General features: G+C 37.5%; 58 protein-coding genes and 2 other annotated features (2 of these 60 cut by a window edge). Of the genes, 21 read left to right on the top strand and 37 right to left on the bottom strand.

The window, feature by feature from the left end:
* Positions 1–760, top strand: partial view of a DUF2207 family protein gene (locus ACTQ46_RS04240; RefSeq protein ID WP_441747679.1) — the 3' portion only. 929 nt of this gene lie to the left of the window's left edge; 760 of the gene's 1,689 nt are visible here — the last part of the coding sequence; the start codon falls outside the window, past its left edge; it ends in the stop codon at positions 758–760.
* Positions 761–938: 178 nt separating this feature from the next.
* Here ACTQ46_RS04240 and ACTQ46_RS04235 read toward each other — a convergent pair whose 3' ends face one another.
* The 3 genes from ACTQ46_RS04235 to fdhD form a co-directional block, all read right to left on the bottom strand.
* Complete coding sequence (locus ACTQ46_RS04235) at positions 939–1,343, bottom strand: BlaI/MecI/CopY family transcriptional regulator (RefSeq protein WP_441747678.1); 405 nt, start codon at positions 1,341–1,343, stop codon at positions 939–941.
* A 172-nt stretch (positions 1,344–1,515) separates the two neighbouring features.
* Positions 1,516–2,655 (bottom strand): aminotransferase class V-fold PLP-dependent enzyme, encoded by a 1,140-nt coding sequence (locus ACTQ46_RS04230; RefSeq protein WP_441747677.1) that lies wholly within the window; start codon positions 2,653–2,655, stop codon positions 1,516–1,518.
* Positions 2,648–3,448, bottom strand: a complete 801-nt coding sequence (gene fdhD / locus ACTQ46_RS04225; protein ID WP_441747676.1) for a formate dehydrogenase accessory sulfurtransferase FdhD — start codon at positions 3,446–3,448, stop codon at positions 2,648–2,650. Before fdhD ends, ACTQ46_RS04230 begins: the two co-directional genes overlap by 8 nt.
* A gap of 128 nt (positions 3,449–3,576) precedes the next feature.
* Here fdhD and ACTQ46_RS04220 point away from each other — a divergent pair, with 128 nt between their 5' ends.
* Positions 3,577–4,389 carry an MBL fold metallo-hydrolase gene (locus ACTQ46_RS04220; protein ID WP_441747675.1) on the top strand — a complete coding sequence of 271 codons (813 nt, stop codon included), beginning with the start codon at positions 3,577–3,579 and terminating at the stop codon, positions 4,387–4,389.
* Between the two features lie 66 nt (positions 4,390–4,455).
* On the opposite strand, the gene ACTQ46_RS04215 is transcribed toward ACTQ46_RS04220, so the two are convergent.
* A complete protein-coding gene (locus ACTQ46_RS04215) occupies positions 4,456–5,436 on the bottom strand; it encodes an NAD(P)-dependent oxidoreductase (protein ID WP_441747674.1) in 981 nt (326 codons plus the stop codon).
* A 70-nt stretch (positions 5,437–5,506) separates the two neighbouring features.
* On the opposite strand from ACTQ46_RS04215, the gene ACTQ46_RS04210 reads away from it, so the two are divergent.
* A complete protein-coding gene (locus ACTQ46_RS04210; protein WP_441747673.1) occupies positions 5,507–6,229 on the top strand; it encodes an HNH endonuclease in 723 nt (240 codons plus the stop codon).
* Positions 6,230–6,314: 85 nt separating this feature from the next.
* Here the strand turns inward: ACTQ46_RS04210 and pflA are convergent, their stop codons facing one another.
* From pflA to ACTQ46_RS04160, 10 genes are all read right to left on the bottom strand, one after another.
* Positions 6,315–7,835, bottom strand: coding sequence for a pyruvate formate-lyase-activating protein (pflA, locus tag ACTQ46_RS04205; protein ID WP_441747672.1), 1,521 nt, complete (start codon positions 7,833–7,835; stop codon positions 6,315–6,317).
* Between the two features lie 40 nt (positions 7,836–7,875).
* A complete protein-coding gene (gene pflB / locus ACTQ46_RS04200; protein ID WP_441747671.1) occupies positions 7,876–10,152 on the bottom strand; it encodes a formate C-acetyltransferase in 2,277 nt (758 codons plus the stop codon).
* A 269-nt stretch (positions 10,153–10,421) separates the two neighbouring features.
* Positions 10,422–11,756: a dicarboxylate/amino acid:cation symporter gene (locus tag ACTQ46_RS04195; protein ID WP_441747670.1), complete on the bottom strand. Its 1,335-nt coding sequence runs from the start codon at positions 11,754–11,756 to the stop codon at positions 10,422–10,424.
* A gap of 124 nt (positions 11,757–11,880) precedes the next feature.
* Entirely contained in the window at positions 11,881–12,210 is a 330-nt protein-coding gene (locus ACTQ46_RS04190) for a hypothetical protein (protein ID WP_441747669.1), read from the bottom strand.
* Positions 12,211–12,405: 195 nt separating this feature from the next.
* A complete protein-coding gene (locus ACTQ46_RS04185; protein ID WP_441747668.1) occupies positions 12,406–13,749 on the bottom strand; it encodes an FAD-dependent oxidoreductase in 1,344 nt (447 codons plus the stop codon).
* Between the two features lie 328 nt (positions 13,750–14,077).
* On the bottom strand, positions 14,078–14,872 hold the full coding sequence (locus tag ACTQ46_RS04180; RefSeq protein ID WP_441747667.1) for an ABC transporter ATP-binding protein: 795 nt from the start codon (positions 14,870–14,872) through the stop codon (positions 14,078–14,080).
* Between the two features lie 9 nt (positions 14,873–14,881).
* On the bottom strand, positions 14,882–15,790 hold the full coding sequence (locus ACTQ46_RS04175) for an ABC transporter permease (protein WP_441747666.1): 909 nt from the start codon (positions 15,788–15,790) through the stop codon (positions 14,882–14,884).
* Positions 15,791–15,799: 9 nt separating this feature from the next.
* Positions 15,800–16,801 carry an ABC transporter substrate binding protein gene (locus ACTQ46_RS04170; protein ID WP_441747665.1) on the bottom strand — a complete coding sequence of 334 codons (1,002 nt, stop codon included), beginning with the start codon at positions 16,799–16,801 and terminating at the stop codon, positions 15,800–15,802.
* Positions 16,802–17,203: 402 nt separating this feature from the next.
* Positions 17,204–17,344 carry a hypothetical protein gene (locus ACTQ46_RS04165; RefSeq protein WP_441747664.1) on the bottom strand — a complete coding sequence of 47 codons (141 nt, stop codon included), beginning with the start codon at positions 17,342–17,344 and terminating at the stop codon, positions 17,204–17,206.
* Between the two features lie 106 nt (positions 17,345–17,450).
* Positions 17,451–17,792: an FMN-binding protein gene (locus tag ACTQ46_RS04160; RefSeq protein WP_441747663.1), complete on the bottom strand. Its 342-nt coding sequence runs from the start codon at positions 17,790–17,792 to the stop codon at positions 17,451–17,453.
* A 472-nt stretch (positions 17,793–18,264) separates the two neighbouring features.
* Here ACTQ46_RS04160 and ACTQ46_RS04155 point away from each other — a divergent pair, with 472 nt between their 5' ends.
* The 3 genes from ACTQ46_RS04155 (at position 18,265) to ACTQ46_RS04145 (ending at position 21,226) form a co-directional block, all read left to right on the top strand.
* On the top strand, positions 18,265–19,425 hold the full coding sequence (locus ACTQ46_RS04155) for a toxic anion resistance protein (protein WP_441747662.1): 1,161 nt from the start codon (positions 18,265–18,267) through the stop codon (positions 19,423–19,425).
* 181 nt (positions 19,426–19,606) lie between these two features.
* On the top strand, positions 19,607–20,026 hold the full coding sequence (locus tag ACTQ46_RS04150; protein ID WP_441747661.1) for a Fur family transcriptional regulator: 420 nt from the start codon (positions 19,607–19,609) through the stop codon (positions 20,024–20,026).
* Positions 20,027–20,203: 177 nt separating this feature from the next.
* Positions 20,204–21,226 carry a YeiH family protein gene (locus ACTQ46_RS04145; protein ID WP_441747660.1) on the top strand — a complete coding sequence of 341 codons (1,023 nt, stop codon included), beginning with the start codon at positions 20,204–20,206 and terminating at the stop codon, positions 21,224–21,226.
* A 38-nt stretch (positions 21,227–21,264) separates the two neighbouring features.
* Here ACTQ46_RS04145 and ACTQ46_RS04140 read toward each other — a convergent pair whose 3' ends face one another.
* Positions 21,265–21,585 (bottom strand): (2Fe-2S)-binding protein, encoded by a 321-nt coding sequence (locus ACTQ46_RS04140; protein WP_441747659.1) that lies wholly within the window; start codon positions 21,583–21,585, stop codon positions 21,265–21,267.
* Positions 21,586–21,875: 290 nt separating this feature from the next.
* Here ACTQ46_RS04140 and ACTQ46_RS04135 point away from each other — a divergent pair, with 290 nt between their 5' ends.
* Positions 21,876–23,036: an iron-containing alcohol dehydrogenase gene (locus ACTQ46_RS04135; RefSeq protein WP_441747658.1), complete on the top strand. Its 1,161-nt coding sequence runs from the start codon at positions 21,876–21,878 to the stop codon at positions 23,034–23,036.
* 66 nt (positions 23,037–23,102) lie between these two features.
* On the opposite strand, the gene ACTQ46_RS04130 is transcribed toward ACTQ46_RS04135, so the two are convergent.
* Positions 23,103–24,203 carry a BMP family protein gene (locus tag ACTQ46_RS04130; protein ID WP_441747657.1) on the bottom strand — a complete coding sequence of 367 codons (1,101 nt, stop codon included), beginning with the start codon at positions 24,201–24,203 and terminating at the stop codon, positions 23,103–23,105.
* A 192-nt stretch (positions 24,204–24,395) separates the two neighbouring features.
* On the opposite strand from ACTQ46_RS04130, the gene ACTQ46_RS04125 reads away from it, so the two are divergent.
* Together ACTQ46_RS04125 and ACTQ46_RS04120 are read left to right on the top strand one after the other, a co-directional pair.
* Positions 24,396–26,282, top strand: a complete 1,887-nt coding sequence (locus tag ACTQ46_RS04125; protein ID WP_441747656.1) for a hypothetical protein — start codon at positions 24,396–24,398, stop codon at positions 26,280–26,282.
* On the top strand, positions 26,272–27,828 hold the full coding sequence (locus tag ACTQ46_RS04120) for an AAA family ATPase (protein ID WP_441747655.1): 1,557 nt from the start codon (positions 26,272–26,274) through the stop codon (positions 27,826–27,828). The genes ACTQ46_RS04125 and ACTQ46_RS04120 overlap by 11 nt, the downstream gene beginning before the upstream one ends.
* Positions 27,829–27,863: 35 nt before the next feature.
* Here the strand turns inward: ACTQ46_RS04120 and ACTQ46_RS04115 are convergent, their stop codons facing one another.
* From ACTQ46_RS04115 to ACTQ46_RS04100, 4 genes are all read right to left on the bottom strand, one after another.
* On the bottom strand, positions 27,864–28,622 hold the full coding sequence (locus tag ACTQ46_RS04115) for an NAD-dependent protein deacylase (RefSeq protein WP_441747653.1): 759 nt from the start codon (positions 28,620–28,622) through the stop codon (positions 27,864–27,866).
* Complete coding sequence (locus tag ACTQ46_RS04110) at positions 28,619–29,524, bottom strand: mechanosensitive ion channel family protein (RefSeq protein WP_441747651.1); 906 nt, start codon at positions 29,522–29,524, stop codon at positions 28,619–28,621. Before ACTQ46_RS04110 ends, ACTQ46_RS04115 begins: the two co-directional genes overlap by 4 nt.
* A 16-nt stretch (positions 29,525–29,540) precedes the next feature.
* Entirely contained in the window at positions 29,541–29,996 is a 456-nt protein-coding gene (locus tag ACTQ46_RS04105; RefSeq protein ID WP_441747649.1) for a hypothetical protein, read from the bottom strand.
* Between the two features lie 137 nt (positions 29,997–30,133).
* A complete protein-coding gene (locus tag ACTQ46_RS04100; protein WP_441747647.1) occupies positions 30,134–31,861 on the bottom strand; it encodes a catalase in 1,728 nt (575 codons plus the stop codon).
* A 242-nt stretch (positions 31,862–32,103) separates the two neighbouring features.
* Here ACTQ46_RS04100 and ACTQ46_RS04095 point away from each other — a divergent pair, with 242 nt between their 5' ends.
* Both ACTQ46_RS04095 and ACTQ46_RS04090 read left to right on the top strand, forming a co-directional pair.
* Positions 32,104–33,024: a D-alanyl-D-alanine carboxypeptidase family protein gene (locus tag ACTQ46_RS04095; protein WP_441747645.1), complete on the top strand. Its 921-nt coding sequence runs from the start codon at positions 32,104–32,106 to the stop codon at positions 33,022–33,024.
* Between the two features lie 47 nt (positions 33,025–33,071).
* Positions 33,072–33,386, top strand: a complete 315-nt coding sequence (locus ACTQ46_RS04090) for a hypothetical protein (RefSeq protein WP_441747644.1) — start codon at positions 33,072–33,074, stop codon at positions 33,384–33,386.
* 78 nt (positions 33,387–33,464) lie between these two features.
* On the opposite strand, the gene ACTQ46_RS04085 is transcribed toward ACTQ46_RS04090, so the two are convergent.
* The 4 genes from ACTQ46_RS04085 to ACTQ46_RS04070 all read right to left on the bottom strand — a co-directional run bounded on the left by ACTQ46_RS04085 (position 33,465) and on the right by ACTQ46_RS04070 (position 37,470).
* Positions 33,465–34,079, bottom strand: coding sequence for a PepSY domain-containing protein (locus ACTQ46_RS04085; RefSeq protein ID WP_441747642.1), 615 nt, complete (start codon positions 34,077–34,079; stop codon positions 33,465–33,467).
* A 286-nt stretch (positions 34,080–34,365) separates the two neighbouring features.
* Positions 34,366–35,541, bottom strand: coding sequence for a DUF438 domain-containing protein (locus ACTQ46_RS04080; RefSeq protein ID WP_441747640.1), 1,176 nt, complete (start codon positions 35,539–35,541; stop codon positions 34,366–34,368).
* A gap of 142 nt (positions 35,542–35,683) precedes the next feature.
* A complete protein-coding gene (locus tag ACTQ46_RS04075; RefSeq protein ID WP_441747639.1) occupies positions 35,684–36,388 on the bottom strand; it encodes an ABC transporter ATP-binding protein in 705 nt (234 codons plus the stop codon).
* A gap of 11 nt (positions 36,389–36,399) precedes the next feature.
* On the bottom strand, positions 36,400–37,470 hold the full coding sequence (locus ACTQ46_RS04070) for an ABC transporter permease (protein ID WP_441747637.1): 1,071 nt from the start codon (positions 37,468–37,470) through the stop codon (positions 36,400–36,402).
* Between the two features lie 215 nt (positions 37,471–37,685).
* Here ACTQ46_RS04070 and ACTQ46_RS04065 point away from each other — a divergent pair, with 215 nt between their 5' ends.
* Both ACTQ46_RS04065 and ACTQ46_RS04060 read left to right on the top strand, forming a co-directional pair.
* Entirely contained in the window at positions 37,686–38,261 is a 576-nt protein-coding gene (locus ACTQ46_RS04065; RefSeq protein WP_441747635.1) for a TetR/AcrR family transcriptional regulator, read from the top strand.
* A 98-nt stretch (positions 38,262–38,359) separates the two neighbouring features.
* Positions 38,360–38,701, top strand: coding sequence for a hypothetical protein (locus ACTQ46_RS04060; RefSeq protein ID WP_441747634.1), 342 nt, complete (start codon positions 38,360–38,362; stop codon positions 38,699–38,701).
* Between the two features lie 417 nt (positions 38,702–39,118).
* Here ACTQ46_RS04060 and ACTQ46_RS04055 read toward each other — a convergent pair whose 3' ends face one another.
* The 7 genes from ACTQ46_RS04055 to ACTQ46_RS04025 form a co-directional block, all read right to left on the bottom strand.
* Positions 39,119–39,850, bottom strand: a complete 732-nt coding sequence (locus ACTQ46_RS04055; RefSeq protein ID WP_441747632.1) for a hypothetical protein — start codon at positions 39,848–39,850, stop codon at positions 39,119–39,121.
* Positions 39,850–40,683 carry a hypothetical protein gene (locus ACTQ46_RS04050; RefSeq protein WP_441747630.1) on the bottom strand — a complete coding sequence of 278 codons (834 nt, stop codon included), beginning with the start codon at positions 40,681–40,683 and terminating at the stop codon, positions 39,850–39,852. The genes ACTQ46_RS04055 and ACTQ46_RS04050 overlap by 1 nt, the downstream gene beginning before the upstream one ends.
* Before the next feature lie 9 nt (positions 40,684–40,692).
* Complete coding sequence (locus ACTQ46_RS04045; protein WP_441747629.1) at positions 40,693–41,271, bottom strand: hypothetical protein; 579 nt, start codon at positions 41,269–41,271, stop codon at positions 40,693–40,695.
* Positions 41,246–41,899 (bottom strand): ABC transporter ATP-binding protein, encoded by a 654-nt coding sequence (locus tag ACTQ46_RS04040; RefSeq protein WP_441747627.1) that lies wholly within the window; start codon positions 41,897–41,899, stop codon positions 41,246–41,248. Before ACTQ46_RS04040 ends, ACTQ46_RS04045 begins: the two co-directional genes overlap by 26 nt.
* 38 nt (positions 41,900–41,937) lie before the next feature.
* Positions 41,938–42,702, bottom strand: coding sequence for a hypothetical protein (locus ACTQ46_RS04035; protein WP_441747626.1), 765 nt, complete (start codon positions 42,700–42,702; stop codon positions 41,938–41,940).
* A complete protein-coding gene (locus ACTQ46_RS04030; protein ID WP_441747624.1) occupies positions 42,695–43,345 on the bottom strand; it encodes a hypothetical protein in 651 nt (216 codons plus the stop codon). Before ACTQ46_RS04030 ends, ACTQ46_RS04035 begins: the two co-directional genes overlap by 8 nt.
* 67 nt (positions 43,346–43,412) lie before the next feature.
* Entirely contained in the window at positions 43,413–43,853 is a 441-nt protein-coding gene (locus tag ACTQ46_RS04025) for a hypothetical protein (protein ID WP_441747623.1), read from the bottom strand.
* A gap of 760 nt (positions 43,854–44,613) precedes the next feature.
* On the opposite strand from ACTQ46_RS04025, the gene ACTQ46_RS04020 reads away from it, so the two are divergent.
* From ACTQ46_RS04020 to ACTQ46_RS03985, 8 genes are all read left to right on the top strand, one after another.
* The gene (locus ACTQ46_RS04020; RefSeq protein ID WP_441747621.1) at positions 44,614–45,726 is read left to right on the top strand and encodes an aldo/keto reductase; all 1,113 of its coding nucleotides are present in this window, start codon (positions 44,614–44,616) and stop codon (positions 45,724–45,726) included.
* A 10-nt stretch (positions 45,727–45,736) separates the two neighbouring features.
* Positions 45,737–46,477, top strand: a complete 741-nt coding sequence (locus ACTQ46_RS04015; RefSeq protein WP_441747619.1) for an NAD-dependent epimerase/dehydratase family protein — start codon at positions 45,737–45,739, stop codon at positions 46,475–46,477.
* An 18-nt stretch (positions 46,478–46,495) separates the two neighbouring features.
* Positions 46,496–47,173, top strand: a complete 678-nt coding sequence (locus tag ACTQ46_RS04010) for a hypothetical protein (RefSeq protein ID WP_441747618.1) — start codon at positions 46,496–46,498, stop codon at positions 47,171–47,173.
* 8 nt (positions 47,174–47,181) lie between these two features.
* Complete coding sequence (locus ACTQ46_RS04005) at positions 47,182–47,646, top strand: NUDIX domain-containing protein (protein WP_441747616.1); 465 nt, start codon at positions 47,182–47,184, stop codon at positions 47,644–47,646.
* Between the two features lie 47 nt (positions 47,647–47,693).
* Positions 47,694–47,916: a binding site (T-box leader), on the top strand.
* 255 nt (positions 47,917–48,171) lie between these two features.
* Positions 48,172–49,806 (top strand): class I adenylate-forming enzyme family protein, encoded by a 1,635-nt coding sequence (locus ACTQ46_RS04000; RefSeq protein ID WP_441747615.1) that lies wholly within the window; start codon positions 48,172–48,174, stop codon positions 49,804–49,806.
* A gap of 39 nt (positions 49,807–49,845) precedes the next feature.
* Positions 49,846–50,082 (top strand) — a binding site (T-box leader).
* A gap of 60 nt (positions 50,083–50,142) precedes the next feature.
* Entirely contained in the window at positions 50,143–51,165 is a 1,023-nt protein-coding gene (locus ACTQ46_RS03995; protein WP_441747613.1) for an ABC transporter substrate-binding protein, read from the top strand.
* A 12-nt stretch (positions 51,166–51,177) separates the two neighbouring features.
* Positions 51,178–52,065: an ABC transporter permease gene (locus tag ACTQ46_RS03990; protein WP_441747612.1), complete on the top strand. Its 888-nt coding sequence runs from the start codon at positions 51,178–51,180 to the stop codon at positions 52,063–52,065.
* Positions 52,058–52,831 (top strand): ABC transporter ATP-binding protein, encoded by a 774-nt coding sequence (locus tag ACTQ46_RS03985; RefSeq protein ID WP_441747610.1) that lies wholly within the window; start codon positions 52,058–52,060, stop codon positions 52,829–52,831. Before ACTQ46_RS03990 ends, ACTQ46_RS03985 begins: the two co-directional genes overlap by 8 nt.
* A gap of 185 nt (positions 52,832–53,016) precedes the next feature.
* Here ACTQ46_RS03985 and ACTQ46_RS03980 read toward each other — a convergent pair whose 3' ends face one another.
* The 6 genes from ACTQ46_RS03980 to ACTQ46_RS03955 form a co-directional block, all read right to left on the bottom strand.
* Positions 53,017–53,367, bottom strand: coding sequence for a hypothetical protein (locus ACTQ46_RS03980; RefSeq protein ID WP_441747609.1), 351 nt, complete (start codon positions 53,365–53,367; stop codon positions 53,017–53,019).
* A 378-nt stretch (positions 53,368–53,745) separates the two neighbouring features.
* Positions 53,746–54,405, bottom strand: a complete 660-nt coding sequence (locus ACTQ46_RS03975; protein ID WP_441747608.1) for a helix-turn-helix domain-containing protein — start codon at positions 54,403–54,405, stop codon at positions 53,746–53,748.
* Between the two features lie 59 nt (positions 54,406–54,464).
* A complete protein-coding gene (locus tag ACTQ46_RS03970; RefSeq protein WP_441747606.1) occupies positions 54,465–55,391 on the bottom strand; it encodes a DUF4349 domain-containing protein in 927 nt (308 codons plus the stop codon).
* Between the two features lie 40 nt (positions 55,392–55,431).
* Entirely contained in the window at positions 55,432–56,547 is a 1,116-nt protein-coding gene (locus tag ACTQ46_RS03965) for an ATP-NAD kinase family protein (protein WP_441747605.1), read from the bottom strand.
* A gap of 91 nt (positions 56,548–56,638) precedes the next feature.
* A complete protein-coding gene (locus ACTQ46_RS03960; protein ID WP_441747603.1) occupies positions 56,639–57,169 on the bottom strand; it encodes an NUDIX hydrolase in 531 nt (176 codons plus the stop codon).
* A 441-nt stretch (positions 57,170–57,610) separates the two neighbouring features.
* Positions 57,611–57,671, bottom strand: partial view of a sodium:solute symporter family protein gene (locus ACTQ46_RS03955; RefSeq protein ID WP_441747602.1) — the 3' portion only. Its footprint extends 1,367 nt past the window's final position; the window shows 61 of its 1,428 coding nt (coding positions 1,368–1,428); its start codon lies beyond the right edge, outside the window; it ends in the stop codon at positions 57,611–57,613.

Here is a 57,671-nt window from a genome sequence, read left to right as displayed (position 1 = left end):
TGCGTTTTCAAACCTTTCACATATCCTTGGATATACCTCTTTCTTCACAAAAGAAAATATAATAACCGCTTTTCTGCTAAAATGGATCAAAGAAGGAGCCATCGAGTTTAAAAGTAGTGAAAAAGGTTCAATTATCAAAAGAGAAGAGGTCTCTATGCTCTTTCATAAATCTCCTTCCCTCAATACTGCTTCCGAAAAAGAATTTTATAATCTCTTAATGGAAGCGGCAGACGGAAAAAACCGATTAGAGGAAGAAGATTTAAAAAAATATTTCAAAAAGAATTATGTAAAGTACGACAATTTCTTTATGCATCTAGAAGGACATTCTGTATCTGCCCTTACAGAAGAAGGTTATCTAGAAGAACGAGAAGACGGCGGTCATTATAAATATAAAATGAACGTTCTGACGGACTCTGGACAAACTCTTCTAGATAAAAATATTATGTTTAAGAATTACTTGGAAGAATATTCTCTTTTAAATGAACGAGATTCCTATAATGTTCATTTATGGGAAGACTATCTTATCTACGCAGCTATTTATGGAATTGCTGAGGAAGTCTATAAGGAATTCGAAACCCTAGAACCTGGTTTCCAAAACGATACTGTATTCTATCCTTATTATATCCATCACAGTTATTTATACAGCAGCGCAATTCAATCTTCCTATGACAGTGCCCGTTCCGCAGGAAGCGGAGGCTCTTCAAGTATCGGAGGCGGAGGCGGATCTTTCGGCGGAGGATCTGGCGGCGGTACAAGATAAAAAAGACTGCCTTCAACAAATGTTGAGGCAGTCTTTTTATTTATCTTAAAATCCATAATAGTAGATCTTTTTTACTATCTGAAGCATTCACAATCAATCCTAGACCTATTTTTTATATAACTAAATCCATTCTCCAGGACCTCTTCTGCGACAGCACTTTTGGACTTCTCTTATTAAACTACATATTCTTTTTACGCTCTTCAAGCTTTGCTTGAAGTTCTTCAATCTTTTCCTTTGAAATTTCATTTTCTTCAATTAAGAAAGAAATAAAACCTGGAATAACAGAAGGATTTGGATTTAAATCTTTAAAATTATTTTTCAGTTCCATAATTTCAAATTCTTCTCTTGTTACAGTCGGTTCAAAAGTTCTTCCATAATTTTTTACAATTTTCACAAATCCAGTGACTTGAATCGCTTCTTTTTCTAAAAGCTGATTTAGTAAAATGTGGATGGAACTTTCTTTCCAAGATTTATTCTCACAAAAATTAATAATATCCCTTCTTGTTAAAGGTCTATCCTCTCTCCATAACGTGTCCATTATTTCTCTTTCATTCTTTGATAAGGTAAAATTTGGTTTAGCCATCATCTTCTCCTCTCTTTTAGCATATTTTGTTTTTTCTCTCCCTTCGTTATCTATAGACTTATATAACAGATAACTCCTTCACTACTATTAATACTAGCATGCTTTTTAATAATAACAAGTCTTTTTTATAAACAACTTCCTTTCTTCCGCTTATTATTATCTTAATTATATATCATTTTCTGACTTTTATTATATCCTTTATAGCCTGAATAAGTAAATCAACATCTTTTTCCTCTGTAAATACGCTAAAACTTGCCCGGAGTACTCCTTCGGGAAAAGTATCGATGGTTTTATGGGCTAAAGGAGCACAATGAAGCCCTCCTCTAAGGGCTATGCCATAAGCCTGATCTAAAACGGATGCCATAGACTGGGAGTCTTTTCCTTTGATATTAAAAGAAAAGATCTGGGATTTATTCTTAATCGAATAAATTTCAATCCCCTCTTCCCCTTCAAAAGCTTCGATACAGCGGTTTGTAAGGACAATTCCTTTCCCATGGATCTCATCCAATCCTTTATTTAGCAGCCACTTTGCCCCGGCTATAAGCCCGAAAATCCCCGGAACATTTAACGTACCTGCTTCCAATCGAAAGGGAAGTTCTTTTGGCATTTCCGGCGATTCGGAATGAATTCCAGTTCCTCCTCTTCGAAAAGATATAATATCAGAATCTTCCGGAAGAATAATAATTCCTGTTCCCATAGGACCGAATAAACCTTTATGTCCAGAAGAGGCCATATAATCGATCCCTTCTTCCTTCAGGGAAATCTTTTGATGACCGGCAGCCTGAGCTGCGTCTATAATCATTTTACCTCCATACCGGTGAAGGATCTCCGCCATTTTTTTTATAGGAAGAGAAATTCCGGTTACATTTGAAGTATAAGAAAACACACCATAGTCGACTCCTTTTCTGCACTCTTCTTCGAAAGAAAGGAGATCTATTTCGTATTCTTCTCCTGCTTCGGCGATTCTCAGTTCCATTCCCTGTTGTTCTAGGTCCTTTAAAGGTCTATACACTGCATTATGTTCGAAAGGTCCCATGATCACTCTTTTTTCTTTATCTAAAAGACCATAGAGCAATGTATTGAGTCCATCCGTTCCGCTGTAGCTGTAAATGAGCCTCTGATCTTTTCGGGCATCAAAAAACTGAAGAAGCTTTCGTCTGCCCCCTTCGATCTTCCGCTCAGTTTTTTGTGCTGATTTATAAGCTCCTCTGCTGGGATTAAAAGAATGCTCCATTCCTTCTTTTACTGCACTATATACTTCTTCCGGCTTTGGAAATGTCGTAGCTCCTTGATCTAAATATATTCTATTCATCGATTCCCTCAACTCTTTCCGGATGAGTGTATACGCTGAAACGATTCTCTCTCGCAAAACCGATAACTGTAATTCCTAAATCCTCTGCCAGATCCAAGGCAAGACTTGAAGGAGCTGAACGGGAGATCAAAATCGGAATCCCCATCTTTGAAATTTTAAGGACGATCTCCGAAGCGACTCTTCCGCTAAAAAGAATCATTTTATCTTCTAAGGATGTTTTTTCAAGCTTCGCCTGTCCTAGTATCCGGTCAAGGGTGTTATGTCTTCCTATATCCTGATGAAAAGACAAAATCTCTTTTCCATCCGTTAGCGCTGCACTATGAACACCCCCTGTTTCTTTAAATAAAACAGCTTGTTCTTCCAGTTCTTCCATCAGAGTAAAGACCTGGACATCCTTTATTTGTATCTTAGAATCCACCGTTTTAGCAAGCAGAGCGTCATTAGAATAGTAGAAAGAAGCTCGGCTTCTTCCGCAGCAGGTATTGACAACTCGTTTCATAAACAGCCTTCCTGAAGGATTCTCTTCAAACCCTTTGATCTCCAAAAAAGCCTGTCCTTTTTCTTCGTCTAAATAGAAATCTTCCACATCATCGATATCTCTTAAGATTCCTTCTGAAAAAAGAAATCCATAACTCATATACTCAAGCTCCCAAGGAGAGCAGACTACAGTTGCGATTTCACTGTCATTCGCATACAGTGTGAGCGCTTTTTCTTCTACAATAACATCTTCTTTTATTAAAAACTCTTCTTCTTTTCTTTTGAAAAAAATCGAACGAGTAATTTTATTTTCCATAGATTTAACTTCCTTTCTATTTTCTTATCCTCTATCTATAATACCCTATTTAGATAAAAGGAGAATAAACCCTTAACAAATAACTATTTTTTTGTATAATAAGAATTAATATAATAAGGAGGTGTCCCATGATTATAACAGCACTTGTGGACAATAGAAGTACTAGAAAAGAGATTATGGGACAGCACGGCTTAAGTCTCTATATCGAAACAGCCGACAAAAACATACTTTTTGATACAGGTCAAGATGATCTATTCCTTAAAAATGCAAAGCTTCTAAAAAAATCGATTTCTGCGGTTGACTATTTGATTTTATCCCACGGTCATTATGACCATGGCGGCGGATTACAATATTTTTTAGAACACAATAAAATCGGGAAAATCTATATCCGTTCTTCTGCTTTTCTTCCTCTTTATTCTGAAGACAGCGCAGGAAACTTCCGTTTTATCGGATTGGATAAAAATTTAAAAAACAATCCTCGGCTGATCTTTCCCCAAGAAGAAGAGGAAATCGAACAAGGTATCGAACTAGTATCCGGTGTAAACTCCTATCTTCCAAGAGCTTCTTCTGCCTCTTCCCTGAAAGTCTTGGCAGAGAGCGGCTATGAAGACGACCCCTTTGATCATGAACAGTCTCTATTTATAGAGGATAACGGAAAATCCGTTTTATTTACAGGCTGTTCCCATACAGGTATTATCAATATTTTAAATCACGTCTTTTCTCTTTATGGAAAATATCCTGATGTTGTAGTAGGAGGTTTTCACTTGGAAAACAAAAAAGGCATTCAAGAGCAGGAACTGGATGATCTTATCGATTTTATAAAAACAACAAAAGCTGAGTATTATACCTGCCACTGTACAGGACTTAAAGAAACAGAATATCTCTTAAAAAATTCTTCCAAAATAAAAACAATCCGAGCGGGAGACCGAATTATTCTATAAAATCGGTTTGCTCCTTCCCGCAAAAAATGCTGCCTCTGTAAGGGGCAGCATTTTTTGTTTGATTCTTTATAAAGGATTTTCAATTCTTCCTTCTTTTGTAAACAAGACAATATCCGTTAAAATACTTTTAACCATATTTCTTATAGCTTTATCTGTGTAAAAGGCTGTGTGGTTGGTATAGATTACATCTTCCCGTTCGATAAGATCAAGAAAAACCGGATCTTTAAGTTCTCCTTCTTGAAAAGACTTCCCTATAATATTCTCCTCTCCCTCATATACATCAAAGACAAGTCCGCTGATTTTTCCGTCCTGAAGCCCCTCTAAAACAGCTTTATAATCCACCAGCCCTCCTCGAGAAGGATTTATAAGCAAAACTCCGCTCTTTAACCGGAGAATGCTGTCTTTATCAATCATATGATAGTTTCCTTCATTTAAAGAGCAGTGTAGAATTATAATATCGCAGTTTTTGTAGATCTCCTCTAATCCAGCATACTCTGCAACGGTTTTCATTTCTTCTCTGGGATAAGGATCATGTACATAGACTTTTTTTGTAAAAGCCTTCAGAAGTTTACAGGTTTCAAATCCAATCCTGCCTCCTCCGATTACACCGGCCGCAAGTTCTCCCAACTCCCTGCCGCGTACTCCTTCCAGAAGAAATCTTTTGTTCTGTATATTTTTCATCTGTGTTTTCATTTTTCTTAAACTCATTAAAAGGGTCATCAGTACATATTCGGATATCGCGGAAGGAGAATAGGAAGGAATGTTTCCAACGAGGATTCCCTGCTCTTTAACGGCTTTTACATCGATATGTTCATACCCTGCAGACGTCGTTAATAGGACACGCACTCCTTTTTTCTTTAAACCTTCTGCCAGCTCTTTGTTTATTTTGCTGGCTGTTGTAATAACGACGACTTCTTCCTCTTTTATTTTATCTATTGTATCTTTATTTAAATGAAAAGGAAGATATCTTAACTCGATTTCTTCTTTTTTTAATTTCTCAAATTCTTTTTTATATTTTTCTCCAAAATCAAATGAAACAGCTTTCATAATCATCTCTCCTTTTCCTGCATTTCTTTTTCATGATATACTGATAATACTATATATAGAGGTGAATAAAATGAAAGAAATGAATATACCAAAAGAAATTCCTGAAAAAGTTAAAAAAACAGTTCAAAACAGAGACCATCGCCGTTGTGTTGTCTGCGGTACGCCTATTTTTGAATATTATCCCTTAAAAAAGTTTTATACAGAAAAACCAAGTTCTTCTAATGTAGTTCTCCTTTGCCCAAAACATTTTAAAGAAGCAAGAAAAGGCAGCCTTAGCGAAGAATCTTTAGAAGAAGCCCGACTCAATCCTTTTAAGCCTGAGAAATCACGTCTTGGAGAATACGAAATAGATTTTCAAAGCGATGTCGTTCAGCTTAAAATCGGATCAAATCATTTGATGCGTGTTTTTATGAAGGAAAAAGACAGCTTTGCCGCTATTAAATACAGAAACTTTCCCATCGTTAAATTAGAAAAGAAAAAAGAAGGCTTAACCCTTACGATCTGTATGATCGATAACAAAAACAATATTACCCTTCTTATCGTCGATAATGAAGTTGTTATTGCCACATTAAACTGGACTATAGAGTATCAGAACAATAATCTCATTATCGAAGATGAAGACAAGGAATACAAGCTTCAGCTGGTTATCGATTCTACGAACAACGAAATCGTTCTAACACAAGACTCTTTCTTCTTTAAAGGCAAAAGAATGCTTAACCTTCCACCATCCAACCCCTTTGAAAAACCAAAAACCATCACCCGAACAAAAGGCGACGGTATTGTAATAGGCTAAAAAGACCGCTTAATAGGCGGTCTCTTTAATTTCCATTATTATGGGTAATTCAGTTCATCATTATAATTTTAAGCCTTGAGAGAACTTAAAAAACAAAGTCTTCCAAGGCCTCCAGGTCTTTAATCAAAATTATTTTATTTCCAATCAGGTCGATATAGCCTAGTTCTTTAAATTCTCCTAGTTTTCTTGTGACGGTTTCTCTTGTTAAACCGGAATAGTTCCCCAGTTCTTCTCTATTTAAAGAAAGTTCCAGTTTGATTCCTTCTTCTGTTTCTACTCCGATACTGTTTTTCAGCCGCAATAAAAGACCTGCCGTTTTCATGGATGCATTCGATGTTGAGAGTCTTTGGATCAGATCTTCTGCCCAGCGGATTCTTTCAAAGCTCATTTTTAAAATGATTTTTAAAGATTCCGGATTTGTAAGGATATATTCTTCAAACACCTCCCTGGGAATCGAAATAATTTCGCAGTCTGTTAGTGCTTGTCCATTATACAGATACGACTCATGTTCCAAAAGGTTCAACCCTCCTACAAAATCCTGATCTCTATAAATATAGAAGATCTGCTCTTTTCCATCGATAGTATTATAGAATATTTTAACCTGGCCTTTTAAGATCAAATACATATAAGAAGCTTCGTCGTCTGTCTGGAAAACATAATCGTTTGTATTTTTCTTTATAATGTGGATTTCTTTAAGGACTTCTTCCATTTTTTCGGAGCTGATTCCTTTTAAAAGAGGAAGACTTTTAATTTCTTCGATCAGAGCTTTGTCTTTCTCTTTTAAATCCCGTTCATTCTGAAGGATATTTTTGGCTTTTTTCTGTTTTTTCTTTGCTTCTTCTACTCTTTCCTTGTGAAGAGATTCTGTAAAATATTTGTTTGTGTAGATTTCCAGTTCCTTCGCCTTATCTTTGTCCATAGGCTCCACGCCTTCAAGTCTGTAGGGTATCTTGAGTTCTTCGTATTTTTTAACACCCGCTGTATGATAGGGAAGGATCTCAATTCGCTCGACTCTGTTTTTTACAGGTTCCAGAATTTCTACAAACTTCTCCATAGATTCTTTATTGTCTGTAAGACCCGGCACCATGACATGTCTTGCCCAAATCATTCCCTGAAAGCCGTATTTTTCTAAATCTCGGATAAACTTTAAATAAACGCTGAGATCCCCTTGGCAGATATCTTTAAAACTTTCTTCGTCGAAGGCCTTTACGTCGAGAAGCATTACGTCGATTAAGGGCATGATTTTTGAGTAATACTTCGGGTTTCCGATTCCAGAAGTATCCACACAGGTATTAAATCCATCGTTTTTTAACTTTTCTAAAGCTTCGTATAAGAAGTCTCCCTGTAAGAGAGGCTCTCCTCCAGAGAATGTGATACCCCCTTCTTCCCCATGATAGGTCCGATACCTGCGGGCCGTTTTTAGAATATCCTCGGGAGTGATCTCTTTTCCTCCCGAGGTCGTAATGGCGTCTGGATTATGACAATAGGCGCATCGCAAAGGGCATCCTTGAAGAAAAAACAGTGTCCTGTTTCCCGGCCCGTCTACGAGTCCCATAGATTCCATAGAATGAAGTTTCCCCCATACTTTAATACTATTTTCCTTCAAGTTATTTCCTCCTTTGCGTTCCTACTCTCTTCCTGTCCTCTTAAATTCTTTCATGGAAGGTTCTATGAATCACGTCTAACTGATGTTCTCGGTCCAGCTGGTTAAAGCGTACTGCATACCCGGAAACACGAATGGTCAAATTCGGATAGGCGTCTGGATTTTCCATGGCTTCTATCAAAAGTTCTTTATTCATCACATTTACATTTAAATGGAAGGCGTCTTGATTGAAATAACCGTCCATAATATTCATAAGATTTACAATTCTCTCTTCTCCGTTTTTACCCAATGTAGATGGAATTATAGAGAATGTGTTGGAAATTCCATCTTGATTGACATTCTTAAAGGGGAGTTTCGCAACAGAATTAAGGGCTGCTAAAGCTCCGGACTGCTCGCTTCCGTTCATAGGGTTTGCTCCTGGTGCAAAAGGTTCTCCTTTTTTTCTGCCGTCTGGAGTAGAGCCTGTTTTCTTTCCATAGGTAACATTTGAAGTAATGGTAAGAAGAGAAAGGGTGTGGTCTGCCCCTCTGTAAGCCGGTGTTTTTTTAAGAGCTTCTATAAAATATCTGCTGATTTCAACAGCGATCTCGTCCACACGGTCGTCATCGTTGCCGTATTTCGGAAAGTCTCCTTCCACTTCAAAATCGACAGCGATTCCCTCCTCATCTCGTACAGGTTTTACCTTGGCATATTTTATAGCAGAGAGAGAGTCGCAGGCGATGGAAATTCCAGCAATACCAAAGGCAATCCAGCGATGGATTTCAGCATCGTGAAGAGCCATCTGTCCTGCTTCGTATGAATACTTATCGTGCATATAGTGAATAGTGTTCATCGTATTGACATAAATAACTGCCAGCTTATCCATCACTTTTTTATAGTCTTCCCAGACTCGGTCAAAGGTTAGAACTTTTTCCTCGTTTTTCTCTATCCCCGGGATTACTTCCATCGGTTTTCCTGTCACTTTATCTTTTTTCACTTCGTCGATCCCGCCGTTTATAGCATACAAAAGAGACTTCGCAAGATTTGCTCTCGCTCCGAAAAACTGCATCTCTTTTCCGATTCTCATAGCAGAAACACAGCAGGCGATAGCATAGTCGTCGCCGTATACAGGTCTCATTAAGTCGTCGTTTTCGTACTGGATGGAAGCCGTTTTGATACTCATGTCCGCACAATATTCCTTAAAACTTCGAGGAAGCTTGTCAGACCAAAGAATGGTCATATTCGGTTCTGGAGCTGTTTCCAAATTCACTAATGTGTGTAGAAAACGGAAGGCTGTTTTCGTTACTAATGTTCGTCCGTCTTCTCCCATTCCGCCGATGGATTCTGTGATCCATGTAGGATCCCCTGCAAACAAGGCATCGTATTCCGGTGTTCTTAAATGTCTGACTAAACGAAGCTTTATCACAAGCTGATCGATCAGTTCTTGAGCTTGGGATTCGTTTAGAAGACCCCTCTGTAAATCTCTTTCAATATAGATATCTAAAAAGGCCGTGTTTCTTCCGATAGACATCGCTGCCCCATTATTCTCTTTAACTCCTGCTAAAAACCCAAAATATAGCCACTGTACTGCTTCTTGAGCCGTTTTAGCAGGCTTTCCGATATCGAAACCATATCTCGCTGCCATAGATTTTATTTTATCCAACGCTTTGATTTGTTCTGAGAACTCTTCTCGTGCTCGGATTCGTTCTTCTGTAGCGTTTCCTGTACAGTTTTCTTTATCTTTCATTCTCTCTTCTTTTAAATAGTCGATACCATATAGAGGAATTCTTCTATAGTCCCCTATGATTCTTCCTCTTCCATAAGCATCGGGAAGTCCAGTTAAAAGTCCTACAGTTCTTACTTTTCGCATTTCCTTCGTATAAGCGTCGAATACACCGTCGTTGTGGGATTTTCTGTATTCTAAAAACTTTTCTTCCATATCCGGATCCATCTTTAGATTATAAGCTTTTAATGCCCCTTCTACCATTCGAAAACCGCCATAAGGATTCATAATTCTTTTTAAAGGCTCATCCGTTTGAAGCCCTACAATCAGCTCTTTTTCTTTTTCGATATAGCCGGGTTCAAAATTATCGATTCCGCTAAAATGATTTAAATCCACTTTAATTGTTTTGCTTTTGACTTCCTCTAAAATAAGAGCATTTACTTCATCTCTAAGCTCTTTTGTATTTTCGGAAGGTTCTTTTAGAAAATCTCCGTCTCCTTCATAGGGCTTATAGTTTCTCTGGATAAAATCTCTCGTATCGATCCCTTCAGACCAGTTCCCAAGATCAAACCCTTCCCAAGCTTCGGCCATTTCCTTGCGATTTTTTAAATCAGACATTTTATTCTCCTTTGTATTTTAAACTCCTATTATTCTTGTTGTATTAAGAATATCGAAAGGTGTCCTTTTACGCTGTGATCCAGATCACAAATATACAGTTTCCCTATATTTAGTGTGATTTCATTAAAGAACTTTATAGCCAACAGCTCAAAAGGTTCTCATTTCCTCCTTTCTTCTCCCTATAACCAGCCTTCTCATTTTTTATGTCCTACTCTCTTTTTTACATAAAAAAACGGCCCTGCTGTAGCGCAGAACCGTCATCAAGTCTTTTAGTTGGAATATTTTTCTCTTTCTTGTGTTTTTTCAGGTCTTTCTGTTTTTGAGTCCGAATTATACAATTCTTCGTCCAATACTCCTTCAAGTTTTGCCACAACAACAGCTGAAGCTCCTGCTGAAGTTACATTCGTAGATGTTCTCATCATGTCTGCAATCGCTGAGATGGGCTCCATTAAAATAATCATTTCAATCGGAAGACCAATGGTAGCGAAAAGCACAGTCGCTGTAATCGTAGCGGTTCCTGGTACGCCTACTGTTCCTAAAGATACCGCCAAGGCTACTAAGATAAGGATTAGATAGTCTACTAATGTATACTGAATTCCCAAGGTGTTTACCGTAAATAAAGCCAATAACACAGGCCATATCGCCGCACAACCGGGCATTTCTACAGTCGTTCCGATAGAAGCCACAAAGGAGCCTACCTTTTCAGGAACTCCCATTTTTTCAAGTGTTTTCACATGAACAGGAATGGTTCCTACAGAGCTTTGTGTAGAGAAAGCCACACTCTGTACAGGGAAAAACTTCCTGATAAAGGTAATCGGGCTTACCTTTGCAACAAGTCCAACGACTAATGGTGCTGTAATATTGCTGTGGATAATTCCTGCAATATACACTCCTAAAAGCACTAGCAATACAGGACCTACTGCGGATAAATCCAAATTATTCACTGCCCCTGCGATCAATGCCAAAACTGCATACTGTGTAAAGTTTGTAATAATTCCGATCAAACTGAAAATCACTTCATTACCCGCCTGGATAAATTTCACAAAAGGTTCAATCTTGATCTTGTCTCCCTTATAGCTGATAATCGCAAGCCCTATTAAAAGAGCAAAGATAATAATCGGAAGAATCTGATTGTTCATAGCGCTCTCTACGATATTGCTTGGGAAAAATCCGATAAAAGTATCTACCAATGTAGGAACTTCTCTTGTTTCCTCTGCTACCGGTATTCCTAAATCGCTGCTTGTTCCTAGTCGTAAAATAAGAGCTACTGTGATCGCTAGAATAGAAGCTAACACATTTTGAAGACTTAAAAAACCGATAGTCTTCGCTCCGATCGTTTTCAATCGGTTGATATTTTCTAGAGATAATACCGTTGCGATTATAGAAAATAACAGCAATGGAACAACGATCGCTTTTAACAAGTTGACATAAATCGTTCCGATGCCTTTCACATACTCTGTATTTCCTCTAAATAAAATTCCTACCCCGATCCCTAAAGCTGTTGCCAAAAGAATTCTATAGGTAAAAGGAACTTTTTTTTTCTGTAATTTCCGTAAAACAAAAAATAAAACAACTGTAACAATAAGTGCCAGTATCTTTTCCATATAATACCTTCTTTCAAAATAAAATTGACTCATATCTGTCTACTAGGACTATAACACGATATTTTTCGATGTCAATATATTTCCGATAGGTATTGTATGTTTTGTTCTTCTTTCCCTATTTTTTCTATTTTAAGCCTTTGGACTTGTTTTTTGATAATCTTATGAAAATAAATACAGCGATAAAAATAGTCAAGTATTTAAAACTATAGAACAACGATCCCAAAGCAAAATCCTTATTTTCTTCCGATGTTGTTAGATAGTTAGACACTGGGAAGAAAGTAAAAATATTAAGGATCATATATATCGATGAAACTGTAACGATGATCCTATTCTTAAAAATCACAGATAAAGCAAGGACCGCCATAATTGATAGAAAAAGAGATAATCCCAAGTAGAACAGTCTATGTCCTGTACTGGATTTTTTGAAGTCTTGCCAAAGAATATAGTTTAACATCATTTCCTCCTTTGTTTTTTTTATATCTATTTCCTTTATTATATTATATCCCATTATTCTGGCCATAATCGCTATTCTTTAGCTTAAGCCTTATAACTACAATTCTTATAGATTCACTTTTCTGCTCATAAAAAAGAAGCTCCTAAATTCCACCTTTTTTAAGGGTGTTTAATGAGAGCTTCTCTTTAGAAAGAATTATATTTTTTTAAGTCCTTGTCTTGCTGCTATAATCATTATGTCATAAACAGGAGCTGTTGCAGGTGTATAAAGGAAATCCATATTTTTAAGATCTTCTAGAGTCGCGCCCAAGGTAATGGCAGCCGCTACTGTATTTACTCTGCCGTTTATAGACTCGTCGCCGCTCATCTCGCAGCCTAAAATTCTTCCGCTTCCTTTTTCGAAGATCAAGGTCATGGCAAGTCGTACTCCTCCCGGAAAATAGCCGGCTTTGGAGGGCTGTTCTACTGTAACTTTCTCAACGTCATACCCAAGCTCTTTCGCCTCTTCATAGTGGAATCCTGTCGCTGCGATAAAAAGATCGAATATTTTTACGATCTGAGAAGCGAGAACCCCCTTAAACTCCTGATCTCCTCCGGAAAGATTCACTCCGCAGACTCTACCCTGCTTATTCGCTGTGGGAGCTAAAGGAATATAGGTTTCTTCTCCTGTAATAATATTTGTTGAAGTGGCGCAGTCGCCGCAAGCCCAGATGCCCTCAACATTCGTCTGCATTTTTTTATTCACACGGTAAGCCTTCCCGGCTCCAAGCTCTACCCCATTTTCTTCTCCCAAAGAAGTGTTGGGTCTTGCTCCAAGAGCTGCCATTAGGAAGTCTCCTTCGATAAGAGAGCCGTCTTTGCCTTTTACAGCTTTGAACTTCCCCTCTTCGGAGAGAATCTCTTCCGTGTCCACGCCCATATGAAGATGAATCCCTTCTTTTTCTAAGACCTCTCGCACTTTTTCTGAATGATCTTTTTCATAAGCTTTAAAGAACCCTTCGTTTCGGTCCACTAAGTGAATGTCCAAACCTTGACCTTTTAAACCTTCCGCCATTTCAAGTCCGATATAACCTCCGCCGAGGATCACTGCAGAAGATGAACTCTCGGCCTTTTTTCGAATCTTAATCCCGTCTTCCACTTGACGAAGAGTATACACTTCCCCTGTATCGATTCCTTTAATCGGAGGAAAAGAAGCGGAGGCTCCTGTAGCTAAGACGATCTCGTCATAATGATCTTCAAACTCCTCCCCTTTTTCCAAATCTTTAACCACAATCTTTTTATTCTTATGATCAAGCTTTATCACTTCGTGGCGGATTTTTGTTTTAATTCCTCTTTTTTCTTCTAAATCCTTTACTGTGAGATGCATCAAGTCCTCAGGCTTTTCAATAATTCCCTGTACATAATAAGGAAGCCCGCAGGAACCGTAGCTGGTAAAACCAGATCTCTCATATACAGAAACATCCCAATCCTTATGTTCTCTCTTTATCTTCGAAGCAGCAGAAAGACCCGCTGCCGTACCTCCAATAACAATAATTTTCATAAACTGCACCCCTTTCTCTGTACTTTATAGCTACCCAATTATTCGAGGTTATAAAGATCGAAAATAAAGAGTGGAGTTACGGAGGAAAAGATAGAAAAAGATAGGGAATAGGTTATAGGTTTTAGGAAGTAGGGAAGAGAAAGGCGGGGTCTGATCACGACATGGGTAAGCCTGATCAAGACATGGGTAAGTAATTTGTGTCAAGACATAGGTAAGTGTCTTTCCGTAATTGACTTGTAACCTTCCTCGATTCATATCAAGATCCGCAAATCCTTTTGAGTTCTGGGAAGAACAAATAAAAAAGAGACGAATTTCTTCGTCTCTTTAACTAACCTAATAATAAACTGTCGTTTGTTAATTCTTCTCCGCTCATGACTTCGAATTTTTTCAGAAGATCTTCTACTGTAAGATTCTTCTTTTCTTCCCCTTCTACATCGTAAATAATTTTTCCCTGATTCATCATAATCAGACGGTTTCCCAAACGGATTGCATCTCTCATATTATGGGTAATCATAAGGGTTGTTAAGCGATTATTCTGTACAAGATTATCCGTTACTTCTAAAACTTTTGCAGCTGTTTTTGGGTCAAGAGCTGCTGTATGTTCGTCTAATAATAGAAGTTTCGGCTGCTGCAGTGTCGCCATAAGAAGCGTTACAGCTTGTCTTTGCCCTCCAGATAGAAGACCCACCTTCGCTTTTAAACGGTCTTCTAATCCCAAGTCTAAAGTTTTAAGCTTTTCTTTGAACAGTCCTCTTTCTTTGTCCGTAATTCCCCAAGCAAGTCCTCTGCTTTTTCCGCGGCGGTTTGCCATGGCAAGATTTTCTTCCAGCATCATGTTTCCAGCTGTTCCCAGCATAGGATCCTGAAAAACTCTCCCTAAGAAGGCCGCTCTTTTAAACTCTTTCATATTTGTGATATCTTGATTTTCTAAGAGCATCTTTCCAGAATCTATGGGAATTACTCCTGAAATTAAATTTAAAATTGTAGACTTTCCTGCGCCATTGCTTCCGATTACAGTGATGAAATCTCCTTCGAGAATAGATAAATCGAGATTTGTGATCGCTTTTTTCTCATTTATGGTGCCGGGATTAAAGGTTTTGCTGATTCCTTTTAATTCTAACATTTTCCCCTCCTACACATTTTGAGTTTTGCTTTTTTTACGAGGAAGCATCACAGGAATGCCCAGCGCTAAAGCAACGATAACTGCAGTGAGCAGTTTTAAATCATTTGTATTCATTCCCATTTGAAGAACAACTGCTACAATAGCTCTATAGATAAAGGATCCTATAGCGATAGCTGCCAAGGCTCCCCAGAAAGTCTTTACACGAGGAAATAGCACTTCTCCGATAACAATAGATGCTAAACCGATTACGATAGCTCCAGCTCCCATTCCTACATCCGCCGCACCTTGATATTGAGCTACTAAGGCTCCTGAAAGACCTACAAGGGCGTTGGATACCATTAATGCTATTACTTTCGTTGTATCTGTATTCTGTCCTAAAGCCCGAACCATCGCTCCGTTATTTCCAGTAGCACGAATTGCAGACCCGATCTCTGTTCCAAAGAACCAATAAAGAATGGAAATGGTAAGGATAATAATAAGGATCCCTACAATAAGAGCTACCTGATCCACAGAAAGGTTTAGTCCAATACTTCCAAAAAGATTCGACGCTCCTGTAAAGATTGTGTCAAATCTCAGCAATGGGAGATTCGCTCTTCCCATGATTCTCAAGTTTACAGAATAAAGAGCGATTTGTGTTAAAATCCCAGCCAATACTGCCGGAATTTTGAATTTCGTATGAAGAAACCCTGTTACCATGCCTGCTATTGCCCCTGCAATCGTAGCGACAATTAATGAAATAAAGGGATTCACTCCATTTGTCATCATAATCGCGGTTACTGCAGCGCCTGTAGCAAAACTTCCGTCTACAGATAGATCCGGAAAGTCCAATAATCTAAATGTAATATATGTTCCTAGGCACAACAACGCCCAGAGAACCCCCTGGGCGGCTGCACCTTGCAATGCAAGTATAAATTCCATTTGTGCTCCTTATTTCGCTTGATCTAAAACACTTTGCGGCAAAGTGATTCCTAGTTCGTCTGCTACTTTTTGATTGACATAAAGAACAGATTCTTCTTGATATTCGATAGGCATATCTGCAGGCTTTTCGCCATTTAGAATTCTTGCTGCCATAGCCCCTGTCTGTTTTCCTAATTCTAAATAGTCGATACCTTTTGTAGCAAGACCGCCCTGCTCCATCATTCCTTTTTCGCCAACGATTAGAGGAATTTTAGCTGGTGTTGTTATCTGTGATACAGCTGTCATATTTGCAGCTAGAAGATTATCTGTTGGAATGTAAATAGCATCTACCTTTCCTATAGCCGACTGGGACACTGCCATAATATCTTCTGTTTTAGAAACAGTATATTCGCTGACTTCGAAACCTGCAGCTTCTCCTGCAGTTTTTGCCATTTCTGCTTGTAAAATCGAGTTGTCTTCGGATGAAGTATACATAACACCTAATCGTTTTGCTTCTGGAAGAATTTCCTTAATCAAATTGATTTGATCTTCTACTGGTGTTAAATCCGATGTCCCGGTAACATTTCCTCCTGGAGCCTCATTCGAATCCACAAGTCCTGCAACTTTCGGATCGGTAACAGAGGTAATTACGATCGGTATTTCTGATGTTTGATTTGCAACAGCCTGAGCTGCTGGAGTTGCGATAGCAAAGATCAAATCTGGATTGTCATTTTTCAGTTTTTGAGCAATAGTAGTCGTATTGCTTTGATCTCCTTGAGCGTTGTTAAAATCGATGACAAGATTTTCGCCATCATTGAATCCAGCTTCTTTTAGACCTTCCACAAAACCATTATAAGAGCTGTCTAAAGCTTCATGCTCTACAAGCTGGATAACACCTACTTTTTTTGCTCCGCTTGGCGCTTCACCGCTTCCAGGATTGCTTGAATCTATATTCTGCTGGTTATTTCCGCAAGAAGCTAAAAGCATAGCCGATAATAACCCTGTCATTAATATTTTAGTAAATTTTTTCATCTCTTCCTCCTTATATACAGCCTAATAATTGCTATTGTACAGCAAAACATGAAAGTAGTAAACCATTTACTACCCTTTTACTCAAGTATAACCCCAACTTTTACCCTAAGAAAACTATTTCCTCAATTATACTCAAATCCTTATAAATACTTTTATCCACCACCTATTAAATCAAAATAAAAACGATACATTTTTTACTGCTCTTAGTATTAGCCTTCCATTATATTTCCATATTCAAGCAATAGCACTTCAAGAAATACGATGATTTTTCGCTCTTTAAATCCAAAAGAAACATGCCCCACGTTTCCACCACAACTCCCCTCTCCCCTCTTTTAAGCTCTTCCACTAAAATAAGGATGCACTGAGTGCATCCTTACAAACTTTTACTATTCTGCTGTCTTATTATTCGTCATAACCCATTTGCACTGCTATAAACAGTGCTACTGTTAAGAGCATAGATACAACTTTTAATACAAAAGAAATATTTCTCATAACATCTACAGCTTGTTCCCCTTTGGATGGTGCTTTATCGAAGAATTTCATAATAAACCTCCTCATACAATTGTTTTTGTAAACTCTAATCTATTGATACCCATTTTTTTTGAAATAAAAAGAAATAAAAAAAGATCTCCAGAGGAGATCTTTCCGCTTATTTTGCTTGAGTTAACGCATCTGCTGCTGCCGCTTTTATACCATCTGATGTTACGGTACTACCTGACACAACGTCTACTTCCGTGTTTTGTGCTTCGACAATTTTCTTAGGAATTTCTGAAATAGCTTCGTCAGAGATTCCTGCTGTTTCGCTATGAGTAACAACTTCTACATTATTAATCTTGTTCTCGGCTACTGTAACCTTTACTTCTAAATCTCCGCCATAACCTGCAGCAGTTCCTGTATATTCACCATCATTGAATGTACTTTTCTGCTGATTTCCACAAGCTGCTATTCCTAATGCAGCAATTAATGCAATACCAAATAATACTTTTTTCATATTTTCACTCCTCATTATTTTTTTGATAAATCGTTAATAATTTATCATTTAATCGGACATAAATGTTCGCAAAATGATGGGTGTGTGACATATACCAAGTTCATTTTGAGCCAAACATCAATTTTACAATTTTACTGATAAATATTTACCAGCAAAATTTATATACCCATTCTTATTTGAAATAACAGTATTTTACCATAAACTTTATTCTTATACTATATTCATGACATTTTTTTAATAACCTTGAATTTTATTTTTAGATCGTTCTATTTTCCTTCTCTTTTTTATAATTATCATCCTCTTTTATTTTAGAACGCTTCACTTTCACAGCAGTCTGTATAAATAAGGAGTTATCTGATAAAATAGTAAAAGAAAAGGGAGTCGTTCGTAGAAATCCGAGTCTAGGAAATTAAAATTTAAAACTTTCGGCTCTGACGTTTTATACCTAGTACTATTTAAACAGGAGGTTGAAATGGGAGACATTAATCTAAATGATTTGAAAAATAAAACAGCTGCTCAAGAACTTGTACAAACAGATCCTGAAGAACTTCGAGCAGAGGCAATCAAGGAAATTGCCGAAAAAAAAGAAATCCTTACACTAGAAGAGCGAAAAAAAGTTGAAGAAATAAAAGAAGGCATTAACCTTTTAGACTCTTCTCAGACTATAACATTTGGTGTGGGCGCTCAAAAAAATCTATCCGACTTTTCCGATACGATCCTTACAAAAATCCACAACAAAGATACCGGCGAAGTAGGTCCTCTCCTTAGCGAGCTTATGCTTCAGGTAAAAGATCTGGAAATCGAAGATCTCGAAACAAAAAAAGGCTTTTTTGATAATATTCCTTTCTTTTCTTCTTTCGGTAAAAAAATGGACCGCTTCAATGCGAAATACGAAACAGTAGAAATTCAAATCGATCGCATCGAGGATCAGCTGGATCAAGCAAGACTCCAAATGATGAAAGATATTGCTTTGTTTGATAATTTATACGAAAAGAATCTGGAATATTTTAACAATCTGCAGCTCTATATCATTGCAGGGGAAGAATTAATTGAAGAAACCAGGAATACAACCATTCCTAAACTGCGCCAAGAAGCAGTATCCTCCAACGACCCCATGAGCGCACAGCTTGTGAGAGACTTTGAAGACACCGTAAACCGTTTCGAGAAAAAAGTGCATGATCTTAAACTCTCAAAACAAATGAGCATCCAAACAGCTCCTCAGATAAAACTGATACAAAATAACGACAAAATGCTGATCGATAAAATCCAAACAGCGATACTAAATACAATTCCTCTATGGAAAAGCCAGATTATTATCGCTATCGGACTTCTGCGCCAAGAAAATGCATTAAAGCTTCAAAAATCTGTTAATGATACTACAAATGAGCTCTTAGTAAAGAACTCCGAAAAGCTCCGTACAAATACCATTGAAACAGCCAGAGAATCGGAACGCGGTATCATCGATATGGAAAGTTTAAAAAAAGTAAACAGAGATCTGATCGATACGATTCAAGAAACGATTACCATTCAAGAACAAGGCCGGGAAAAGCGAATCCAAGCAGAAAAAGAACTCCTTCTTATGGAAGAAGAGCTAAAGCAGTCCTTATTATCTGTACGCCGTAAGGATCAGTAAACCTCTGTGCTTGGCTTTGCTGTACCGCTTCTCTAAGGATAAATATATAGACATTAAACCAGGGCTGCACTATTTTTCTGCCCTGGTTTTTACCTGTCCTTTTCCTGTTATCCTTGACATTCTACAATTTTGTAACTATTATAAATATAGAATAAATGTGCAAAAAGGGGGGAATCGAATCATGAATACTTTTAATCCCGTTGTTGAAAAATTAAGAGAAAGCGGTATTCAGCCTACTCATCAACGGATTATCATCCTAGACTATATCATGAAGCAAGAGGGCCACCCTACTGCAGATGAGATCAATCGCGTCTTGCAAAAAGAGTCCCCTGCTTTATCTAAGGCTACCGTTTACAACACTTTAAAACTCTTCACTCAAAAGGGTCTTATACACATGATCGCCACCAACCAAGACGAAAACCGTTATGAAATCGCTGATCACCCTCATGGTCATTTTATCTGCAGCAAATGCAGCCATATTTACGATATAGAATTAAAACCGGATTCTGTACTTTCAGATGATTTGTCTGGATTTACCGTAGAAGATACCCAGCTTCTGATAAAAGGCATCTGCCCCAAATGCAGCCCGGATAATAAATAGCTTTCTTTACAATTCATAAAAATATTTACTAAAAATCTCTATGGGGCCTTAGAGATTTTTTTTGCCTACAATTTATCTATATTTATATTATACATACAACATATTTTTTATATTAACTAGACTTATGATTTCTTTTCCGTTAAAATACATTAGCAATTTAATTTTAAGGAGGAAAACATGAATATCTCAACTATTTACAAAGGCGTTCTCATCAGCTTTATCTTAGCTTTGCCTGCTTTTCTGCTAGGCTCCTTTTTTCCTATTATTGGGGGACCTGTTTTTGGAATTATCATTGGTATGATTTTCCATTCATGGATTGTTAAGTATGATGAATGGCAGCCCGGAATCCGTTTTACTTCTTCCAAAGTTCTACAACTGGCTGTAGTATTATTAGGATTTGGTCTTAACTTATCCGTTATATTAGAAACAGGGCAAGAATCCCTGCCGATTATAATATCAACGATTGCAACATCGCTTATAATAAGCTTTTTTATGCAGAAATCTTTGGCTATTCCTGAAAAATCTGCCATCCTTATCGGTGTCGGATCTTCAATCTGCGGAGGCTCTGCTATTGCAGCTACAGCTCCTGTCATTGAAGCAGATCATCGGGAAATCGCTCAAGTTATGTCGGTCATTTTCTTTTTTAACGTATTAGCTGCTGTTCTTTTTCCGTGGCTTGGAGGAATGATTGGTTTTGATACAACAAGCGGGCATGCTTTTGGAGTTTTTGCCGGTACTGCAATAAACGACACCTCATCGGTAACTGCCGCAGCATCTACTTGGGATTCTTTACATAATTTAGGATTTCAAACTTTAGATAACGCGATTACAGTAAAACTGACTCGTACATTGGCTATCATTCCTATAACTATCGTATTATCGATCCTTCAAAACAAAAAAGAAGGCAAACATAAGAAGCTCTCCATAAAAAGTGTAATACCGGCTTTTATCCTTCTTTTTATCGCGGCTTCTATTATTACAACCATCCTTGCAAGCTTTGGTTTTCATCCTCAGTTTTTCACAACATTAAAAAGCTTAAGCAAATTCTTCATTATTATGGCTATGACTGCCATAGGACTCAATACAAATATTGTTCAGATGATAAAATCCGGCGCAAAACCTCTTTTATTGGGATTATGCTGCTGGATTGGAATCACAGCGGTCTCTCTGATTCTTCAGCATTTCTTAGGTATTTGGTAAAGAAAAAATCTATTAACCCTAGGGTTAATAGATTTTTTTTATCTTCCTAATTCAATTACATTCGCAATTAACGCTTTGCAGCGGCCGCAGTCCGTACCTGCCGTTGTTTCTTCCATTACTTTTTCTACCGTGTCTGCTCCATTATTCACTGCATTTATGACTTCCTCCATAGAAACTCCTTTGCATCCGCAAAGAGAATCTAGTACTCCTTGAAGTTCGCTCTCGCAGCCTTCGCATTCGCCGCAGACTCCTGCCTGTTCCATAACTTCTTCTTTTGTACGTGCCCCTTCGCACATAGCTTTTCGGATATCCCCGTAAAAAATATTATTTCTAGTACAAATAACTCTAGGTGCTCCCATCAATTCTCCCCCTTATTTATAGTTTCTTTATTATTATAACAAATTTGTAACCGAATTAAAGCACTTTGCTATTATTAATATTTATTCCGAAGAAAATAATCTTTTATCCATTTGTTTAAATATTGTAAAAATTCTAATGCTCAAGTTTTAGGGATTAGACCTCTTCTTTCTATTTATAATTTATTAATCTCAGCTAAATTTCTTGCAATCTGCTCTGCAAGGGGTATACTATAGTTAAGTGTTAAATATATATCTGACAAAATACTTTTGTTAACATAAAGGAGGAAATTATGACAGTAGGCAATCTAAAAATACCTGGAAACATTGTGTTTGGCGAAGGAAGTTTAGAAGAATTAAAAAATCTAAAAGGTAAAAAAGCAATTATTATCACTGGCGGAAGTTCTATGAAGAAAGGCGGTTTTACAGATCAAGTTGATTCTATCCTAAAAGAAGGCGGCTTTGAAACATCTCTTTTTGATAAAGTAGAACAAAACCCTTCTGTAGAAACTGTATATGCTGGAAGAGACCAGATGTTGGAGTTCGAACCAGACTGGATTATTGCATTGGGCGGCGGATCTTCCATGGATGCTGCGAAAGCGATGTGGGCTTTTTACGAGCATCCCGATTTGACCTTTGAAGATATTGTCACTCCCGGCACCTGTCCAGAATTAAGAAACAAAGCAAAACTATGCTGTATCCCTTCTACAAGCGGTACCGCTTCTGAAATCACAGCATTCTCTGTTATTACAGATACAAAAAAACATATCAAATATCCGTTAGTTTCAGAATGGATGGTTCCAGATGTAGCAATTATCGATCCTTCTATTCCTGCGAAAATGCCTAAGAAAATCACAGCAAATACAGGAATGGACGTACTCGTTCACGCTACAGAGGCGATTGTATCCAGTGCTTCAAACGATTATGCAGATGCCCTTGCCATTCAAGCTGTGAAATTTATTTTCAAATATTTAAAACGAGCATATGACAACCCAGATGATATGGAAGCAAGAGAAAAAATGCACAACGCTTCTGCTATGGCAGGCATGGCCTTTACGTCTTCTGCTTCCTTAGGTATCGTTCACTCTATGGCCCATATACTAGGCGGCCGTTTCGGTATCACACATGGCTTGGCGAATGCGATTCTTCTTCCTTATGTTACACAGTTTAACCGAAAAGCTACAGATAAAGTTGCATGGATCGAAGAAGAATTAGGAGTGGAAGACTTCTCGAAAGCTGTTAAAGAATTAAACGAAAGCTTGAATATTCCGCTTACATTAAAAGATGCAGGTTTTGGTTTAGAAGATGAAGACAAGTTCGCTTCCGAACTTTCTGAAATGTGCGAAGTTGCCCAAGCGGATCCTTGTACATTCACAAATCCGAGAGAAACCACACCTGAGATCATTAAAGATATCTATGAACATGCCTATAAAGGTGAAAATATTACCGATTAATCAGCCCATCCTTTTTAAATCAATAAATAAATAAGAAGACCTCTCATAATTGAGAGGTCTTCTTATTTATTTCAGTTTTTCTTTATAATCCTGCCCCACAAAATCTCCCGTATTCGGGTCAAATTCCTGACCGGTGTATTCTGTACTGATTTTGATCTCTCCAGAGTGAATCTTGTCTTTTATTTCCAGAACTTTATCTTTTGTTTCCTGAGGTACTCTATCAGACATAGTGATCGCAACTACTTCTTTCTCTTCCAAGCCGATTGTATTCACTTCGCCCAGCTTTAATTTCCCTTCGCTAAAATCTTTTGCCGCATTGAAAATAGCGATACTGGAATCCGCTACAGCAGATCCGATAAAAACTTCATCTTCTTTTGTCCAGTCTATAACATTTCCAATTTCGTAGGTATCAGAAGCTTTTTCTTTAATCGCTTCTGTTGCGCCTGCTCTTCCGCCGTTAAGCATAGTATAGATTACGTCTGCTCCCTGTTCTAATTGCCTTGCTGCTGCATATTTGTTCAGTTCTGTGTCGTCTAAGTTTCCTGTAAATGTAGTATAAAACTCTGCATCGGGTCTCACGCTTATCAGTCCGTTATAGAATGCTGCCCGTGCATTTAACCCCGGCTGTGGCCATGCTCCTGACAAATGACCGACCTTTCCTGAATTCGACATATATCCCGCTAATGCCCCTGCTAGATAAGCTGACTGTTCTTGGTCTACTGAATAGCTTCCTAAATTTCCCCCTTTTACATTTCCTTGGATTACGATAAATTTCACCTCTGGAAATTCTTTGCTGACCACTTCTGCCGGTTTATTATTCTGTCCCCCTTGAGCTATTATAAGATCCGGCTTTTTCTCTGCCATCTCTCTCATCGCTCCTGTTAAAGCTTTTTCTTCTGATGTGGCAGACACATCCGATATGTAATTCACTTCAACATTTCCGATCTCTGCTCGGATCTTTTCATAACCTCGATAAGCCGCTTCCATAAATCCGTTATCATCCTTATTTCCTGGAATCAGAATCTCGATTTTAATTTTCTCTTTCTTTTCCTCTGCCTTCTCTTCTGCTGCAGTTTCTTGCTTCTGTTCTGATGTATTCTGCTCCCCGCAGGATACTGCCGTAACCATTAATAGAAATAGGAATAAAACTTTAAAGATTTTCTTCATAACGCTCCTCCTTATTATAAATTAAATATTTTTTACCCTTTCCTTATAAAAGATAAACGTTTTTCTTTTTTTTTAAATAGAATGATAAGCCCATTTCAGCTCTTCTCTTTACTTTAACGGAAACAAGAAGTATACTTTAAGATATCGTTTTCACCATTGTCTATTCTTTTGAACAATTCTAAGGAGACTTCTATGAATCATAAAGATGATTATTATATTCACTTAAGCAATATGCTGAAAAACACAGACTTTCAGGAAGCCCTTCCTTCCATAAGTCTTTTATACAATGTGTTCAGCTTGAAAGAAAGTATCGAAGATATGACCTTTTTCCAGAATATTATGGGTCTGAATGTAAATACAAACTGTTTCAAACAAAATAAAACACCGGTTTATATCCCCAATACAAAGGACCAGATTTTTATTCAGTATATTTTTGAAGAAAAAGAAATCCATACTGACAATATCCTCTATATCTATTTAGGAAAAGAATCTATAAACACTTCAGCCCCTATAATCCGCCGATCTTCTCCCTCTTTCTATAATGAATTAGAAAAAGCGGTTCTTTCGAAGGCTTTGAAAACAATTGGCTTATCCAAAGAAAATGAGCAGGAGATACTGTATATCCATCAATATCTTTCTAATATGGTAGGTTTTCAGTGGAGCTTTGATCAAAGTCCATATCATCTGGAATTAGAAAAAGAGATCGGGTTATTCGAAAAAAAGTTTGATACTTCTAACAAAGAACTCCTTCAAAAGTATAACTCTCTTTTTTATAAAAACTATCCTCGAAACAAAGAAATCAACGACTTTAATAAAAAAGAATTTTCAAAAGCTTATTTCATTGTAAAAGAACTCTTGGAAGAAGAGATGTTTTCCCTGGAAGAAGGCAGAGATCTCCTTCATTTAAACAAAGAGGGAAAAGTTATCGTTTCAGATATTCTTTTTAAAAACAATGACTCTTGGGAAAAACTGCATTTTAATATTAAGGAGAAAAACAAAAAGATTCGTTCTGATGAAGACTATTTCTACCTCCATTATCTCTATAGTGTTTTAAAAGAAAAATCCAGCAGCACTGGCGCCACTGTTAATTTTGAAGGCTTTAAAGAAAAGGAAAATGAGCTTGAACTAGATATCAGCTTTTCAGAATATAGAACCACAATCAGCCATTCGAATTATTATCTTTATCTCTTAACAAACAGCATCCCTCCAAAAAAAGATTATACAGATCCTCTTTCTAAGATTCAGATTAAAAACTGGATTAAAGAAAGAACCTTCTTTAAACAATGGAAGAAAGACTTAAAAATGTTTCTATCTGCTCTCGAAAATAAAGAAACTTCCAGCTCCTACTTTTCTATGGGCATTTCTTTCGCTCTTTTATTTAAGGAAAAAGACAACTATGTCGTTTTAATCCGGCAGCAGAGAAAACACGCAAATGTAATAGAAGGCTATAATGTTATGCCTTCGACTATTTTTCAAACAGGAAGCTCCTTCTATGAAAAGCTGAAAAACCAGAAACTATCCAAGGAAGACCTGCCCTTATTGCTGGAAGATCTTAAGATCGACCATTTCCTCATACGGGAATTGATACGGGAAATCTTTTTAGGCGGAGGAGTTCGGGACTTTTCCTATAACATTCCCTCCTATCATACAACTCTGCCTGCATCCGCTAAAGAAAATTTATCTCCCAAAGACTACAGCGATTATAAAGTAAAAGACCTGCACATCTATCATCGTTTGGTAAATTCTATGGATCTGTCTCTTCCTCTGAATATAATTGGTATTGCCTTGGATCCCTTAAGACTTCGTCCAGAAATAATGGTTATGGTTCCTATAGAAGACGAAACGATCTTAGAAGATTTAAAGAAATTCGAATTCGATACAAAGGCTGATTTTATCAATCTGAACGAAAGAGATATCCGCTATCTGGCTTTGGAGATGGAAAAAGATTTCGAAAAATCTCTGATTCAAAACGAACTTCCCGGAAAAGAAGGGGCAAAACATTATTCGGGAACTGGAATACGTACTATAGAAAAATCATTTAATCTTCTTAAAAATAAAGGAGGAAATCATGAGCAGTAATTCTTCGATTATTACGGATTTTCATAAACGCCGAATCTACTTTAAAGAGTTAAAATACTATGCAGATATGGTAGAAAACGAAAAAAACCTCGTTATTGATACACAAAACACCTTTGAGTTTTTTATTCATAATGTGGATACCTTCCAAGGGGAAAATGTAATCATCAGCTTAAGCATTCTTCGAAAGCTGGATTATAAAATCAGCCAAGATGTAGGCATCGACAATACTGTAGATGATTTTATGAAACTATATCATTATAACGACAAAATATCCGAACTGAAGAAGCTCCCCAGATTTTTAATTCATGTAAATGAGTTTACCTATATTATAAAAATGGAGGACGAAATCCTTCTCTTCTACCAAGTACTCAACAATCTGGAACGCAGATCTTCCTTTGTAAAAAGCTGCCCGATTCATACTCATAATCTGGAAAATTATTATATTATCCTTCTCGAAAGCGGGACAAAAAATTATATCGGATACAAATACGGTGTTTTAGATATTCTAAACGAAGAATATGAATCTTATAAACAAGGATATGATTCCGTCGCGAAGGATATTATACTTTACGGATTCGATTATATACAAAAAATGATCGGTTTAAGGAAAATTGGAGATCTTATTATTTCCGATTCCGAAGAACTCCGCCAGCTCATGTCTATCATTAAATCCATCGAGCGTTATTATGTTTTAATCCAGTCCGGCAAAAAAAGCTTAAAACCCTTAAGCATTGTTGTTTTCGGACCTCCTGGAAGCGGAAAATCTTTTAAAGTAAAAAACATCGTCCGTTATTTTGCTTCCAACAAAAAACTGGAAGACAAGGGCATCTATACGATCAATGTTTCCCAGCTCAATAGTGTAGAGGACTTTTACGAAAAATTAGCAGCAATGGATGATGAGAACCCTGGAATCAAATTTGTATTTATCGACGAATTCGATGCAGCTTATGAGGGCGAGCCGAGGGGCTGGCTGAAATATTATCTGTCGATCATGGAAGACGGTGAATACCCCTCCCCCCATAACGAAATTCAAAATCATAGCGGGGGAAATATGAGAAAAATCAATAACTGTGTTCTCTTTTTTGCCGGAGCCACTTCCACCTCCTTTAAAAACTTCTTTCCGAAAACCAAAGAAGAACTTCTCACTTTCCAAAATATTAAAGGAACGGATTTTGTCAGCAGAATCAAGGGAGCTCTCGATATTATTTCCCTGAATCAGAACAATCTGGAAGATAAATCCTATATTATCCGAAGAGCCATCGTCCTTCGCTCTGCCTTGGAAGAATATGCCCGTGATATTCTCGATGATAATAATAAAGCAAGAATTTCCGATGCACTCATTGATGCATTTCTTTACGCATCCAGCTACAAAAACGAAGCCCGCTCTTTTATGAATATTGTAATGACCAGCAATATCTACGACAATTATTATTCCATCTCCTCAATTCCTGATGTAAGGCAGCTGGCTCTTCATATCGATGCGGAAAACTTTTATTCCCTTATCGACAGCAATCTAAAAAGAAGATTTGGACAAAATGATAAATAATCTAAAAAAGGAAGTCCCGGCAGGATTTCCTTTTTTTAGATTATTTGATGCAAAATCTTTGATATATCATCATAAATAATATAGTCCATAGACTTGTCTTTTTTAGTCGGTTCTTCGTTGATTAGAATCATCTGCCGGCCCTTATAGTGTCTTAGAAGACCTGCAGCAGGATACACAGCAAGGGAGGAACCGCCGATAATAAAGGTGTCCGCTTCTTCTACAGCTCTTTTCGCCTTTTCGATTCTATGGTTATCCAAGGGTTCGCCAAAAAGCACCATCTCCGGACGAACGATACCGCCGCAGCTGTCGCATTTTCTGATCCCTTCCTTTTTCAAATACCAGGAAGCTTCGTATCGTTCTCCGCAGCTTTCACAATACTGTCTTCCGTGGTTTCCGTGAAGTTCTATAATATTTCTAGAACCTGCCTTTTGATGAAGACCGTCTACATTTTGTGTGATAATTGCTTTGAGCTGTCCCCTGTCTTCTAATTCCTTAAGGGCATAATGAGCGGAATTAGGCAGCTTTGGTGTGGATTTCAAGCTGTTGCGGTATTTTCTTAAAAACTCCTCTTTGTTTTCTTCGTAATAACGATGGGTGAGCATCGATTCGTTGGAGTATTTTCCGTAGCTTTTCTTTCGATAAATCCCATTTTTCGACCTGAAATCCGGAATCCCGGAAGCTGTAGAAACACCTGCTCCCCCGAAAAAAACAATGTTTCTGCTGTTTTTGAGGATATTCTTGAGAATATCCAGTTCCTGTTTCTCTATAATTCTTTTCAAACCTTTTCTTTTCATATCTCATTCCCCATTGAGTTATTATGCTGTTCTTTCATCTTTTGAACCGTTACTTCAACAGTTTCGGAAGCAATCTCAATCTGGTTGGGATACTTGTTCAGCTCTTCTAAAATCCTTGTTGACAGCTGGTCTCTGATTATTCTCCTTTCATCAAATCGTACTAAATATCTCAGACTTAATTCAATAAAATTATCATCAAAAACCAAAAATACCTGCGGTTCTAATTTTGTATTCTCAACTTGAAACCTTCTTCTCATCATTGTCCACTGATTCTTAGCGTCATTAGATATATCTCCTATATATTCGCAAGCAGTCTCTAATAAAATCTTGCGAACTTTCTCTGTATCGCTGCCAAAACGAACCGGAACTTTTATTTCATCCCATACATAGGAAAAATCTGCCGAATAATTATAGACAGGCTGAGTAAAAATAAAACTGTTTGACACTCGTACAATCCGTCCATTATACTGATCTCCGCCTACCCAGTCTCCGATTTCCATGAGGGTTGTTCTTACAGCTCCTAGATTAATCACATCCCCCTTAATACCTCCCAAGAGAACACGATCTCCTACCTTAAAGAAATCTCCAAACATAATGGCTATCCATCCGGCAAAACTGACAATGACTTCCCGCAAAGCAAAGGCCAGCCCTGTACCCGTCAATCCTACGATCGTGGCCATATTGCTGAAACGATCCCCGAAAACAACTAAGAAAAGAATGACAATTCCTATTAACGTTAAAAATCTTCCGCCTTTTTTAGCCAAATACCATCTATTTCTGTTGTATAGCACAGGATACAAATAATCCAATACTTTCTTTATTACAAAATAAATTATAAATGAAACAATTATAAAAAAGAATATCCGAAAATAAATCGGATCAAGGTTTTCTAAAAAATTCATCTTCTCACCCCGCCGCTTATAATTTTTTCATTTCCATATAAGAAATACAAAAGAGAACAATAATCATCTCTTCAATATCTTCTTTATAAAAAATCCACTCTTCCTTTTCTTTAAACATGCTTACATTCCTTTGACAGAGGATTTTTTCATCCTCAATCACCCATTGAATACTATGGAAGGCTTCACCTTCTATAGAGATATTTCTATTGAAAGGATAGTATTTCATAAAATAATGATCTTTGTCTCTGCCAGCTTCCATAGTCTGCTGATTGAAATAAACCATAATTCTATCTTCTCTAAATCTTCCCGGTATAATTCTCGCTAGTATTCTGCCTTTCATGTTTTTTATATGATATTGGCATTTGCTCCCCTTTAACTGATATACTTGATAATTTTCTTCCGGAGCCTCTCCGAAAATGGTATAAAGATGCTGCCCTTTCATTCTGTTTTTGCGAAAATGATAAATCCTCATACTTTTTCCTTTATTCCCTATGTCTGCTGCGCTGGTACCTTTCTTTAAAAGCGCTCTTTACTGGAGTCTTATAAATCGATAAAACCCTAGAAAAGCTGAAAGCTATTCTAGGGTTTTCTTTTAAAATCAAATTCTAATTATAATACGAATGGATCTTCTTCCCAATCAATAAAAGATTTCGGATCGTAATCTGTTTTGATTTCTTCCCATTCTTTCTCAGACATATCTTCGCTTGGTACATTTAGATCTGGATGAAGATTGTTTGCTTTTTCGTTTCCTTCTTTTGAAGTTCTCATATTTGCAGTTTCTAAATCTACATCGTCAATATTAATACCTAGGGCTTTAGCAACACCTTTTCCGTAATTTTCATCTGCTGCATAACAGTTTGCAATATGGCGGTGTTTAATCTGTAATGTAGAATCTCCCATATTTCTCGCTGTGTTTTCGCAAAGAACCTGCTGCTGATCCTCTGTTAAACCTCTAAAGAGCATTCCCGGCTGAGTAAAGTAGTCGTGATCGTCCTCTCTGAAATCATAACGGTATACATCTCCTCCTGCTTGTTTTGGCAAAGCTGCATGAGGGAACTCTGTCCAGTTTCCATAACTGTTCGGCTCATAGTGGTTCTCAGAACCTAAGTTGCCGTCAATTCTCATTTGTCCGTCTCTATGGAATGTATGAGGATTTTTTACACCCTTAGGGCTGTTAACAGGGATTTGGTGATGGTTTACACCTAAGCGGTATCTTTGGGCATCTGAATAAGCGAAAAGTCTAGCTTGAAGCATTCTATCTGGAGAAAAACTGATCCCCGGAACAACATTAGAAGGAGCAAATGCTGCCTGTTCGATTTCCGCGAAGAAATTTTCTGGATTTTTATTTAATTCAAATTCTCCTACTGGAATAAATGGATAGTCTTCTTTCAACCACATTTTTGTCAAGTCGAAAGGATTGTTTTCCATAGCATTTGCCTGTTCTTCCGTCATAACCTGAATATATACTTTCCATTTAGGGAATTTTCCTTTTTCAATCGCTTCGTATAAATCTCTTCCTGAACTTTCACGGTCTTTTGCAACAACTTTTTCAGATTCCTGATCTGTAAAGTTTTGGATTCCCTGCTCAGAACGGAAGTGGAATTTAACCCATACTCTTTCATTATCTTCGTTGATCAAAGAATAAGCATGGCTGGAAGATCCGTGCATATATCTAAAGGAGCTTGGAATACCCCGGTCAGTCATTATGATCGTAACTTGAAGCAGCGATTCCGGCAAAGATGTCCAGAAATCCCAGTTTGTATTCGGACTTCTAAGACCTGTACGTGGGTCTCTCTTTACCGCATGATTTAAATCGATAAACTTCATCGGATCTCTAAAGAAGAATACAGGAGTATTGTTTCCTACTAAATCCCAGTTTCCTTCTTCTGTATAGAATTTAAGAGCAAACCCGCGGATATCTCTTTCTGCATCCGCCGCTCCTCTTTCTCCTGCTACAGTAGAGAAACGAGCCAGCATTTCTGTTTTTTTGCCTACCTCAGAAAATATTTTTGCTTTTGTGTATTTTGTAATATCATGGGTTACTGTGAATGTACCATGAGCCCCCCAGCCTTTTGCATGCATTCTTCTCTCTGGAATCACTTCTCTGTTAAAATGAGCGTGTTTCTCGATCATCCAAAGATCCTGAAGAACAGTGGGTCCTCTTTCGCCTGCTGTCATAGTATCTTGATTGTTATCTACAGGAGAGCCGGCAGCTGTATGAATTCCTGTTTCTTTCCCTTTTGTATCATTTTTACTAGGGAGATTTTCACCTAAGCCATTTTTATCCATCGGATCTTTCATGTCTTTATCCATATCTTTTTTCATATCCTTATCCATATTTTCCTCCTTCTTTTGATTGATTTTAATTTTATATCTTCTCTTATATTATACCCAATCGAAGAAACATTTTCCATCTTTAAGTAAATTCCTCGGTATAATTATATATATCCCATTTTGTACTATTTTAAGCCTTTTAAAAAAATAAGCTTTAAAATTTGCCCATAAACAATAACCAGCTCCTATCATCGGCCGTGTTTGATATAATAGGATTATCTAAGAAAATTCATAAGGGGGGCATTATGAAAATAAAACAGACTATCCGACAAATACAAATTATTATTCTATTGGTTATTATTGCAGTCTTTATTCGAAAAGTTGTGATAGAGAATCTGTTTGCGCCTCCCTCCCCTCGGGAAACAAACACAGCTATCCTTGAGGAAAAAGATTATAAATCCACAAGTATCTACGTCTATAATCTTACAGACGAAGAGATTCTCTATACAAAAAACAGCCAAGAAGAACAAGCGCCAGCTTCTTTGACAAAGCTTATGACTATTCTGGTAACATTAGAAAATGTTTCTGATTTTGATCAGCCCGCACCTATTGTCCCAGAGGTATACCAGAGGATGGTCCGAGACAATGCCTCTATGGCCGGTTTTGTTTCAAATGAAAATACCAGCTATAATGATCTTTTATATGGTACAATGCTTCCTTCCGGGGGAGAATGCGCAGGGTCTATGGCTTATCATATAGGCGGCTCTACAGAAAATTTTGTAGCAATGATGAATGAACAAGCAGCTGAACTGGATCTCTCCCATACCGCTTTTAAAAACCCCGTCGGACTGGATACAGAAGGTCACTATACCAGTGCGGAAGATATGGCGAATATTTTCAAAGAAGCCTTAACCTCTGACAAATTCAAGGAAGTTCTTTCTACAGCTTCTATAAAATCCTCCAGTACCGTAAACCACCCGGAGGGCCTTCTTATGGAATCGACTTTGTTTAAAGAACTCCCGAAATATCCCCAAAATGGTTTTAAAATTATAGGGGGAAAATCCGGGACTACATACGATGCCGGCGTCTGCTTGGTTTCCTTAGCAGAGAAAAACGACAAAGAAATCATAACAGTGGTTATGGGCTATCCTTTTGAGTTGATTACCGATCCTGGTGACGGGCACATTGTCGAAACGATCGATATACTAGAAAATTTGGAGATATAAATTCTGCAGAGATGAACGGGTATATAAACTATAAGGAGGATTCCATCATGAAAAACAACAATAAAGAAGTTTATTTTGTAGAGTATGACCGTTATCCCAACAAACCTTTAGCATTGCTTCAGGACTTATACCAAGACACCCTCAAATACGATCTCGACTATACAAAAGGAGACAGGCTTACTATCAGTATGCAGTCAGGAAACGCTGCAGCAGACGAAGAGTATCAAGCAAAACTGGAATGGCTTTTCCTTCACGGCTATCTGAACTACCTGTATGATAATCAAACAAGAGAATCGGATAATCCCTTCAGTGCTGTTGTGACCCTTACACCGAAAGGAATTGAAGAAGCTTCCGAAAAATAAAAAAGACAGTGTGCTGGAATTTCTCAAATTCAGCACACTGCTTTTTTTATTTTATCGTTCTCGATATTTAATTATATTTTAGTTGACATTAGAATACTGTTTTGCCCATGTTTCATCACCAGTGCTTATATCAAACTTTTTAAAGTTTCTTCCTTTTCCTGCATATAGTTCAAAGGAATATTTAACGCCACGATTAAAGGCTTCTCCTTGATAGATCGTTTCGTTGCCATCATATTTAAAATCGATTTTTTGAACAAAGGTATTTTTCTTCCCAGACTGTGCAATCACTTTTTTTGCTGCTTCATCCATCGTTATAAATTTAGGAAGATCTCTGTTAAACTCGTTCCATTGGTTATCATTTCCAGTATCCCATTTCACAAACTGTCTTGTTCTAGCATTGATTTCAAAGACCACTTTCTGTCCCTGCTTTAATGCCTCTCCTTTATAAAGAGGATTTGTTTCATCATAGGTGTATTCGATTTTCTCAATGATTCCGCCAAAACGATCGATTACCATTTTCCGAGCCTCTCTTGCAGAAAGCCTTTTTTCTTGAACACTCGCTGCCTGTACTGTATTCACTGAGTTTGCTGAATCCAGGTTTTTTACCTCTGTATCTGCGAAGGCTGGGCTTATAGATCCCAATACCATAGCCGATGCTAATGCTAATGCTGCTGTTAATAATTTTCTTTTCATTGTTTCCTCCCAAATTTTAATTATTATTTAATGCAACTATATTATACCCCGCCACCTTGCAAAAGCACTAGTATTAGCCTCTAAATTCTCCCATTTGTAAAGGCTTGTTCATAATTGTTTTTGTTTGTGAAATGCCTTAAATAAAGATAAAAAAAGGGACCTTTTTTTACCTTTATGGTCCCCAAATTGAACATAAGCCTTGTATCTATTACATAGGGCAAAATATATCTGCCTGATAAATAATAAATTATTTTATATATGAATATAATTTATCATTTTTTCTTCACTATAAATCCTTAAACATCTCCAGCTGGTCCGAAATTTCTTCTGTGACTTCTACAACTCCTAGATATTCTCCATCTTCGCCTCGGACAGCATAATAACGAATCAGCTCAAGTCGATTCCCCTTTCGCATGGGTACAATCATCTCATCTTTTTTGCCGCTTTTAAAATCAGCGATCAGTTCTTTAATAACAGGAATGAGCTGTGGAGGATGGCAGAGATACAGGTCTCTTCCCAGTATGGTTCTTGTTCTTGTAAATACCTGATGCTTGCCCTCTGAATAATACCTTACAATATCATCCTTATCTGCGTAGGTTAGATCTGTTGGAAGGGTGTTGAGCATAGCTTCCAGTTCCTTAGGATAAAAGCTACCGCTTGAAATCTGTATCTTGTCTTCTTCCATAGCTCGTGTTTTCATTTCGCCTTTTGTCTTCTCAGAAAGCCATGTGTTGGCATCGGAGTTCGATGCGCCTTCTATCCCCTGATTAAAGACATAGCCCATATGAACACTTTCCTGAGCCGCTAAAATAAAATCTTCCTCTGTCAAATAATCCAAAATCATAGGCACAAGAATTTTGTCTTCTTTTTCTATCATTTCATAAACTTGAGTTAATACTCTTTGACTGACAAGTTCAACCCTTTTAACCATAATATCGCCCTTTAGAGAATCAGATAGTTTGCCGATAAGATCACGGATCACATCATCAACCCCCCACATGACCTGTGGAGGTGTCGTAATGCCTGCATTTTCCAGATAAGGGAAAAACAGATTCTCTTTTCTATCATAATGGATACCGACTTTTTTAAGTTCTTCCACTTGTGCCCTGAACTCTTCTAAATTTTTCTCTTTTTGGTCTGCAAGAAAAGCCTCTAGTGCCGGATTATATTTTTCTTCAATAAATTTTTCAAGTCCTCTGTTCTCTCCCATAAAAACAAACACAGGATGTCCATAGGAAACTTCTTTTTCTTTTAATTTTCCACTGAAAAGTTCTGTATGAGCCGTACTTAAACGCTGGATTTCATCTACGGGAATACTGGATCCTTCTAATAGATCCTCCGCTTCTGCAAGCTCCTTAGAAGAAATCATACCTTCCATTTCTTGAACCTTTTTCTTTAAAACGGCTATATCTTCTCCTTTGTGAAGTTCCAAAAGGATATCTTTTATCAATTCTTTATTCATATACAATCCTCCTATCTATTTATTATAACCTGTATTCTCTTTTCCGCGAATACTTATTTTAATACTAGGACAACCATCCATTAAAATACCCCTAAATCCTTATTCGGATTCAGGGGCGCCTTTTATTCTTGGTCTTTTCTATTTAATTACAAAGAGTCTCGATTTTCTTCTGAGACCGATCCTTTTCTTCCCTTAATACACCATCTTCCATAATATACACATGGTCGCAGTACTCGATCAAACGTGTATCGTGGGTAACCATAATCGTCGCCTTGTTCTTGCATTTCGTTTCTTTCGCTAAGATTTCCACCACTTCAAAGGCTCTTTCCGAATCCAGACTCGCTGTCGGTTCGTCTGCCAGTATAATAGAGGGATCATTGTATAAAGATCGTGCAATCGCAACCCGCTGGCGTTCTCCTCCAGACAGCTCGTCCGGATATTTATTAGCCAGATCGGCGATATCCAGCTGTTCAAATAGATCTTCTTTTGATTTTTCCCCTTTTCTGCCATTTACTTTATCTACAAGAACCAGCTGATCTTTTACTTTCAAAAAAGGAATCAAGTTTGATGCTTGGAGTATAAATCCCATTTCTTTAAAACGCAGTTTCGCTCTTTTCTTCTCTTCTACTTCGCTGAAAGGGTTGTCGTTGATTAATATTTCTCCTTCTGAAGGAGATTGAAGCCCCCCTGCTAATGTTAAAAAAGTAGATTTCCCAGAACCGGAAGGTCCGATTATAGCCACAAAACTTCCCATCTCTACTTTAAGATTCGTTTCTTTCAAAGCTTCTATTATATTATTTCCGTCTTTAAATTGTTTTTTCACATTTTTAAATTCTATAGCACTCATAGTCTTCCTTTCTACCCAATCGCTCTTAATGGATCAATCTTCACAATAGCTCTAACCGAGAAAAACGCCGCCAGTATTGCTACAATAAGCATCAATAAACTGATCGCCCCTAAAAACATCGGATTGCTCTGGAAGGGAACCGTGCTCGGTAAAAATATAGAGGTTAAATAGGTTCCTCCTAGCCCCAGCAAAATCCCTGCTGCAGACAAAATAAAGGTCTGTGCGATAATCGATTTTGCAATAAAAGCGCTGGAAATCCCTTGGGCTTTCATTACACCAAATATATTTATTTTCTGCATGGTGAGCACATAAATAAATATCCCGATTACAATAGCTGCTATAACAATTAAGAAACCTATCATAAATCCAAAGGTCAATACTTGGGCATTATAGCCGGGCAGATTGTTAATAAAACTTGAGATACTGATGTTTTCCATATCGTCAGGGAAAGAACCCACATCTCCCTTTACCACTACACCGCTTAACCTTGCATTTTCTGACAAATCTGTTTTCTCAAAACGGACTTCCTGATAAGCAGGAATTGAAATATAGAGAACAGGAGAAACATTAAACTTTGCATCTTCCGTAAATCCTACGATTTCAAAGATCTTCTTATTGCCGGAAAGCTTTATCTTGTCTCCGATATCTACCTGATATTCGTCCTTGAGGCTGATATCCGCTACCGCCTGAGCATCGGATTCAAAAGCCTTTCCTTCTATAACCTCCGGCATAATAAACTCATCTTTATTGATCCCGAAAAAGCTTACAGTGATCTTCTCTCCATCTTCATTTCCTTCTTGAGTTACCACTCCTGGAGTTTGTGCCAACAGAGCTTTTTCATTTCCTTCCACTTCCTCTAAATTTTTTCTGGGAACCATGGACATACTTAGATTCGAATTCGATTCTTCTGCAAGTAAAATATAATCTGCATCCCATTTATCTACAGCCGTCCGATTATCTAAAGCTAAACCATAAGCCAGACCTGTAAGAAAAAACACCAAATAAGCAATCAAAAACACAAGACCGATAACTAAACCGTATCTTAATTTTGAATGAATAATCTCTTTTATTGCTAAAAACATATATACCTCCTACTTATCGTTTGATAAGCTTATAATACCACGTTCTTCTATAAATGGATATATTCATTTCAAAAAATGTCTTCTTTTTTCTAACTGGCTTTTTGTTTGTATCCGCTCTTTCAACTGTGATAAAATAAATAGAGTCTAAGAAATATAAAACATAAGTAACAAAAGCTTCATCTATTTTACGATGCTTTAGATAAGGAAATGATATTATGAAATCTATGCGAGAAAAAATACTGGAAACAGCAGAAGAACTCTTTATGAGTCAAGGCTATAAAAAAACATCTACAAGACAGATAGCAGGTATATTAGGCATTACACAGCCGAATTTATATCATCACTTCAAAAAGAAAGAAGATATATATGTTGCGATTATGGAAACTCTTTCGAAAGAGGTTTTCGAAAATTTAGAAACTATTCGCCTTTCTGAGGACTCTACGGTTAAAAAACTTGAGAAAATGATGCTCTACCTTCATGACCGCCACCCCTTTGATATCAATACGATGATGCATGATATTCATTATAATCTTTCAGAAAATGTAGCGGAGGAACTTTATTTCTTATGGAAAACTTCCTACGTTCAGTCCTTTATGGCACTCTTTGAGGAAAACAAAGCTCACCTTCGAAAGCATATTGATATTGAAACAGCAGTCCATCATCTTTTCGTCCTTCTTTCCCGCTATCTGGAACCGGAGTGGAAGGGAAAAGATGTCCGTAAAGAAATACAGAACGGAATTGACCTGTTTTTATACGGGATTTTAGAAAAGCATCAAGACTCCGAAACTTAATATTTTATCTAGATATTTAATAATTTTCATCTTTTCTTTATATTCTATAGATTCCGCTTCTAACAGGGTATCTATAGAATATAAAGGAAGGTGATCTTATGATTAAGAACAAAGGTATTACTGCTATTATAATCTCCATGATTATTTTTGCAGGGATGGCTCTTTATGGAATGTTTTTTCTTCCGGGAGATGATGCTTTAGGATTTGGACTTCTCTTTTTATACATCCTTTTCCCCCTAATCTGCCTTATCAGTGGATTTTTTGTAGGGAAGTATCTGGAGAAAGTTAAATATCTATATCCCTTTATAACGGCAATAGCCTTCGTCATTGTAACGACTTTAGTGTTCAATTTCGATATCAACACAACGATTCTATTTCTAGCTTTTCTACCGGCTTTAATCGGTGTTCTGATCGGCTATAAAACGAAAGCTCATATTTGATTATGAGCTTTTTTTATTTGCTATAGTTTTAATAAGAAAGGCTTATGCACCTTTTCGATGATTTTCTGATTTAAATTAAACCGAGAATATCATTTTAATTCATAATTTCTAATTTATTTTTTGCTATCTTTGTTAAATACAAATTTAGAAGCTTGGTATTGCGGGTAGGCTTTTTACCTGCCTAGAAAATAATTTTTCAGATACACCTCCATGAATTACCTCGCTCTTAAAAACGAAAAATGTTTTACAAAAAAGCATTAAAGAAAAGACAAGCGGAACGTTAACTGTAATGTTAAACATTCCACTTAATATTTTTAAAGATTATCAGTGATTAAGAAAATAATTTAGCAGCTGCTGCACTCTCTTAGCTTTTCATGGATATAAAAATCAACTCCTAAAACACAGCTTTATAATTAATTATATAAAGTCTTTCTTATCTCCGGCAACTTTCCTGCAAAGAAGGATTATTGCAATAAGAACAACAGCTCCTACTAACGTCAACCCGACTTTTTCATCACCTGTATAAAATGAATAGTTAATGTAAAATCGCCGAAATAATAAACTTTGATTCGATGGTACAAACATATCCCAAATCACTAAATAAAGAATCACAATCCAACTGAAAAAATAATTGTCAAAAATCAAATAAACTAAATCAAATAAGAATAAGCCTATCAATAATATCAAAAAAAAGGATACCACTGTGTAAAACAGAACGGACATAAACTGCCCTTGGAATACAAATTGATTTAGACTAAAAAAGAAACTATTTGTATTCTGCCAATTTATAAGAGATTGATCAAATATACTTATCAGTCCTGTAACAACTACATACTCTATCGTAAAAACGAAGCTGAGAATTCCCCCTATTCTAATTCTATCTTTTGTAATCTGGGTTCTGCTTTTAAAGCGTACTATTCTATCTTTGAGATTGATATAGCGATTCAACCACATATAGAACAGTAAAGGAATCGGCAATAAAAATACTCCATTTTTAAAAGGCTCATATCCTAGGATTAAACGATCCGCAAAAGAAACCGCACCTTCGGCAGAGTTACTTAAGTAAAGATTAATGAGAAGAATAGCAGCCCCTTGAAGTCCTAAAAACAAAAAGATAACCTTAAAATGTTTTGAACTTATTGTCTCCATTAAAAGTCTTCCTTTCTTTTCCATCTAATATAGATAGGAGCGATGGATATTGTTAGGATTATAAGGGAATAGACAAAAACAATATATATATTCATATGTCCTAAAGTAGGGAAAAGCTGATTAGACATCCCCCAATTCGTTTTACCAACAATACTAAACATTAAGTCAAAAAATCTCCATAGAATAAAAGGACCAATCACAGCAGCCAAACTTTTATTCACTAATACGCTAAAAGTCATTCCTAACGTAGCATAAAGCCCTGAAAACGTTGAGATCACAAAAATATATAATCCCATATATAAAAAGGGCTTATTGTAAAACAAATCAAATATCCATTTTTCTCGATCAAATAATACTTCTGTAGTCATCGATTCAAGAATTGGTGTTAATGGAACGGAATACGTTAGATGCAAATATACATTGGATAATAACGGTATCATTGCAATTAAAAACCCAGCTAGAAAAATGGTTAGCCACTTTGACCTATAGTACTTGCCAGAATCCACTCGAGTCAGAACATTTTTTACCTGTCCTAGTTTCCGGTCTTTATAATAAGTTGTACTATAGGCAAAGGAACTAATTAACGGCAAAAGAGCTAGAAAGAGAAACATATACATGGAATTCAGCTCTCCGCCGATCCAACTTGTAAACAGCGAAGAGGGCTGCATCATAAAACCAAATCCATATTCCCTAATCCAATCACCATAACCATCTCCAAGTAATAAACCATACGAAATATATTGTCCTATGCAAATTATATACATAATCAATAGTGAAATCCAAAAACTTTTTGTGAGTAGCATTCTCTTTATTTCTATTTTAAAATATCTCATCTTAAGCCTCTAATATAATTTCATCCGGATATACTGGGGATAGTAGCCTACCGTTAAAGTATAGTCTTTGTTTTTAATATTCTTCCACATCTCATCCGGAACATTCCATTTTCCTACAGGTACTGCCAAATAATCGATTCTTTTTTCACCATTTTCAATCCGTCGATATCCCCTTGGCCAAACAGCTGTAAGTTTACCCTCTTCGTTCTTTTTTATATCTTGAAATACATAGCCCACCATATTATTATATCCCTCAGTCTTAAAGACAGCGTTTTTTAATGGTGTACCTTCCATATAGTATCCTTCATCTACAGACATTTCCGCTTTAACAATTACCCCAAACATATTTGGATCTTTTCCGCGAGAATCTTCTGTCAATGAAAAGTAGTCCTCTTGAGAAAGGATCTTTGTATCTAAAATACGCACTTTTACCCCAGGCATAATTTCTGCTGATTCCCCTTTGGGGACAATAATATCTTCCCTGGGAGGATACTTGCTCTGGAAAAGAAGGATTCGATAACCGATAATCAGAAAAAGAGCTACAGCAATCACAACTATTATTTTAATAAATCGAAATTTCCTTTTCATCAGAAACAATTCTCCCTTCTTTCATAAAAATGATTTCATCCGAAAGATAATCTAATTCTTCCCGGTCATGAGAAGCGATAATGATTAAGGCTCCTTCCTGCTTTCTTTGAAGGATCAATTCCAATAATTTTTTTGCTGCTTGTTCATCGAGAGCATTCAGCGGTTCATCTAGTAAGATAAGATTCGGCCTTTCCATAAAAGCCATGCAAAGACCTAGCTTTTGCTTCATTCCTAGCGAATATTTCTTAACGCTTCTTTGATCTTCAGGATCTAAATCAAAATACGTCATTATCTCATGAATCTCTTTATCTCCGATTTTCTTTTTTATATCCGCAATATATTTTAGATTATCAAACCCGCTGAATTCTTCGATATAACCTGGACCTTCTATTAATATTCCCACATCTTCCGGAAAAGAGTAATCTTTCCCGAGCGACCTTCCATTTATCTTAATTTCACCTTCATCTAATAAAATAAGACCGCACAAACTTCTCAAGAGCATCGTTTTTCCTGCTCCATTTTTCCCTCTTAATCCATATACTCTTTGACTGTAAAACTCTAAGTTCACATGATCCAACACTCGTTTTTCTTTGAAATTTTTCACAATATTCTTTACTGTAACTTCCATCATTTTTCTCCTTGAGAACATCCCTTTTCGAATAAAGTTTATACGATATCCTTCGATTTCATAAACATTAATCCTAATATATAAACTATAGCAAAAACCACAATACCTGTTATCATTCCTATCCTTGGTTCTATACCATATTGCTGCTGCAAAGTTCTTCCTATCATTAAATAATTCGGCAAAAAAATTGGATTCGAGATAAAAAAAGCTCCGACATAATAAGCCGTTATCACCGCAAAAGCCCCTGCTCCATTCACAATAATATATAAAACCCACATGATTAAACTCAAAAGAATCGAGGTCATCATAGATACCATAAATGCTAAGAAAAGAGACAAGGCTGAACGTTGAACCTCGAATGGGACTTTGCTTAATAAATAATCCATTTCATAATGATCCCCCAAAAACGGAATTTTAAAAATCCCGCAAAGAAGAACTATCCAAAAAAGTATTAATACAATATAAGAAAGATTCAAAAAAACAATCTTTTTTATTTGATTGTTGTAAAACTTATTTCTGTCTTCCCGTATTAGAAACTGTTCAATCCTATTATGGGTGAAGTCAATATTTAAGAGAATTCGGTATAAAAGAAAGATCTGTATTCCAAACCAATACCATGGAAAATCCATAAAAAAAGAGGTTCCCTTGTCAAAATAAGGAACCCCATTAAAAAAGTAGATGAATACATTACTAAATACTAATTGAGAATTTCCCGCAAAATAGTATAGTTGCCCAAAGATAAGTATTATCAATAAACTCATCCCTAAATAACCGTATTTTTCTCTTGAAATCCACTTATTCATTTGCTTCCTCTTTAATATCTAATTCTACAAATCTAGGAATATCTTCTTTTTCATTCAAGTCGCTTCTTAAATCTACAGCTCCATAATATTTGCTCTCCTTGTTTAAAGAGTCCTCTTTTATAATAGAATAAACATTTGCCATTTTTGTCTCTTGATAATCCAAAGACACGAAATAAACATGGGGATTGAAGAGATCCTTGCCCATAACTCCGTATGTTAATGACAGACGGTTTGAATCATCCGGGTTTATTTTTGGTTCTGAAAAAATATCCATACCCGTCTGAAACTCGGTGAAAGCTCTTGGATGATCTTTTGTTGTTTTATTTGTTGCTTCGATTTGAGTATATACATATGTATATCCTTCTCCTAATGTACCATCATCCTCTACTGGAATTTCAGGTCTTTCCATTTGGAGCCATTCTTTTATATCCTCTTTTCCTCTCCATTCCTTAGAGAGTTCTGAAGGATATACAATTATTTTCATGATTTCATTTTCAATCGGCTGTTGAACTTGATATATAGTATCATCTTTCGTCGCCAACTCTTCCTCACTATTTTCTTTATTCTGAGAAAAATTATTATAAAGAAGAACCGCGAGCGGTATCCCTAATAAAATTAATAATATCGCAACTTTTTTCTTCATTAAAACCTCCATAATGGTAAAAAGGAGCCTACATCCTTATCTTACAATTTCATTCTTTTTAATCTTCCTATAACAAGCCGGAAGCTTGATATCCTTGATAATTATTCGGGCTATAGAGACCCTCAATATACCAGACACTTCCAGATGGACCTTTTTCTAAACGAGGCACTGGTCTTTTTCCTACTTTAACTGTATTATACCCTAAACCTTCACGATTATAAGGTACATTAAATTTTTTGAAAGTACTTCTAAGAACCCCAGCTCCCCCGTTATATTCTCGGATAGAATCTAAATAGAAATTATTTTGTTTCACATTTTTAATATAAGCACTACTCATATTTGATTTTCTAATATCATAACGAGCTGCTAAGGAATTGATCGTTGCCTGAGATTCGTAAGATTTGAAATTATAGCTGAATCCTCGATCACTTGTATTCGCAAAAGTTTGAGTTGCCGGTAATAAAGTAATACATAAACTAAGCACTGCGATTGCAATAAATTTTTTCATACTCTATCTCCTTCGATAAATTTAACAGGTAGGCTCCTAATTATTTTATTATATATATATATATATATATTGTCAAGTTAAAGTTCATTTCATCTTGACGAACTCTTTTTAATCTAATTTATATACTAAATTTATACTATACATAACTGTATATAGTATAAAATTTATTGAAGTTACAAAAGTAATCATTATTACAATCTCAAAATATATCTAACTGGTCTTATCAGAGGAATTTTTGTAGAAAAATATCTAGCGAAAGTGAAATACATCCATCCCATTATTACATCCATAGCCTTCGTCATTGTAACGACTTTAGTGTTCAATTTCGATATCAACACAACGATTCTTTACTTAGCTTTTCTCCCCGCTTTGATCGGTGTTATATTCGGCTATAAAGTAAAAGCTCATATTTGATTATGGGCTTTTTTTATTTGCCATAGTTTTGATAAGAAAAGCCTATGCTCTTTTCCGATGATTTTCTAAGTCGTATAGACCATGAAACGCAGCCAAGAATCCCTGAATCCGATTCTGTATAAAAAAAACATGCTTCTTACCCTTCGATATTTATTTCAAATACCACAAAAATAATCTTGTTCTTACACTAAGCAGAAAAATGATTCTCTTTATCATTTTTCCTCCACAACTCCACTCTCTCCCTCTTTCACTCTCCACTCTTTCTTTTAAGCTCTCCCTCTTTCTTTAATGCCTTCCCGAATCGGGTATATATATTTATATGATTAAAAATAAAGAGGTGGAAAACATGTTAGGTGAGAATATTAAAAAACTCGGTTTTGGTTTAATGCGTTTTAAGACAATAGATGGTGAATTTGATTTAGAGATGATTAAGGGAATGGTGGATCGTTTTATAGAGGAAGGGTTTACCTATTTTGATACAGCTTGGGGCTATGACAACGGCTATTCTGAAGTTATCGCCCGAAAAACTATTGTGGAAAGATATCCTAGAGAGTCCTTTTTACTGGCTACAAAACTTCCCGCCTACATAGCCGATTCCAAAGAAGAAGCAGAAGAGATGTTCTATACCTCTTTAGATCGTACTCAAGCAGGCTATTTCGATTATTATCTTCTTCATAATCTTGGAGGCAAACGTACAGAAGTCTTCGACCGTTATGATATTTGGAACTTTTTAAAAAAGAAAAAAGAAGAAGGATTCATTAAAAACCTGGGCTTTTCTTTCCATGACAAAGCAGAGGTTCTGGATGAGATTCTTACAAATCATCCGGATATGGACTTCGTTCAGCTTCAGCTAAACTATATCGACTGGGAAGATCCTACTATCGAATCCCGTAAATGCTATGAAGTCGCTTTAAAGCACAATATGCCCATTGTTATCATGGAGCCTGTAAAGGGCGGCACACTATCGAATCTCCCTGAAGAAGCGGCGGCGATTTTTAAAAAAGCAGATAGAGAAAGCTCTGTCTCTTCTTGGGCGATCCGTTTTGCAGCTTCTTTAAAGAATGTAATAACCGTTCTAAGCGGCATGAGCTATCCGGAACAGATGGAAGATAATCTAAAGACATTAAGAGATTTTAAAGAGATTTCTGACGAGGAAAGAAATACAATAGACCAGGTTGTCGAAGTACTTCTAAAAAACCCCCGTATCCCTTGTACGGACTGCAAATATTGTGTAGAAGGCTGTCCGGAAGACATTCCGATTCCCGATGTACTCTCGGCTCTGAATCGGGAGATTACCTTCCAGAACAAGTCCTCAGCAAAATCAAGCTATGATTTTAATACAGAAGGCAAAGGAAAAGCATCTGACTGTATCGAATGCGGACACTGCGAAAATGTCTGTCCTCAGAAAATCGAAATCATCCACTGGATGGACCAAGCTTCTGAAAAATACGATTCTTAATGGAGGTCGAATGAAGATATTAATCACAGGAGCCTGCGGCAATATTGGAAAATATATCACAGGCCCTTTATCAAAAAAACACGAAATCATCGCCGCTGATATCAATGAAGAAGGCTTTGAATTTTTCAAAGAAGAAAATTTGGACTTTAAAATACTCGATATCCGAAACCCTCAAGCCTGCAATGAAATCATCCGAGATGTGGATGTTGTAATTCATCTAGCAGGGGAAGCTCTTCCAGATGCCGATTTCCAAACCTTAGAAGAGCTGAATATCGAAGGAACAAAAAATGTTCTTTCCGCCTGTTCGAAACACGGCATTAAGCGCTTTATATATGCATCCAGCATCCATGCTGTAAGCGGATACCCTTCGGATAAACAAATCGAAGTCGACGACCCCGTTCGTCCAGGTGATCTCTATGGGGTATCGAAGTGTTTCAACGAAGCCCTCTGCTCTTATTTTGCTTATCATAAGGGCATGGAATGCATCGCCATACGAATCGGGTCTTATAACGCGTTCACGGACGAGGAAGAAAACCTGAATTTGGAAACATTATCGATCTTTATCAGTCCGAGAGATATGTTAAGTCTTATCGAAGCTTCTATTGAGGTTCAAATGAAAGAACCTTTCTATATCCTTCATGGAGTATCGGACAATACCTATAAACACTTGTCTTTGCACCGAACAAAAGAGCTGGTGGACTATCAACCGGAAGACAATTCCTTTATAATAGCAGGAGTATCGGATATATAATCCGAAAAAGGAGAGATTATGAAATTTAAAAGTATTTATATTACGAAAAACGATCTACAGTATTCCATACTGGATCAAAAAGGCAGCAGCTACCGTTCTTCCTATAATCAGGAAAAATATCTGCCCCTTATCTCTATGGATATCTACGGATCTTCAAAGGATGTTGTAAAAAACAATTCGGTAGCGAAACAAAAAGAATATTTAGATCAGTATAATATGAGAATCGGATCAATAAGAGGTGCGGTCTTCTTATTAAATGAATACGATCAGGACGGGGGACATCCTGCCCACCTTTGCCAGATGGCAAGTGCAGACTATCAGCAGATTTATAATATTTTAGGACGGGAAGGCTATATTATCGATAAGGAAAGAAAGCTTTATCGGAATTTCTTCTATATCCATGAGTTTTCATTGGAAATGCAGCTGGAAGACGAGGAATTAAGGGAGCTTTTCGCTACGTTAAGCGACGTTATCTTAGAGCTTTATCATATTCGAGTGCGAAACTTCTGCTATCTCGTTCCCCCTATCGACGATTATTACCAGTTTATCGCCCGAATGCCCCAAGGAGCAGAACTTACAGAGAACCCAGATGAACCCTATCCTGAAGAATTTATGAAAAAAGAATCCTACGACTTTATGACAAGGCTAGGTTTTATGGAAATCGGAAAAACAAAGTTAATGGTCGCACAGTTATAGGTGATAGAATGAAACACAGTGCAGGAATTCTACTCTATCGAAAAAGAAAAAATATAGAATACTTTTTAACCCATCCCGGCGGTCCTTACTGGAGCCATAAAGACTTAGGTTCCTGGTCCATACCGAAAGGACTCTTAGAATCAGGAGAGAGCCCCTTGGAAGCCGCCCTTCGAGAGTTTCATGAAGAAACGGGATTTCAAGCCTTGGGAAACCTTCTCGAGTTGGGTTCTGTAAAGCCCCATTCCAACAGAATTATAACAGCATACGCCTTGGAAATGGATCTTGATCCAGAAAAAGTCGTCTGCAACAGCTGTATTATCGAATGGCCCCCTAAATCTGGCAAAAAGATGGAAATTGTAGAAAACGACAAAGCAGAATGGTTCGATTATTCGAAAGCCCTTGAGAAAATATTCAAAAGCCAAAGAGAATTTCTGTTTCGTTTGCAGAATATTTTAAACTCTTCGCCTCTTTAAAGCGGCGATAAAATTCCTTGTATATTTTCTCAATTATGTTAAGATATAAAAAAGCGATTATTGAAGAAGAGTAGGAAAGCCATCCCTCTACAGAGAGCTTCCAAAAGCTGGAAGGAAGCGTGCGGACCTTTTTGAATACCCTTCATAGCATCCCCTCGAACGCAAAGACCAGTAGACGGGGACGGACTCAACCGTTACCTTGGAAAGCTTTAGCTTGAGATGCCGTATTTTCGGCAATAGAGGTGGTACCGCGTGAATCACGCCCTCTGCAGAACTTCTGCAGAGGGCTTTACTATTTTTCGGAGCTTTATTTCACACTGTTTTATAAGGGAAAGGGAAAAAAGTGTGGAGTGTGAAAGAGGGGAGAGGGGAGTTGTGGAAGAAAATAGTTTATGTTCAGTTTCAGAGTCTGAGGTGGTTTGGTGCCCTATATTCAAAATAAACACGTCCCTATATCTCCACTCTCCCACTCTTTACTAAGCTCTTTATACAGCGCCTCAATCATTTACATAGAAAGGAATTATTATGGTTATAACTGATTTTCTTGAACGAAATGCAAAATTTTATCCCGATGACACCGCTTTAGTTGAAGTCAACCCGGAAAACCAGCCGGAACACGGGGTCACTTGGAGAGAATATAACTTAATCGAACAGACAATAAAAGAACCTTACCGCCGGGAAATGACTTGGCAGGAGTTCGACCAGAAAGCAAATCGATTTGCTAATTTTCTTTTAACTCGAAATGTAAAGAAAGGCGATAAGATTGCAATCCTTTTAATGAACCAGCTGGAGTGGCTGCCCATCTATTTTGGTATTTTAAAAACCGGAGCTTTAGCCGTTCCTTTGAACTACCGCTATACAGCTTCCGAAATCAAATACTGCGCCGAATTAGCAGAAGTCAATACCATTATTTTCGGACCGGAGTTCACAGGCCGAATCGAAGAGATCTTCGGCTCTTTAAAAAATGTGAAGGACTTTTATTATGTAGGAGAAGAAGTGCCTACCTTCGCCGATCCCTTCAATCATATGGTAAACTACTGTTCTTCAAGAGCTCCCGCTATCGAGCTTCAAGAAGAAGATAGTGCTGCAATCTACTTTTCTTCTGGAACCACCGGTTTTCCAAAGGCGATCCTTCATAATCACCAGTCCCTGATGACTGCCGTTCTAGCAGAACAGAACCATCACTCTCAGAAAAAAGATGATGTGTTTCTTTGTATCCCTCCTCTCTATCACACAGGAGCTAAAATGCACTGGTTTGGATCTTTAATGTCCGGCGGAAAGGCCGTTCTTTTACGGGGAGTCAGTCCCGAATGGATTTTCGAAACCATTTCGAAAGAACATGTAACCATCGTCTGGCTGCTTGTTCCCTGGGCCCAGGATATACTAGATGCCATCGACAGAGGGGATCTTCCTCTTGACCAGTACTGTCTAGATCAGCTTCGCTTGATGCATATCGGAGCTCAGCCTGTTCCTCCAAGCCTTATCGACCGCTGGATGGAGATATTCCCTCATCATCAGTACGATACAAACTACGGTCTAAGCGAATCCATAGGACCGGGCTGTGTTCATTTAGGAGTAGAAAACATTCATAAAGTAGGGGCTATCGGTAAAGCAGGATACTTATGGGAAACAAAAATCGTCGACGAAAAAGGCGAAGAATGCAAAGCAGAGGAAGTAGGGGAGCTTCTTGTAAAAGGACCGGGCCTTATGACCTGCTATTACAACAATGAAGAAGCGACGAAGGAATCGTTAAAGGATGGCTGGCTTTACACAGGAGATGTGGCAAAGATGGACGAAGACGGTTTTATCTATCTGGTAGACCGAAAAAAAGACGTGATCATCTCCGGAGGAGAAAATATCTATCCTGTTCAGATCGAAGACTTTCTCCGTGCTCATTCGGCTATTAAGGATGTAGCCGTTATCGGGATCCCCGATGAAAGATTAGGAGAAATTTCAGCAGCTATCATCGAATTTAAAGAAGGAGCTTCCTCTTCCGAAAAAGAAATCGAAGAATTCTGCGAAGATCTTCCAAGATATAAAAGACCGAGACGAATTATATTCGATACGATTCCTAGAAACCCTACAGGTAAAATCGAAAAACCTGCCCTTCGCAAAAAATACTGCGGCGAAAGGCTTGTTGAGGCTCAAACAAAAAAATAACAATTCTTGACAAAACTTAGCTATTGGATTAGGATTTAAGGGAAACCGATGAGAAAGAATAGTATAAGACAAAGAAACTTACAGCGAGCCATAGCAGGTGGGAGTATGGCAAGGGGACTGTCTTAGAATGGGCTTTCGAGGGTGAAGCGAAAGGAAACGAGTAGTATTCAACGGGATTCTCACCCGTTATCAAGAGACGAAAAACAATTTTTTCGGCGAAGTGTGCGTAAGCAAATTTGGGTGGTACCGCAGAAGTGTAAGACTTTTGTCCCTTTCAGGGATAAGAGTCTTTTTTTATACACTTTCCGGATAAAAAATTATTCAAGGAGAGAAAAAATGAAAAAAATCAAGTATCTAGTATTACTATTGGCAATGACAATCTTTGCCTCAAGCTGCTCTTCCGGCGGAGCAGACAGCACAGGAACATCAAACACAGAAAACAAGAACTATAAAATAGGAATTTCTCAGTTCGCTCAGCATGGTTCCTTAGACAACTGCCGAGAAGGCTTTATCAAAGGTCTTGCTGAAAGCGGCATTGTGGAAGGAGAAAACTTAACAGTCGACTATCAAAACGCAGAAGCTGCTACAGCAAACGCCAACACCATTGCTCAAAACTTTGTAGGCAATAAAGTAGACTTAATCGCAGCTATCGCTACACCTTCCGCGATGAGCGCCTTTAATGCTGCTTTAGATACAGAAATCCCTCTTGTCTACACAGCCATCACAGACCCTGTTGCAGCACAGCTTGCTACAGAAGATGGAAAATCAACAGGAAATGTAACAGGAACAAGCGACATTCTTCCTGTAGAAGAACAATTAAAGCTTATGAGAGAAATGCTTCCAGAAGCAAAAACCATCGGGATTCTTTATACTACAAGCGAAGCAAACTCTGTTTCGATGATCAAACTTTATGAAGAGCTTGCACCGAAATACGATTTTACTCTAGTTACAGAAGGTGTTTCTGCAACAGCCGATATTCCTCTTGCAGCAGACAGTATCTTAGAAAAAGTAGATGTTCTTACAAATCTAACAGACAACACTGTAGTCAGCTCTTTGCCCCTTATTTTAGACAAAGCAAATGCGAAAAACATCCCTGTATTTGGTTCAGAAATTGAGCAGGTTAAAATCGGCTGCTTAGCTGCCAAAGGAATCGACTATGATCAGTTGGGAGTTCAAACAGGAAAAATGGCTGCTAAAATCCTAAAAGGCGAAGCAAAAGCTTCTGAAATTCCTTTCGAAGCGATCGAATCTCCGCTAACCTATGTCAATACAGCAGCTGGATCAAACTTAGGAATCGAAATCCCACAAACTGTGCTCGACCAGGCTACTGAAAGCTTTGATACTATCGAGTCGAAATAAAAGGGGACTGCTATGACAATATTATTAGGAATTCTAGAACAGGGTCTCATCTACGGGATCCTTGCTCTAGGTCTCTATATCACGTACACCATTCTTAATTTTCCGGATTTGACTGTAGACGGAAGCTTCCCTTTAGGAGCTTCCGTTGCTGTCGCTTTGATTGCAAAAGGAATGAACCCTCTTCTCGCTCTGGCTGCCGCTTTTTTAGCAGGAGTACTCGCCGGAACGATCACCGGTCTCATCCATGTAAAACTAGGAGTTCGAAACCTCTTGTCCGGAATTATCGTAATGACAGGACTTTATACTATAAATTTATGGATAGCAGGACAGGCAAATGTACCGATTTTTGCTAATGATACGATTTTCAACAACAACTTTACTAGAACCTTCCTTCCTGAAAGTTTCGCTCCCTTTACGAAGATTATCGTCATTATATTCTTTGCCTTTCTAATGAAATTTTTATTAGACGGCTATCTTATGACAAAATCAGGCTATCTTTTAAAAGCCAGCGGAGACAACGAAATCCTTGTAAAAACCATGGCCAAAAACCCTGGAGCTTTAAAAATCATAGGTCTTGCTATCGCAAACGGCCTTGTTGCCTTAGCCGGCGGAATCCTTATGCAGCATCAAAGATTTTTCGAAATCTCCATGGGAACAGGAAGTATGGTTATCGGACTTGCCAGTGTTATTATCGGCATGAAACTATTCCAAAAATTTGGTTTCCTAAAACCTACTACTAAAGTTTTATTCGGATCCGTCATTTACAACGCTATCGTGGCTGCTGCCATCGCCATCGGTTTGTCTGCACAATCCATGAAGCTGATCACAGCTGTATTATTCTTAGCCGTATTAGTCTTCAGCCAAGAAAGCCCATTTGGAAAGAAGGTGCGAAATGCTTGAGTTAAAAAACATTCGCAAAGTCTATAATGAAAACACCATAAATGAAAAAATCCTCTTTCAGGATTTTAATTTCCAAGTAGAAAAAGGAGAATTTGTCTCCATCGTAGGATCAAACGGCTCTGGAAAAACTTCCCTTTTGAATATTATCTGCGGAAGCATTCCCATCGAAGGGGGAACAATTCTCTTAGACGGAAATCCCATCGAGAAGCTTGCCGAATACAAACGCTACGAAAATATCGGAAGAGTCTTCCAAGATCCTTCTGTTGGAACCAGCCCTTCCATGACCCTTTTAGAAAACCTGTCTATGGCAGAAAACAAAGGAAAATCTTGGAATCTGACAAGAGCTGTCAATAAAGACAGGATAGATTATTATAAATCCCTGCTGATCCCCCTAGGACTTCATCTAGAAGATCAGCTGGAGACTCCTGTCGGAAGACTTTCCGGAGGACAAAGACAAGCCATCTCCCTTCTTATGAGCACCATGACGGATGTAGACTATCTGATCCTCGACGAACATACAGCAGCTCTCGATCCGAAAACAGCTGCTGTTATTATGGATCTGACGGAAAAAATCGTAAAAGAAAAAGGCTTAACCGCCATTATGGTCACCCACAATCTCCGCCATGCCATACGCTACGGAAACCGTCTCGTAATGATGCATGAAGGCGAGGCGATTATGGATATTAAAAATGAAGAAAAAGAACAAATCGAAGTAGACCATCTGTTAAACAAATTCTACGAGATCTCTATAGAATACGGGAACTAGGCAGGATTGCTTCGCAACCTAGGCGGCACTCCTAGCGGAGGCCAGGCGACCACCTTCGGTTGTCAGGCTGGATCGCTCCGCGACCTAGAAACAAAAAGAAATAAGACTTAGCTACATTGTGAAAATCAAAAAAGCTGCAGCGAAATGCTGCAGTTTTTTTATGCTTGATATCTATTAAGATAGCTCTAAGAAAAACTGCTTAGGATAGGAATCATAAACAGTCCATTGCTAAAAGTTGTTAGAAAATGAGTTAAAAACGTAAGTTTTGTTTCTGTTAAGTAAATGCTAAACAGAAGGCTGGCATACAATAAAGCGCCAAGGGCAACAAGATAACCCCTTTTCTTAGACTTATATTCGTGAATATTCGAAACTGCTGCCGATACAATAACTCCCACTATCGCCGTCCTAGAAAAAACCTCCGTATAGAGCATCTGCAAAAACAAATTATACAAAAAACAAAGTACCCCGGTACAAAGCAGCATTATAAAAACATTCATAAACCCAAATTTTAATTTAAAATCCAGATCTCTCCACATCCTCTTCTCCCTTCCCTTACTAAGCTGCATCGATTTCTTTCATTATATCTTTTATATCTATATAGCTACCCACAAAAAAAAGGGAAGCACCCTTCCCCTTTTTGTAAGATATATTCAATATAAACAGTTTCATCTGCGGCAGGATCAAGAGGGATAATAGTTTTACTTAAAACGACTTAATGGATAGTATCGCTATAGTTTCCTATTCTATGGAAAGATTTTTCCATACTTGATATTAATACATTTCATCAGTGTTTTATTAAAATATCGTAAAGATAATTCTGTCCCTATCCTATGAAGAAAAATGAATGCCGTTTTCGTTTTTCAACGATAACTCCACTCTTCCCTCTATCACACTACACACTTTTTTTTATGGTTCTACAGCCCTCTTAAATCCTTCATAACATCGCTCATCAAAACTTCCTTATGAAAATCTTTTACATTAACGATATTATCGAAGAGGAGTTTTAACTCTTCTCGGTAGAGTCCGCCGTCTAGAACCAGCATCTGGTTTTCGATGGATTCTTTATCCAGTCCTGCCAGCTTTTCAAGATTTCCGGAGATTAGATACTCTCCTTCGGGAAGCAGCAGAAAATCATAATCTCCTACTTTTGATATATAGCATTTGTCTAAATTATAGGTATCTGGGCGGTTTTTCAAAGAAGCGATCACCGCTACCAGCACATCCACTTTTGCCTGATCGTAATAATCAGACAGCACGTTGCCTTTCTCTTTTTCCGGCATAATCGTTTCTTCTAGATTATACCAGTCCATTAATCCTCGAATGGTCTGATCTGACACCAAGGACAGAAACTGGCGGTCTGGAGAAATATATTTCCCTTCGATTAAATCTTCTACCGTAACTCCTAAAGCTTTTGCCAAAGCTTCCAAGGTATCTCTATCTGGATATTCTAAAGAATATTCTTCGCTTTCATAAAATTCTATAACAGTCTGGGTCTTGCCGATGGCTTTGGCAAGTTCCGTAGTACTTATATTTCTTTCTTCTCTTATATTTCTTAAATTTTCAGAAAAACTCATGCTATCACTCCCTCCCTACTATTATAAGGCAAAACCTCTTCTAAAAAGATACATTTTCTTTACAATTTTTTGTCTTCAGGAGGATCCTGTTTTTCTTTCTCAGTATCTAAAGAATCCTTTTTCTTCCATTTTCCAAAGGAGGTTCCCTTATGTTCCGTATAGGTCTTTGGATATTTTTTGCGATATCTTCGATATAGGTACGCAATGACAAGTCCTACTAAAATATAAGGAAGCAGATAAATCAATGCTATCACCAAGAACTGCAGCACATTTATAAACCAGACTCCTGTGCTTTGAAGGGCAAGGATTACTTTGCTGAAAAATCCGCCTTCTACTTCAGGGGCTTCCCTTATATGTTCTCGAAGGTTTAAGGTATAGCTTACATAATCGATTTGGCTGTTTAAATCATCCAGCCGAGCCTGCAGTTCTTCCTGCTGGGTTATGTTTTCGCTGATCCTGCTTTCTAAGGCGATAATGTCTTCCATAGATTCTGCCTGATCTAAAAGTTCCAAAAGCCTTTCATGCTGAGCTTTTAGACTATTCATTCGGATTTCCGTATTTTGATGAGGAACTGTAACGTCGTCGCTGCCCTTCGTTTCGGATGTGATCTTTCCAAAAGGTTTTAATGCGTTATAAAAAGAATCATTTTGATCCCGAGGTATCTTTATCCTGTAGTTCCCATTTTCATAAGAATTCCCCTGCTGAAGTTTTTGGCTGGATTCAAGGATTCCATTATGCTCCTCAGTCAGCTTTAAAAGTTTCTCCTCTGTATCCTCTACACTTTCTACAGTCATAGATAGTTGTATTGTATCTATCGTTTTACGATCCGGATCTCTTTGGATTTCTGTATTTTCTGGTGTTTCCTCACTGATCTTTGTATTTTCTTGAGGTGCAGGGCTCTTTACTCCATCTGTCTGCTGTGCTCCTTGACAGGCGGCTAGCAGCAGCATAGCTAGGATCAATACTCCAAATTTAAGCTTTTTCATAACTGTCTCCTTAGACACTCTGTTAAAAACTGTCTTTGCTCTATCCTTGTACTTTCGCCATCTGTACTTCTAGATATCCTACTATGATTTCATAATAGCCTGTAAGTAGTTCGTTCACCCTTTGATCCCCTGTATCTAATAACAGCCCTTGGAAGAACAGTTCCATCATTTTCTGTTTTGTTGCGATAATAATAATATTCTTTTTTCCGACCTTTTCTAGAACCTTCGCACTTAACTGCTGGTTTCCTCGTCCGAAAACATAGCCTTGTCCGCCGATAATTGTGACAACGATTTTAGCGTTTTCATATTTGTCTAAGGCTTCCAGTATTTCTTTCTCTGTCACATCTTTTGCGATGACTTCTTTGTTATAAACAAGATCCACCCCTAAAAGAGTTCCTTCCATCTCCATATTCGCCATCACTTTAAACACAGTAGAGCCTGTTCCGAAAATATAGAGGGTGTCCTCTTCATAGTCTTCGATCAGCTGATCGGCGATATTAATAAAATCTTCTTCATCGTCGAGAATTTTTCCGCTTTTTAAAGTCTGAACCATATTGCCTGCATTTAGTACATTTAAATAGCCGTAGAGCTTCGCATCGACTCTGTTTTCTCTAAAAAGTTCTTCGTTGATATCCATAACTTCGCTGATTTTTTCTGTATAAGACTCCCCTTTAATGTAATTAAGCAAAAGCTGTCCCGCTGTAGAAGGATTTAAGGCGAATACGGCAGAGTGGATCTTAACCCCTGCTGGAATTCCGATAACAAGCTGATCTTCCTTTACAGCATCCATAATATTGCGGGCCGTTCCGTCTCCCCCTGCGAAAACTAAAAGATCGACCCCTTCTTCATGTATAAGCTTTGCTCCTGCGATGGTATCTTCCGGCTTGGTCTTTTCTTTTTCTTCACCTAATACTTCATAGTCGAAACCCATCTTTTCCATTAAGTTTCCGCCCATTTTTCCTGGGAGGGTATAGACTTTAAACTGATCTTTCACGTCTAGAAGTTTCTCAAAAGCAATTCCTACTTTATTCTCCGACTCTGGAACTGCACCTAGTTCTAAAGCTTTCTTTAAAGTTTCTTCTCCATCGCTTCCCTTTAGCCCAACTTTCCCGCCAATCCCTGCTATAGGATTGATAATTAATCCGATCTTTTTCATATGTCTCCCCTATCTCCTAAAAAATTTTATATATAATTACCATATCTTGCAATCGATATCTTTTCTGTAACTTTTGTTACAACTTTCCCCTTCATCCTTTATTTTCTGTGAATCCCAACAGATTAAACCAGACAAAGCGCATTCGTTCTCTCATTCTAGAGATGATGCTTTCATCATCTAAAATCTTCCAGTCTATCGGAACCCATTTTGCATCGCAGGTTTCTCCTTTTTGAAAAATAATCTCCTCTAATGCAATTTCTTTTTTCAAAAAATAAAGATCCATCAGCTGATGGCGTACTTCTTCCACTACCCGTCTTTGGAAAAGAAGCTCTTCTCTTTCTACCTTTATTCCGATTTCCTCGGAGATTTCTCTACTCATCGCTTCCAGACTCTCTTCTCCGGCAATAGCCGATCCTGCCGTAGTCTCCCAATACCCGGGGAAGGTGCTTTTTTCTGGAGATCTTTTCGTAAAGAGCATTTCTCCTTTCGAATTTACAATGAAGACTTCTACAGAAAGATGATACTCTCCCGCCTTCAGTCCTTTCTGTTTCATAGCGGCATCTCTTGGAATAGTCCTTCCTGATTTTTCGCCCTTTTTATCTAATATATCCCATATTTCCATTTCTTTTCCCTTTATCCTGTTATATCTTTAAAATTTATTCGACCCGTTTTTATTCATTAAAGCTGCAAATATCACTACTAATATAAATACAAGAAGTATTCCTACAATAATGGCTGTAATATTCATAATATCCCTCCTTTCTCTTTTGTCTTATTTATTATAGATACCCAGTATATCTTCCTATTAAAAAAGGATATGCCTTTAAGACATACCCTTTTAAAACAGGAGCTTGTATTGTATCCTTTGTTCTTTGTTCCCAGCCTATTTAAAGACCTCAGAAAGAGCTGCTGAAAATCAGAATTTCCAGCTCTTTTTTCTACTGCAACTATTTCAAGAATTTATAAGTACAAAGCTCAAAGCTTCCCTGTTAAATACTCCAGAAGAAACATGTTACTCGTTTCTTCCTTCCCTATTTCCTACAAGCTGCAAACTATCACTTCTCTATCTGTCTTCTCTAAATGCAGATGGTGCTGGAGGTACTCCTCGTCCCCTTTCGATTTTT

The sequence above is a fragment of the Gallicola sp. Sow4_E12 genome (genome assembly GCF_052116305.1).
Classification (GTDB): Bacteria; Bacillota; Clostridia; order Tissierellales; family Peptoniphilaceae; genus JBQKLI01.
The sequence above is the reverse complement of the archived record's forward strand: the minus strand, read 5'-3'. Positions and strand labels throughout refer to the sequence as shown.

Coding starts and splice junctions, on each gene's coding strand:
- ACTQ46_RS04235 (WP_441747678.1), bottom strand. CDS start 1,343: ATGGCTAAACCAAATTTTACCTTATCAAAGAATGAAAGAGAAATAATG.
- ACTQ46_RS04230 (WP_441747677.1), bottom strand. CDS start 2,655: ATGAATAGAATATATTTAGATCAAGGAGCTACGACATTTCCAAAGCCG.
- fdhD (WP_441747676.1), bottom strand. CDS start 3,448: ATGGAAAATAAAATTACTCGTTCGATTTTTTTCAAAAGAAAAGAAGAA.
- ACTQ46_RS04220 (WP_441747675.1), top strand. CDS start 3,577: ATGATTATAACAGCACTTGTGGACAATAGAAGTACTAGAAAAGAGATT.
- ACTQ46_RS04215 (WP_441747674.1), bottom strand. CDS start 5,436: ATGAAAGCTGTTTCATTTGATTTTGGAGAAAAATATAAAAAAGAATTT.
- ACTQ46_RS04210 (WP_441747673.1), top strand. CDS start 5,507: ATGAAAGAAATGAATATACCAAAAGAAATTCCTGAAAAAGTTAAAAAA.
- pflB (WP_441747671.1), bottom strand. CDS start 10,152: ATGTCTGATTTAAAAAATCGCAAGGAAATGGCCGAAGCTTGGGAAGGG.
- ACTQ46_RS04195 (WP_441747670.1), bottom strand. CDS start 11,756: ATGGAAAAGATACTGGCACTTATTGTTACAGTTGTTTTATTTTTTGTT.
- ACTQ46_RS04190 (WP_441747669.1), bottom strand. CDS start 12,210: ATGTTAAACTATATTCTTTGGCAAGACTTCAAAAAATCCAGTACAGGA.
- ACTQ46_RS04185 (WP_441747668.1), bottom strand. CDS start 13,749: ATGAAAATTATTGTTATTGGAGGTACGGCAGCGGGTCTTTCTGCTGCT.
- ACTQ46_RS04180 (WP_441747667.1), bottom strand. CDS start 14,872: ATGTTAGAATTAAAAGGAATCAGCAAAACCTTTAATCCCGGCACCATA.
- ACTQ46_RS04175 (WP_441747666.1), bottom strand. CDS start 15,790: ATGGAATTTATACTTGCATTGCAAGGTGCAGCCGCCCAGGGGGTTCTC.
- ACTQ46_RS04170 (WP_441747665.1), bottom strand. CDS start 16,801: ATGAAAAAATTTACTAAAATATTAATGACAGGGTTATTATCGGCTATG.
- ACTQ46_RS04165 (WP_441747664.1), bottom strand. CDS start 17,344: ATGAAATTCTTCGATAAAGCACCATCCAAAGGGGAACAAGCTGTAGAT.
- ACTQ46_RS04160 (WP_441747663.1), bottom strand. CDS start 17,792: ATGAAAAAAGTATTATTTGGTATTGCATTAATTGCTGCATTAGGAATA.
- ACTQ46_RS04155 (WP_441747662.1), top strand. CDS start 18,265: ATGGGAGACATTAATCTAAATGATTTGAAAAATAAAACAGCTGCTCAA.
- ACTQ46_RS04150 (WP_441747661.1), top strand. CDS start 19,607: ATGAATACTTTTAATCCCGTTGTTGAAAAATTAAGAGAAAGCGGTATT.
- ACTQ46_RS04145 (WP_441747660.1), top strand. CDS start 20,204: ATGAATATCTCAACTATTTACAAAGGCGTTCTCATCAGCTTTATCTTA.
- ACTQ46_RS04140 (WP_441747659.1), bottom strand. CDS start 21,585: ATGGGAGCACCTAGAGTTATTTGTACTAGAAATAATATTTTTTACGGG.
- ACTQ46_RS04135 (WP_441747658.1), top strand. CDS start 21,876: ATGACAGTAGGCAATCTAAAAATACCTGGAAACATTGTGTTTGGCGAA.
- ACTQ46_RS04130 (WP_441747657.1), bottom strand. CDS start 24,203: ATGAAGAAAATCTTTAAAGTTTTATTCCTATTTCTATTAATGGTTACG.
- ACTQ46_RS04125 (WP_441747656.1), top strand. CDS start 24,396: ATGAATCATAAAGATGATTATTATATTCACTTAAGCAATATGCTGAAA.
- ACTQ46_RS04120 (WP_441747655.1), top strand. CDS start 26,272: ATGAGCAGTAATTCTTCGATTATTACGGATTTTCATAAACGCCGAATC.
- ACTQ46_RS04115 (WP_441747653.1), bottom strand. CDS start 28,622: ATGAAAAGAAAAGGTTTGAAAAGAATTATAGAGAAACAGGAACTGGAT.
- ACTQ46_RS04110 (WP_441747651.1), bottom strand. CDS start 29,524: ATGAATTTTTTAGAAAACCTTGATCCGATTTATTTTCGGATATTCTTT.
- ACTQ46_RS04105 (WP_441747649.1), bottom strand. CDS start 29,996: ATGAGGATTTATCATTTTCGCAAAAACAGAATGAAAGGGCAGCATCTT.
- ACTQ46_RS04100 (WP_441747647.1), bottom strand. CDS start 31,861: ATGGATAAGGATATGAAAAAAGATATGGATAAAGACATGAAAGATCCG.
- ACTQ46_RS04095 (WP_441747645.1), top strand. CDS start 32,104: ATGAAAATAAAACAGACTATCCGACAAATACAAATTATTATTCTATTG.
- ACTQ46_RS04090 (WP_441747644.1), top strand. CDS start 33,072: ATGAAAAACAACAATAAAGAAGTTTATTTTGTAGAGTATGACCGTTAT.
- ACTQ46_RS04085 (WP_441747642.1), bottom strand. CDS start 34,079: ATGAAAAGAAAATTATTAACAGCAGCATTAGCATTAGCATCGGCTATG.
- ACTQ46_RS04080 (WP_441747640.1), bottom strand. CDS start 35,541: ATGAATAAAGAATTGATAAAAGATATCCTTTTGGAACTTCACAAAGGA.
- ACTQ46_RS04075 (WP_441747639.1), bottom strand. CDS start 36,388: ATGAGTGCTATAGAATTTAAAAATGTGAAAAAACAATTTAAAGACGGA.
- ACTQ46_RS04070 (WP_441747637.1), bottom strand. CDS start 37,470: ATGTTTTTAGCAATAAAAGAGATTATTCATTCAAAATTAAGATACGGT.
- ACTQ46_RS04065 (WP_441747635.1), top strand. CDS start 37,686: ATGAAATCTATGCGAGAAAAAATACTGGAAACAGCAGAAGAACTCTTT.
- ACTQ46_RS04060 (WP_441747634.1), top strand. CDS start 38,360: ATGATTAAGAACAAAGGTATTACTGCTATTATAATCTCCATGATTATT.
- ACTQ46_RS04055 (WP_441747632.1), bottom strand. CDS start 39,850: ATGGAGACAATAAGTTCAAAACATTTTAAGGTTATCTTTTTGTTTTTA.
- ACTQ46_RS04050 (WP_441747630.1), bottom strand. CDS start 40,683: ATGAGATATTTTAAAATAGAAATAAAGAGAATGCTACTCACAAAAAGT.
- ACTQ46_RS04045 (WP_441747629.1), bottom strand. CDS start 41,271: ATGAAAAGGAAATTTCGATTTATTAAAATAATAGTTGTGATTGCTGTA.
- ACTQ46_RS04040 (WP_441747627.1), bottom strand. CDS start 41,899: ATGGAAGTTACAGTAAAGAATATTGTGAAAAATTTCAAAGAAAAACGA.
- ACTQ46_RS04035 (WP_441747626.1), bottom strand. CDS start 42,702: ATGAATAAGTGGATTTCAAGAGAAAAATACGGTTATTTAGGGATGAGT.
- ACTQ46_RS04030 (WP_441747624.1), bottom strand. CDS start 43,345: ATGAAGAAAAAAGTTGCGATATTATTAATTTTATTAGGGATACCGCTC.
- ACTQ46_RS04025 (WP_441747623.1), bottom strand. CDS start 43,853: ATGAAAAAATTTATTGCAATCGCAGTGCTTAGTTTATGTATTACTTTA.
- ACTQ46_RS04020 (WP_441747621.1), top strand. CDS start 44,614: ATGTTAGGTGAGAATATTAAAAAACTCGGTTTTGGTTTAATGCGTTTT.
- ACTQ46_RS04015 (WP_441747619.1), top strand. CDS start 45,737: ATGAAGATATTAATCACAGGAGCCTGCGGCAATATTGGAAAATATATC.
- ACTQ46_RS04010 (WP_441747618.1), top strand. CDS start 46,496: ATGAAATTTAAAAGTATTTATATTACGAAAAACGATCTACAGTATTCC.
- ACTQ46_RS04005 (WP_441747616.1), top strand. CDS start 47,182: ATGAAACACAGTGCAGGAATTCTACTCTATCGAAAAAGAAAAAATATA.
- ACTQ46_RS04000 (WP_441747615.1), top strand. CDS start 48,172: ATGGTTATAACTGATTTTCTTGAACGAAATGCAAAATTTTATCCCGAT.
- ACTQ46_RS03995 (WP_441747613.1), top strand. CDS start 50,143: ATGAAAAAAATCAAGTATCTAGTATTACTATTGGCAATGACAATCTTT.
- ACTQ46_RS03990 (WP_441747612.1), top strand. CDS start 51,178: ATGACAATATTATTAGGAATTCTAGAACAGGGTCTCATCTACGGGATC.
- ACTQ46_RS03985 (WP_441747610.1), top strand. CDS start 52,058: ATGCTTGAGTTAAAAAACATTCGCAAAGTCTATAATGAAAACACCATA.
- ACTQ46_RS03980 (WP_441747609.1), bottom strand. CDS start 53,367: ATGTGGAGAGATCTGGATTTTAAATTAAAATTTGGGTTTATGAATGTT.
- ACTQ46_RS03975 (WP_441747608.1), bottom strand. CDS start 54,405: ATGAGTTTTTCTGAAAATTTAAGAAATATAAGAGAAGAAAGAAATATA.
- ACTQ46_RS03970 (WP_441747606.1), bottom strand. CDS start 55,391: ATGAAAAAGCTTAAATTTGGAGTATTGATCCTAGCTATGCTGCTGCTA.
- ACTQ46_RS03965 (WP_441747605.1), bottom strand. CDS start 56,547: ATGAAAAAGATCGGATTAATTATCAATCCTATAGCAGGGATTGGCGGG.
- ACTQ46_RS03960 (WP_441747603.1), bottom strand. CDS start 57,169: ATGGAAATATGGGATATATTAGATAAAAAGGGCGAAAAATCAGGAAGG.